58 protein-coding genes and 2 riboswitches (2 of these 60 cut by a window edge) are annotated in these 54,388 nt (G+C 73.5%); of the genes, 25 read left to right on the forward strand and 33 right to left on the reverse strand.

Translation table 11 applies throughout. The features are described 5' to 3' along the window. A protein-coding gene (locus ACFYYN_RS13515) for a SpoIIE family protein phosphatase (RefSeq protein WP_500545871.1) crosses the window boundary here: on the forward strand, positions 1-51 show its final stretch. The gene continues 159 nt to the left of window position 1, outside the view; only the last 51 of its 210 coding nucleotides appear in the window; its start codon lies off the left edge, out of view; the stop codon is at positions 49-51. Between the two features lie 75 nt (positions 52-126). On the opposite strand, the gene ACFYYN_RS13520 is transcribed toward ACFYYN_RS13515, so the two are convergent. Continuing rightward, on the reverse strand, positions 127-867 hold the full coding sequence (locus ACFYYN_RS13520) for a hypothetical protein (protein ID WP_500545872.1): 741 nt from the start codon (positions 865-867) through the stop codon (positions 127-129). Positions 868-1,348: 481 nt separating this feature from the next. Between ACFYYN_RS13520 and ACFYYN_RS13525 the strand changes: the two genes are divergently transcribed. The 3 genes from ACFYYN_RS13525 (at position 1,349) to ACFYYN_RS13535 (ending at position 3,670) form a co-directional block, all read left to right on the forward strand. Then, on the forward strand, positions 1,349-1,918 hold the full coding sequence (locus ACFYYN_RS13525) for a TetR/AcrR family transcriptional regulator (protein ID WP_500545873.1): 570 nt from the start codon (positions 1,349-1,351) through the stop codon (positions 1,916-1,918). A gap of 85 nt (positions 1,919-2,003) precedes the next feature. Continuing rightward, positions 2,004-3,182, forward strand: a complete 1,179-nt coding sequence (locus ACFYYN_RS13530; protein WP_500545874.1) for a GDSL-type esterase/lipase family protein — start codon at positions 2,004-2,006, stop codon at positions 3,180-3,182. 152 nt (positions 3,183-3,334) lie between these two features. Further along, the gene (locus tag ACFYYN_RS13535) at positions 3,335-3,670 is read left to right on the forward strand and encodes a hypothetical protein (RefSeq protein WP_500545875.1); all 336 of its coding nucleotides are present in this window, start codon (positions 3,335-3,337) and stop codon (positions 3,668-3,670) included. Here the strand turns inward: ACFYYN_RS13535 and ACFYYN_RS13540 are convergent. The 3 genes from ACFYYN_RS13540 to ACFYYN_RS13550 all read right to left on the reverse strand — a co-directional run bounded on the left by ACFYYN_RS13540 (position 3,636) and on the right by ACFYYN_RS13550 (position 8,529). Further along, positions 3,636-4,586, reverse strand: coding sequence for a hypothetical protein (locus ACFYYN_RS13540; RefSeq protein WP_500545876.1), 951 nt, complete (start codon positions 4,584-4,586; stop codon positions 3,636-3,638). The genes ACFYYN_RS13535 and ACFYYN_RS13540 overlap by 35 nt on opposite strands. A gap of 15 nt (positions 4,587-4,601) precedes the next feature. Continuing rightward, complete coding sequence (locus ACFYYN_RS13545) at positions 4,602-7,058, reverse strand: SpoIIE family protein phosphatase (protein WP_500545877.1); 2,457 nt, start codon at positions 7,056-7,058, stop codon at positions 4,602-4,604. A 145-nt stretch (positions 7,059-7,203) separates the two neighbouring features. Further along, complete coding sequence (locus tag ACFYYN_RS13550) at positions 7,204-8,529, reverse strand: MFS transporter (protein WP_500545878.1); 1,326 nt, start codon at positions 8,527-8,529, stop codon at positions 7,204-7,206. Between the two features lie 84 nt (positions 8,530-8,613). Between ACFYYN_RS13550 and ACFYYN_RS13555 the strand changes: the two genes are divergently transcribed. Next, positions 8,614-8,961 carry an ArsR/SmtB family transcription factor gene (locus ACFYYN_RS13555; protein ID WP_500545880.1) on the forward strand — a complete coding sequence of 116 codons (348 nt, stop codon included), beginning with the start codon at positions 8,614-8,616 and terminating at the stop codon, positions 8,959-8,961. 9 nt (positions 8,962-8,970) lie between these two features. Here the strand turns inward: ACFYYN_RS13555 and ACFYYN_RS13560 are convergent, their stop codons facing one another. The 4 genes from ACFYYN_RS13560 to ACFYYN_RS13575 all read right to left on the reverse strand — a co-directional run bounded on the left by ACFYYN_RS13560 (position 8,971) and on the right by ACFYYN_RS13575 (position 13,058). Further along, a complete protein-coding gene (locus tag ACFYYN_RS13560) occupies positions 8,971-10,824 on the reverse strand; it encodes an FHA domain-containing protein (protein ID WP_500545881.1) in 1,854 nt (617 codons plus the stop codon). A 191-nt stretch (positions 10,825-11,015) separates the two neighbouring features. Further along, positions 11,016-11,849 carry a S1 RNA-binding domain-containing protein gene (locus ACFYYN_RS13565; RefSeq protein WP_500545882.1) on the reverse strand — a complete coding sequence of 278 codons (834 nt, stop codon included), beginning with the start codon at positions 11,847-11,849 and terminating at the stop codon, positions 11,016-11,018. Positions 11,850-11,859: 10 nt separating this feature from the next. Then, complete coding sequence (locus ACFYYN_RS13570) at positions 11,860-12,045, reverse strand: hypothetical protein (protein ID WP_500545883.1); 186 nt, start codon at positions 12,043-12,045, stop codon at positions 11,860-11,862. Positions 12,046-12,227: 182 nt separating this feature from the next. Then, complete coding sequence (locus ACFYYN_RS13575; protein ID WP_500545954.1) at positions 12,228-13,058, reverse strand: EamA family transporter; 831 nt, start codon at positions 13,056-13,058, stop codon at positions 12,228-12,230. 160 nt (positions 13,059-13,218) lie between these two features. Here ACFYYN_RS13575 and ACFYYN_RS13580 point away from each other — a divergent pair, with 160 nt between their 5' ends. Both ACFYYN_RS13580 and ACFYYN_RS13585 read left to right on the forward strand, forming a co-directional pair. Then, complete coding sequence (locus tag ACFYYN_RS13580) at positions 13,219-14,109, forward strand: LysR family transcriptional regulator (protein WP_500545884.1); 891 nt, start codon at positions 13,219-13,221, stop codon at positions 14,107-14,109. A 276-nt stretch (positions 14,110-14,385) separates the two neighbouring features. Further along, complete coding sequence (locus tag ACFYYN_RS13585; protein WP_500323504.1) at positions 14,386-14,586, forward strand: hypothetical protein; 201 nt, start codon at positions 14,386-14,388, stop codon at positions 14,584-14,586. A gap of 96 nt (positions 14,587-14,682) precedes the next feature. Here ACFYYN_RS13585 and ACFYYN_RS13590 read toward each other — a convergent pair whose 3' ends face one another. The 4 genes from ACFYYN_RS13590 to ACFYYN_RS13605 all read right to left on the reverse strand — a co-directional run bounded on the left by ACFYYN_RS13590 (position 14,683) and on the right by ACFYYN_RS13605 (position 18,920). Next, positions 14,683-16,578, reverse strand: coding sequence for a LamG-like jellyroll fold domain-containing protein (locus tag ACFYYN_RS13590; RefSeq protein WP_500545885.1), 1,896 nt, complete (start codon positions 16,576-16,578; stop codon positions 14,683-14,685). A 172-nt stretch (positions 16,579-16,750) separates the two neighbouring features. Next, a complete protein-coding gene (locus ACFYYN_RS13595; protein ID WP_500545886.1) occupies positions 16,751-17,965 on the reverse strand; it encodes a PP2C family protein-serine/threonine phosphatase in 1,215 nt (404 codons plus the stop codon). Between the two features lie 78 nt (positions 17,966-18,043). After that, positions 18,044-18,448: an alpha/beta fold hydrolase gene (locus ACFYYN_RS13600; RefSeq protein WP_500545887.1), complete on the reverse strand. Its 405-nt coding sequence runs from the start codon at positions 18,446-18,448 to the stop codon at positions 18,044-18,046. 61 nt (positions 18,449-18,509) lie between these two features. Continuing rightward, positions 18,510-18,920 carry an alpha/beta fold hydrolase gene (locus tag ACFYYN_RS13605; RefSeq protein WP_500545888.1) on the reverse strand — a complete coding sequence of 137 codons (411 nt, stop codon included), beginning with the start codon at positions 18,918-18,920 and terminating at the stop codon, positions 18,510-18,512. A 73-nt stretch (positions 18,921-18,993) separates the two neighbouring features. Between ACFYYN_RS13605 and ACFYYN_RS13610 the strand changes: the two genes are divergently transcribed. After that, positions 18,994-20,214, forward strand: a complete 1,221-nt coding sequence (locus ACFYYN_RS13610) for a threonine synthase (protein WP_500545889.1) — start codon at positions 18,994-18,996, stop codon at positions 20,212-20,214. 322 nt (positions 20,215-20,536) lie between these two features. Here ACFYYN_RS13610 and ACFYYN_RS13615 read toward each other — a convergent pair whose 3' ends face one another. Next, positions 20,537-21,145, reverse strand: coding sequence for a flavin reductase family protein (locus tag ACFYYN_RS13615; protein WP_500323498.1), 609 nt, complete (start codon positions 21,143-21,145; stop codon positions 20,537-20,539). A 164-nt stretch (positions 21,146-21,309) separates the two neighbouring features. Here ACFYYN_RS13615 and ACFYYN_RS13620 point away from each other — a divergent pair, with 164 nt between their 5' ends. The 3 genes from ACFYYN_RS13620 (at position 21,310) to ACFYYN_RS13630 (ending at position 23,303) form a co-directional block, all read left to right on the forward strand. Further along, entirely contained in the window at positions 21,310-21,918 is a 609-nt protein-coding gene (locus ACFYYN_RS13620) for a hypothetical protein (protein ID WP_500545890.1), read from the forward strand. 161 nt (positions 21,919-22,079) lie between these two features. Further along, a complete protein-coding gene (locus ACFYYN_RS13625; protein ID WP_500323495.1) occupies positions 22,080-22,670 on the forward strand; it encodes a flavodoxin family protein in 591 nt (196 codons plus the stop codon). 159 nt (positions 22,671-22,829) lie between these two features. Further along, positions 22,830-23,303: a carboxymuconolactone decarboxylase family protein gene (locus tag ACFYYN_RS13630; RefSeq protein ID WP_499516057.1), complete on the forward strand. Its 474-nt coding sequence runs from the start codon at positions 22,830-22,832 to the stop codon at positions 23,301-23,303. A gap of 118 nt (positions 23,304-23,421) precedes the next feature. Here the strand turns inward: ACFYYN_RS13630 and ACFYYN_RS13635 are convergent, their stop codons facing one another. From ACFYYN_RS13635 to ACFYYN_RS13660, 6 genes are all read right to left on the reverse strand, one after another. Next, positions 23,422-24,441, reverse strand: coding sequence for an acetamidase/formamidase family protein (locus ACFYYN_RS13635; RefSeq protein WP_500545891.1), 1,020 nt, complete (start codon positions 24,439-24,441; stop codon positions 23,422-23,424). Then, a complete protein-coding gene (locus tag ACFYYN_RS13640; RefSeq protein WP_500545892.1) occupies positions 24,438-25,856 on the reverse strand; it encodes an APC family permease in 1,419 nt (472 codons plus the stop codon). The genes ACFYYN_RS13635 and ACFYYN_RS13640 overlap by 4 nt, the downstream gene beginning before the upstream one ends. 120 nt (positions 25,857-25,976) lie before the next feature. Next, positions 25,977-27,236, reverse strand: coding sequence for a vWA domain-containing protein (locus ACFYYN_RS13645; protein WP_500545893.1), 1,260 nt, complete (start codon positions 27,234-27,236; stop codon positions 25,977-25,979). After that, positions 27,233-28,492: an AAA family ATPase gene (locus tag ACFYYN_RS13650; protein WP_500545894.1), complete on the reverse strand. Its 1,260-nt coding sequence runs from the start codon at positions 28,490-28,492 to the stop codon at positions 27,233-27,235. The genes ACFYYN_RS13645 and ACFYYN_RS13650 overlap by 4 nt, the downstream gene beginning before the upstream one ends. 84 nt (positions 28,493-28,576) lie before the next feature. Continuing rightward, positions 28,577-29,995, reverse strand: a complete 1,419-nt coding sequence (locus ACFYYN_RS13655) for a hypothetical protein (protein WP_500545895.1) — start codon at positions 29,993-29,995, stop codon at positions 28,577-28,579. 152 nt (positions 29,996-30,147) lie between these two features. After that, positions 30,148-30,927, reverse strand: a complete 780-nt coding sequence (locus tag ACFYYN_RS13660) for an SDR family NAD(P)-dependent oxidoreductase (RefSeq protein WP_500545896.1) — start codon at positions 30,925-30,927, stop codon at positions 30,148-30,150. Between the two features lie 61 nt (positions 30,928-30,988). On the opposite strand from ACFYYN_RS13660, the gene ACFYYN_RS13665 reads away from it, so the two are divergent. The 3 genes from ACFYYN_RS13665 to ACFYYN_RS13675 all read left to right on the forward strand — a co-directional run bounded on the left by ACFYYN_RS13665 (position 30,989) and on the right by ACFYYN_RS13675 (position 33,288). Beyond that, the gene (locus ACFYYN_RS13665) at positions 30,989-31,552 is read left to right on the forward strand and encodes a TetR/AcrR family transcriptional regulator (RefSeq protein WP_500362797.1); all 564 of its coding nucleotides are present in this window, start codon (positions 30,989-30,991) and stop codon (positions 31,550-31,552) included. Between the two features lie 72 nt (positions 31,553-31,624). Continuing rightward, the gene (locus tag ACFYYN_RS13670) at positions 31,625-32,305 is read left to right on the forward strand and encodes an NADPH-dependent F420 reductase (protein WP_500545897.1); all 681 of its coding nucleotides are present in this window, start codon (positions 31,625-31,627) and stop codon (positions 32,303-32,305) included. A gap of 41 nt (positions 32,306-32,346) precedes the next feature. Further along, complete coding sequence (locus tag ACFYYN_RS13675) at positions 32,347-33,288, forward strand: AraC family transcriptional regulator (RefSeq protein WP_500545899.1); 942 nt, start codon at positions 32,347-32,349, stop codon at positions 33,286-33,288. A gap of 45 nt (positions 33,289-33,333) precedes the next feature. Here the strand turns inward: ACFYYN_RS13675 and ACFYYN_RS13680 are convergent, their stop codons facing one another. The 4 genes from ACFYYN_RS13680 to rpmB all read right to left on the reverse strand — a co-directional run bounded on the left by ACFYYN_RS13680 (position 33,334) and on the right by rpmB (position 35,122). Beyond that, the gene (locus ACFYYN_RS13680) at positions 33,334-34,035 is read right to left on the reverse strand and encodes an alpha/beta fold hydrolase (protein WP_500545900.1); all 702 of its coding nucleotides are present in this window, start codon (positions 34,033-34,035) and stop codon (positions 33,334-33,336) included. A 199-nt stretch (positions 34,036-34,234) separates the two neighbouring features. After that, positions 34,235-34,501 (reverse strand): type B 50S ribosomal protein L31, encoded by a 267-nt coding sequence (locus ACFYYN_RS13685; protein WP_500545901.1) that lies wholly within the window; start codon positions 34,499-34,501, stop codon positions 34,235-34,237. A 79-nt stretch (positions 34,502-34,580) separates the two neighbouring features. Then, complete coding sequence (gene rpsN / locus ACFYYN_RS13690) at positions 34,581-34,886, reverse strand: 30S ribosomal protein S14 (protein ID WP_500545902.1); 306 nt, start codon at positions 34,884-34,886, stop codon at positions 34,581-34,583. After that, on the reverse strand, positions 34,886-35,122 hold the full coding sequence (rpmB, locus tag ACFYYN_RS13695; protein WP_499516046.1) for a 50S ribosomal protein L28: 237 nt from the start codon (positions 35,120-35,122) through the stop codon (positions 34,886-34,888). The genes rpsN and rpmB overlap by 1 nt, the downstream gene beginning before the upstream one ends. An 81-nt stretch (positions 35,123-35,203) precedes the next feature. Between rpmB and rpmG the strand changes: the two genes are divergently transcribed. From rpmG to rpmF, 4 genes are read left to right on the forward strand one after another with little or no spacing between them, the layout of a single operon-like run. Beyond that, entirely contained in the window at positions 35,204-35,368 is a 165-nt protein-coding gene (rpmG, locus tag ACFYYN_RS13700; protein ID WP_089223718.1) for a 50S ribosomal protein L33, read from the forward strand. Between the two features lie 46 nt (positions 35,369-35,414). Next, complete coding sequence (locus tag ACFYYN_RS13705; protein WP_500545903.1) at positions 35,415-36,590, forward strand: CobW family GTP-binding protein; 1,176 nt, start codon at positions 35,415-35,417, stop codon at positions 36,588-36,590. 34 nt (positions 36,591-36,624) lie between these two features. Then, positions 36,625-36,903 carry a 30S ribosomal protein S18 gene (gene rpsR / locus ACFYYN_RS13710; protein ID WP_500545904.1) on the forward strand — a complete coding sequence of 93 codons (279 nt, stop codon included), beginning with the start codon at positions 36,625-36,627 and terminating at the stop codon, positions 36,901-36,903. A gap of 32 nt (positions 36,904-36,935) precedes the next feature. Continuing rightward, complete coding sequence (gene rpmF / locus ACFYYN_RS13715) at positions 36,936-37,106, forward strand: 50S ribosomal protein L32 (RefSeq protein WP_326570629.1); 171 nt, start codon at positions 36,936-36,938, stop codon at positions 37,104-37,106. A gap of 18 nt (positions 37,107-37,124) precedes the next feature. Here rpmF and ACFYYN_RS13720 read toward each other — a convergent pair whose 3' ends face one another. The 9 genes from ACFYYN_RS13720 to ACFYYN_RS13760 form a co-directional block, all read right to left on the reverse strand. Next, a complete protein-coding gene (locus ACFYYN_RS13720; RefSeq protein ID WP_500545905.1) occupies positions 37,125-38,252 on the reverse strand; it encodes an LLM class flavin-dependent oxidoreductase in 1,128 nt (375 codons plus the stop codon). A gap of 14 nt (positions 38,253-38,266) precedes the next feature. Beyond that, positions 38,267-39,358 carry an LLM class flavin-dependent oxidoreductase gene (locus ACFYYN_RS13725; RefSeq protein WP_500545906.1) on the reverse strand — a complete coding sequence of 364 codons (1,092 nt, stop codon included), beginning with the start codon at positions 39,356-39,358 and terminating at the stop codon, positions 38,267-38,269. Further along, on the reverse strand, positions 39,355-40,731 hold the full coding sequence (locus ACFYYN_RS13730; protein ID WP_500545907.1) for an NtaA/DmoA family FMN-dependent monooxygenase: 1,377 nt from the start codon (positions 40,729-40,731) through the stop codon (positions 39,355-39,357). Before ACFYYN_RS13730 ends, ACFYYN_RS13725 begins: the two co-directional genes overlap by 4 nt. A gap of 19 nt (positions 40,732-40,750) precedes the next feature. Further along, positions 40,751-42,004: an LLM class flavin-dependent oxidoreductase gene (locus ACFYYN_RS13735; RefSeq protein WP_500545908.1), complete on the reverse strand. Its 1,254-nt coding sequence runs from the start codon at positions 42,002-42,004 to the stop codon at positions 40,751-40,753. A gap of 71 nt (positions 42,005-42,075) precedes the next feature. Then, positions 42,076-42,192 carry a putative leader peptide gene (locus ACFYYN_RS13740; protein WP_500545909.1) on the reverse strand — a complete coding sequence of 39 codons (117 nt, stop codon included), beginning with the start codon at positions 42,190-42,192 and terminating at the stop codon, positions 42,076-42,078. Between the two features lie 78 nt (positions 42,193-42,270). Continuing rightward, the gene (locus ACFYYN_RS13745) at positions 42,271-43,008 is read right to left on the reverse strand and encodes a GNAT family N-acetyltransferase (protein WP_500545910.1); all 738 of its coding nucleotides are present in this window, start codon (positions 43,006-43,008) and stop codon (positions 42,271-42,273) included. Between the two features lie 40 nt (positions 43,009-43,048). Next, on the reverse strand, positions 43,049-44,077 hold the full coding sequence (locus ACFYYN_RS13750) for an ABC transporter substrate-binding protein (RefSeq protein WP_500545911.1): 1,029 nt from the start codon (positions 44,075-44,077) through the stop codon (positions 43,049-43,051). 90 nt (positions 44,078-44,167) lie between these two features. Continuing rightward, complete coding sequence (locus ACFYYN_RS13755) at positions 44,168-44,944, reverse strand: amino acid ABC transporter ATP-binding protein (RefSeq protein ID WP_500545912.1); 777 nt, start codon at positions 44,942-44,944, stop codon at positions 44,168-44,170. Next, positions 44,941-45,945 (reverse strand): amino acid ABC transporter permease, encoded by a 1,005-nt coding sequence (locus ACFYYN_RS13760; RefSeq protein ID WP_500545913.1) that lies wholly within the window; start codon positions 45,943-45,945, stop codon positions 44,941-44,943. The genes ACFYYN_RS13755 and ACFYYN_RS13760 overlap by 4 nt, the downstream gene beginning before the upstream one ends. Before the next feature lie 361 nt (positions 45,946-46,306). Beyond that, a riboswitch (SAM riboswitch) is annotated at positions 46,307-46,420 on the reverse strand. Between the two features lie 169 nt (positions 46,421-46,589). Beyond that, a riboswitch (SAM riboswitch) is annotated at positions 46,590-46,693 on the forward strand. A gap of 201 nt (positions 46,694-46,894) precedes the next feature. On the opposite strand from ACFYYN_RS13760, the gene ACFYYN_RS13765 reads away from it, so the two are divergent. Further along, complete coding sequence (locus ACFYYN_RS13765) at positions 46,895-47,680, forward strand: glutathione S-transferase C-terminal domain-containing protein (protein ID WP_500545914.1); 786 nt, start codon at positions 46,895-46,897, stop codon at positions 47,678-47,680. Between the two features lie 75 nt (positions 47,681-47,755). On the opposite strand, the gene ACFYYN_RS13770 is transcribed toward ACFYYN_RS13765, so the two are convergent. Further along, positions 47,756-48,262 carry a cupin domain-containing protein gene (locus ACFYYN_RS13770; protein WP_500323463.1) on the reverse strand — a complete coding sequence of 169 codons (507 nt, stop codon included), beginning with the start codon at positions 48,260-48,262 and terminating at the stop codon, positions 47,756-47,758. A 139-nt stretch (positions 48,263-48,401) separates the two neighbouring features. On the opposite strand from ACFYYN_RS13770, the gene ACFYYN_RS13775 reads away from it, so the two are divergent. The 6 genes from ACFYYN_RS13775 to ACFYYN_RS13800 form a co-directional block, all read left to right on the forward strand. Next, positions 48,402-48,836 carry an RrF2 family transcriptional regulator gene (locus ACFYYN_RS13775; RefSeq protein WP_500545915.1) on the forward strand — a complete coding sequence of 145 codons (435 nt, stop codon included), beginning with the start codon at positions 48,402-48,404 and terminating at the stop codon, positions 48,834-48,836. Further along, positions 48,833-49,747: a DsbA family oxidoreductase gene (locus ACFYYN_RS13780; protein WP_500545916.1), complete on the forward strand. Its 915-nt coding sequence runs from the start codon at positions 48,833-48,835 to the stop codon at positions 49,745-49,747. The genes ACFYYN_RS13775 and ACFYYN_RS13780 overlap by 4 nt, the downstream gene beginning before the upstream one ends. 491 nt (positions 49,748-50,238) lie before the next feature. Beyond that, positions 50,239-51,813 (forward strand): ABC transporter substrate-binding protein, encoded by a 1,575-nt coding sequence (locus ACFYYN_RS13785; RefSeq protein ID WP_500545917.1) that lies wholly within the window; start codon positions 50,239-50,241, stop codon positions 51,811-51,813. A 32-nt stretch (positions 51,814-51,845) separates the two neighbouring features. Beyond that, positions 51,846-52,874 (forward strand): ABC transporter permease, encoded by a 1,029-nt coding sequence (locus ACFYYN_RS13790; RefSeq protein ID WP_386996051.1) that lies wholly within the window; start codon positions 51,846-51,848, stop codon positions 52,872-52,874. 2 nt (positions 52,875-52,876) lie between these two features. Continuing rightward, positions 52,877-53,764 carry an ABC transporter permease gene (locus ACFYYN_RS13795; RefSeq protein ID WP_500545918.1) on the forward strand — a complete coding sequence of 296 codons (888 nt, stop codon included), beginning with the start codon at positions 52,877-52,879 and terminating at the stop codon, positions 53,762-53,764. Continuing rightward, a protein-coding gene (locus tag ACFYYN_RS13800; RefSeq protein ID WP_500545919.1) for an ABC transporter ATP-binding protein crosses the window boundary here: on the forward strand, positions 53,764-54,388 show its 5' portion. 254 nt of this gene lie beyond the right edge of the window; only the first 625 of its 879 coding nucleotides appear in the window; the start codon lies at positions 53,764-53,766; the stop codon falls past the right edge of the window. Before ACFYYN_RS13795 ends, ACFYYN_RS13800 begins: the two co-directional genes overlap by 1 nt.

The following is a 54,388-nucleotide window of genomic DNA, read 5'->3' on the forward strand; positions in this document are numbered from 1 at the left end:
AGTGACGACGTCGCCCTGCTGCTCAGCCAGGCGCGGAGGAACGGCGGTTGACACCGCCCGGGGCATCACCGGCCGGCTCGCTCCGGTGATGCCCCGGGTTCCTCCCGGCGGGAGGAGTGACGGCCTTCAGCCGACGCGCCGGGCCCTGACGCCGCTGGCCTCGAAGTCGTAGACGTACCGGTTGATCCGGAGGCCGTCGACCGCGCCGACCCAGATGTTGTCGCGGCCCTTGCCGACGGCGACGGTGTAGACGGTGGCCTGCGGGAGCGCGTTCTTCAGCGTCGTGAAGTTGCACGGGCTGGACTGGGTGCACAGGGGCGCGAGTTCGTTGCCCGACAGGAACCACTCGCCGCTCACGGTGGTGGCGTCGAGGAACCCGCTCCACTGGTTCACCGGCGCGACGGCGGGCGGGACCCACACCATGGTGGAGTAGGTGTCGCCGGCCGTCAGCCTCGGATTGATCTCGATCCTGATGTTCGGCAGGTTCCGTGTGCCGCCGTAGCCGACGTTCTCCTGGGTCTGGAAGACGTGGAACCCGAGCGCGGTCAGGTCACGGACGCGGCTGCCGTAGAAGTCGACCTCGTTGCCGAAGTCGACCTTCTCGCTGGGGGGACTCAGCGTGGTGGACTCGTTCGCCACCGCGATTCCGAGGCTGCCGTTGCCGTAGGGCGGCCTGGAGGGGGATCCCGTCACACCGTACGAGCCGAACGGGCCCTCCCTGAGGTCGGCGACGGGGGAACCGATCGTGTTGCGGGCGATGACGCCCCAGTGGCCGGAGTCTATGGAGCCTCCGGAGTGTCCGTCCGCGACGGCGGACACCGATCCCGTGAGGGCCGAGGTGACGATCGTGGCGAGCACAACGGCCACGAGCGTCCTTCCCCGGCTCAAGCCAAGACGAGCCTTCACAGCCCATTCCTTCCGGGTAGCCGAAGGGCCCGCTGCGCCGCCCGTGCCGGTGCGCCGCGCGGCGCACGGCAGCGCGGCACGACACGGCGGCCGCCGAGTCGTGACCCTTCGCGTTTCAGCAGAACTTGGTGAGTGGTGGTGGATCGTGCGGGGGATGCGTTCGAGGTCACTGCCTCCCGTACGACAGGAATCGTTCCCGGGGGAGTTGACCTCGACGTCGTGGGCGAGGCGGACGGTCATGCGACGGCCGGAGCCGCCCACGAGTCCCCTGGTCCCAGCCGAACCCGAAATGCACATGACGACCGTTACATGCGGTGACGTGGGCCGCATCCTGGGTGGGCCGTTCGTAGCGGAGCGTGCGCATCTTGGGTTCCGATGCTAGGCGTTTGCCTAATCAGTTTAGGTATGCGCATACTCGCTTACGGAGGAAGGGAGCCACACCGTGCCACGCGTAGGACTCACCGCGGAACGCCTGACCCGGGCGGGGGCGGAACTCGCCGACGAGGTCGGCTTCGCCCAGGTGACCGTCTCGGCGCTCGCCGAGCGGTTCGGCGTCAAGGTCGCGAGCCTGTACTCGCACGTCAGGAACTCGCAGGACCTGAAGACCCGGATCGCCCTGCTCGCCCTGGAGGAACTCGCCGACCGGGCGGCCGAGGCCCTCGCCGGCCGCGCGGGCAAGGACGCCCTGGTCGCCTTCGCGAACGTGTACCGCGCGTACGCCCGGGAGCACCCCGGCCGCTACGCGGCGGCGCAGCTGAGGCTCGACCCGCAGACGGCTGCCGCCAGCGCCGGCGTCCGGCACGCCCAGATGACCCGGGCCATCCTGCGCGGCTACGACCTCCCGGAACCGGACCAGACGCACGCCGTCCGTCTCCTGGGCAGCGTCTTCCACGGCTACGTCAGCCTCGAACTGGCGGGGGGCTTCGACCACACACCCGTCACCGCCGAGGAGTCGTGGTCGTGGGCGCTGGACTCCCTGGACGCCCTGCTGCGGCAGCGGTCGACGTCCTGAGGGCGCGCCCCGGCACCTCCCACCGAACGGACGGGCACCCGGCCCACGGACAGCCCACGGACAGCCACCGGACAGGCAACGCACCATGCACACGCACCGGAACCTGATCACCACCCCCGTCACCGAGGAACTGCTGCGCGGCGCCATCGACGTGGAGCGCACCCGCCACGGGCTGCTCCCGCACCGCCTGCCCGCCGCGGCGCGCCGGCAGATCCCCGACGAGCAACTGGCCGTGGCGGAGGCCCAGCCGTCCGGCGTGCGGCTGGCGTTCCGCACCCGGGCCACCACGGTCGAGCTGGACACGCTGCCCACCAAGCGGGTCTACCGGGGCTTCCCGGCCCCGCCGGACGGCGTGTACGACCTGCTGGCCGACGGCCGTCTCGCCGCCCAGGCCACCGTGGCCGGCGGCAACGTCCGCGAGATCGTCGACATGGTCACCCAGGCCGCCGAGCTGCGGGAGGGGCCGCCCGGCACGGCCCGGTTCGGCGAACTGCCCCCGGGGGACAAGGACGTCGAGATCTGGCTCCCGCACTCGGAGATCACCGAGCTGATCGCCCTGCGCACCGACGCCCCCGTCGAGCCGTCCGCGCCGCGGGGCCGCAAGGTGTGGCTGCACCACGGCAGTTCCATCAGCCACGGCTCCAACGCCGCGCATCCGACCGCCATCTGGCCCGCACTGGCAGCCGCCGCAGGCGGAGTGGAGCTGGTCAACCTGGGGTTCAGCGGCAGCGCGCTGCTCGACCCGTTCACCGCCCGCGCGATGCGCGACACTCCGGCGGACCTGCTCAGCCTCAAGATCGGCATCAACATCGTCAACACCGACGCGATGCGGCTGCGCGCCTTCACCCCGGCGGTGCACGGCTTCCTCGACATCGTCCGTGAGGGCCATCCCACGGCACCGCTGCTGGTCGTCTCCCCCATCCTGTGCCCCGTCCAGGAGGACACCCCGGGCCCGCTCGCCCCGGACTTCGAGGGCGGCAGGCTGCGCTTCAAGGCCACCGGCGACCCGGCGGAACGCGCCGCGGGCCGGCTGACCCTCAACGTCATCCGCGAGGAGCTGGCCCGGATCGTCGCACAGCGGGCGGCCGACGACCCCAACCTCCACCACCTCGACGGGCGCGCGCTCTACGGTGCGGCCGACTACGCCGAACTGCCGCTGCCCGACGAGGTCCACCCCGATCCCGCGGGACACCGGCGCATCGGCGGGAACTTCGCCCGGCTGGTGTTCGCGGGCACCGGCCCCTTCGCCTCGGCGAGTCGCTGACCCGCAGCAACTCAGCTGCGGGTCAGCGGCCCTGTTCATCGGCTCGCCGCATCACGGCATGAGATCCATCGATCTGCTTCACCTCATGCGCGGATCCACCATGGCAGCGCACCTCAGGTCGCCCCCCGCGGAGTTCCGGCAGGCAGTACGGCGTGTCGCGCGGAGGACACCTGCCGCTGCGGTACACGGTGGAGGACATCGACCTCGGCGAGGGCGTGCTGATCCGCCGCGGCGGCCGCGACCCGCGCAGGCACCCTGACGACGCGGACGCCTTCGACGTCCGCCGGCGCGACAAGGACCACGTCGCGTTCGGCCACGGCGTCCACCGTTGCGTCGGCGAACCACTGGGACGTCTGGAGGCGGGGGCCGCCCTCCCCGACCTGTTCGGGCACTTCCCCGGCCTGCGGCCGGCGGTGCCGCTGGAGGACCTGCGACCCCTGCCCGCCTTCGTCTTCAACGGGAGGACGGAGCTTCCGGTCCACCTCTAGAGCGGGCCCGGCGCGGTCCGCGCGGTCCCCGGCGCACGCGGGCCCGTGGCGACGGTTCCCAGCGCAGGCGGACTCCGGTGAGGCGGGCGATGGCCCGCAGGTGCGGGCCGGTGTTGCCGACGTACCAGATCCGCCGGTCCGCGTGCGGCCACGCGTAGGCCGGGACGCCGTCGTCCAGCAGGGTGGTCAGCCGGGGTTGTTCCAGCGAGGCGGCCGAGAACGCGTAGAGCTCGGACAGCCGCGGGGCGATCACCCCGTAGTCCAGCATGCGGGCGAGGGCGTGTTCGTCGAGGACGGTGTCCTCGACCGGTGTGCTGACCGGGTATTCGGGCGGGAAGGACCGGCCCAGGTCGAGGTACATCTGGACGGCCCGGTGCCGGGGGTCCGCCATGAGCGGGCCGAACGCGGCCAGCGGGCCGAGCGCGAGCCGGGGCCGCGTGAGCATCGCGTGCGTGAACAGGACGCGCAGCAGCGCGACGTTCATCATGAACCGCTCCACCTTCAGCTCGGCGGCGGCCAGTTCCTCGTGCTGCAGGTAGCCGGCGACGATGCTGGCGTTGTGCGCGCGGTACCAGCGTCGGGGTTCCGGCGTGCGGATGAAGTCCAGCCAGAACTCGACGCTGCGGGCACCTGGGGTGCCCGCGGCTCCGGCGGACAGCAGCTGGGCCTCGGTCTTGTCGCGCAGCAGCCGTTCGTTGACGGCCCGCCACCAGGGGCTGCCGGGCGGGGAGGCGGTCTCCGGCGCCAGTACGCCGCGGCCCAGCGACCATCGCATGAAGCTGAGTTCGGCGTGGCCGAAGCGGCGGCGGGGTCCGGTGGCGAGCCGGTAGAACTCCCGGGCCAGCGCGTAACGCGCGGCCGGGTCGTCGCGCACCCGCGCGACCCGCTCCCCGGCGCGTGACGCTGCGTCAGCCACGGTTGCCCGTCCGGATCAAGGCCATGCGGCGACCTCACGGGGCCGGAGGGGCTGCTCCGACCAGATGGTCTTGCCGTCCCCCGCGTACCGGGTGCCCCAGCGCTCCGCGAACCGGGCGACGAGGAAGAGGCCGCGGCCGCCCTCGTCGGTGGTCCGGGCGTGGCGCAGGTGGGGCGAGGTGCTGCTGCCGTCGGAGACCTCGCAGATGAGCGCGCGGTCGCGGATGAGCCGCAGCCGGATGGGGCCCGAGGCGTGGCGGACGGCGTTGGTGACGAGTTCGCTGACGACCAGTTCCGTGGTGAAGGCGAGGTCGCCGAGCCCCCAGGCCGTGAGTTGCCGCGTCGCCCGGGCCCGCGCCGGCGCGACCTCGGCCGGGTCAGCGGGGATGTCCCAGGAGGCGACGTGCTCGGCGTCGAGGGCGTGGGTACGGGCCAGGAGCAGGGCCGCGTCGTCCACCGGCCGGCCGCCGGCGAAGGCGGTGGCGGCGTCGCAGAGCCCCTCCAGCGAGGTCCGCGGGCAGGCGAGGCTGTCGAGCAGGCGCCGCAGTCCCCGGCCGGCGTCGAGTGAGCGGTCCTGGATGAGGCCGTCGGTGTAGAGCGCAAGGACGCTGCCCTCCGGGACGTCGATTCCGGTGGCCTCGAAGGGCAGGCCGCCGAGGCCGAGGGGCGGGCCGCTGGGGAGGTCCACGAGGCCGGCGACGCCGTCGGGGGTGACGAGCACGGGTGCGGGGTGGCCGGCGCGGGCGAGGGTGCAGTGGCAGCCGACCGGATCGTAGACGGCGTAGAGGCAGGTCGCGCCGGTCACACCGGAGGTGTCGGCGGCGCCGGCGGATTCGTCGGCGATCCGGCTGACCATGTCGTCGAGGTGGGCGAGTACCTCGTCGGGGGCGAGGTCGATGTTCGCCAGGGTCTGCACGGCGGCCCGGAGGCGGCCCATGGTGGCGGCGGCGTGGATGCCGTGGCCGACGACGTCACCGACGACCAGGGCGACCCGGGCGCCGGAGAGCGGCAGGACGTCGAACCAGTCGCCACCGACCCCGGCCTCCGCGTCGGCGGGCAGGTAGCGGTAGGAGGCCTCCACGGCGTTCTGCTGTGGGAGGGCCAACGGGAGCAGGCTGCGCTGGAGGGCGAGCGCGGCGGCGTGCTCGTGGGTGTAGCGGCGGGCGTTGTCGATGCAGACCGCGGCGTGTGCGGTGAGTTCCTCCGCGAGGACCAGGTCGTCGGGCCCGAAGGGGCCGCCGTCCCGGGAGCGCCCGAAGGTGGCCGCTCCCAGGGTGGTGCCGCGCGAGCGGATGGGCACGATCATCAGGGAGTGGACGCCGAGGGCGCGGTGGTGGGCGCTGCGCACGGGGTCGCCGGCGGTCCAGCGGGGGTCGGCCGGGTCCAGTTCGGCGACGCGCACCGAGGTGCCGTCCACGAGTGCGCGGGCCGTGGGCGACCGCCGGGGGTAGTCGCACCGGCCGCCGTGCGGGGTGGGCGGCGGGACGTCGTCAGGTGCGGAACGGTGCCCGGCGCAGCGCAGTTGGGCCACGGTGGCGGCGTCGGGCGGGCCGGGCGGCGGCTCGTCACCGCGGAGCACCGGGTCGAGGAGGTCGACGGTGACGTGGTCGGCGAGGCCGGGGACGGCGGCGTCCGCCAGTTCCTGTGCGGTGCGCGGGACGTCGAGCGCGCCGCCCATGCGCTTGCGGGCCTCGTTGAGCAGCTTCAGCTTCTGCCGGACGCGGTAGTGGTCGGTGGTGGACAGGACGATGTAGCAGGCGCCGAGCGGCTGCCCGTACTCGCTCTCCAGGCGGAAGCACGACGTGGAGTAGGTGACCCGGTCCGGGTCGGACAGGACGTGGCCGAAGTACTCGCGGCCGGTGGAGGGGAGCCCGGTCTCCATCACCTGGCGGATCTCCGCCTCGGTGTCCGCCACGTCCAGGCCCGGCAGGACGTCCCCCAGGCACCGGCCGAGGAAGCGCTCGCGCGGAATGCCGCACAGGTGCTCCATGGCGTCGTTCACCCAGGCGAGCCGCAAGTCCGTGTCGATCATGGCCATGCCCACCGGTGCGGTGAGGGTGATGCCCTCCAGCAGGGAGCGGCTGGCGCTCGTCCACCAGCTCCGCGTCAGGTCGGCCGCGAGGATCAGCCGCAGCGAGCGGTCGCCCGAGTCCTGGACGGGCAGGATCTTGACCTCCAGGTCGAGGCGGCGGCCGTCCCCGTGGCGTACGGCCTGCCGGCCCTCCCAGCCCCGCGCCGAGCCGAGCCGGGTCACCAGGTCCGGCGTTCCGGCCCGGTACGCCGCGGTCCCCACCGGCGGGAGGACGTCCGCGAGCGGCCTGCCGATCGCCTCGGGGGCCGGGCGGCCGAGCAGTCGCACGGCCCCCTCGCTCCATCCGCGCACCACCCCCGCGCCGTCGACCACGACCACCGCGGTGCCGGGGCGCGACAGCGGGTCCGCCGCGGCGGAGGGGATTGTTGTGGGAGCACCCATGCCGGCCATCCCGTACGGCTGCGGTCCCGGCGCACGGACGCCTGATCGGACGGGGCGGGCCGGGCTGTTTCCACCATACCCGCGACCGGTGCACCCGGCCCGGCCCGTGACCTGCGACGACAGGCCCGGGCGGGCCGCGCCGCGGTCAGACGTCCGCCGGGGACCCGGGCCCGCGGGCCGGACCGGAGACCGCGGCGGTCACGGCGGTCGCGGTCAGCCGGCGGTTGGCGGCGGCCGGCTCCTGCGCGGGCGGGGCCGCCGCCGGCACCACGACGGGGGGCCTGCGGACGACGGCTCCCGAAACGACCGCCAGCAGCGCGAGCACGACCACCCCGGCGCCGTACACCGTCGCCGTGGAGTGCAGACCGAAGGACGGCACGGCGAGCCCGGCCAGTACGGCGGGAACGCTCAGGGCCAGGTAGCTCACGACGTAGACCGAGGCGAACAGTTCCGCCCGCTCGGTGGGCCGGGCCAGTGCCGCCAGGGAGCGGAAGGCACCCAGGAAGGCGGCGCCGAAACCGAACCCGGCGAGGCCGGTCCCGAGGAAGAACAGCGCCGTCGAGGGCCCGGCGAGGGCGAGCAGCGTGAGTCCGGTGCCCACGGCGAGAACCGCCGAGCCGCCGGTCATCATCCGCCGCGGCGTCACGTCGCGCACCACCAGCGAGGCGACGGCCGCCACGCCGAAGAGGGTGGTCACCACCAGGCCGCCGACCAGGTGGCTGCCGATGTGCAGCACCCCGGCGGTCAGGGAGGGGCCGAGCGCGAGGTAGAGACCGCCCATCGCCCAGGTGGCGACGAGGCAGGGCGTCGCCGCCAGGAAGGTCCGGCGGGCCTGGACCGGCACGGCCGCCCGGGGCCGCAGCGAGGCCCAGGCCCCCGGGCGCGGCGAGACGGGGTCGGGCAGGAACAGCACCAGCGCCGCCAGCACCACGAACACGGCGGTCAGCACGACGAAGACCAGCCGCGTGGGGGCCGGGGCGTACTGCACCAGCAGACCCGCACCCAGCGCCCCGGCGGCCAGTCCGGTGGCCGGCGCCACGGTGTTCAGCAGGGAGCCGAGGGGCGAGGTGGGCGAGGGCTGCAGGTCGATCAGCCCCGCGCTGATGGCGCCGGCTGCCGCGCCCGTCGCCACGCCCTGCAGGATGCGGGCCAGGAACAGCGGTCCGACGCCGTCCGCGGTGAGGAACACGACCATGGCCGCCGCCTCGACGACCAGCGCCGCCAGGAGCACCGGCCGCCGGCCGACGTGGTCGGACAGCCCTCCGACGGTGAGCAGCGCCACCAGCAGCGCCAGCACGTAGACCGCGAAGACCGTGGTGAGCACGATCGGCGAGAAGCCCCATTGGTGCTGGTAGACCACGTAGAGCGGGGAGGGCGCACTGGAGGCGGCCAGGAAGGCGAGCAGGGTGGCGGCCAGCAGCCAGAAGCCGACCGGACGCGGCATCCGCCTCGCGGTGCGCTGGGTGTGCATATCGGTACTCCCGAACGGTTCCAAAAATATCGAACCATTCGAGGGTAAGCACACACGCGCCGATTGTTCAACTATTATCGAACCATGACTGGAGCCCCCCGGGAGCTGCCGCACCCCGACGCCGCGGACCTGGTGCTGACCGACGTGCTCTTCGCCCTGAGCGACCCCTCACGGCTGGAGCTGGTGCGCCGGCTGGCCGACCGCCCCCTGGAGGGGTCGGCCTGCCAGCCCGTCAACGGGGAGATCCCCAAGTCCACGCTCTCCCACCACCTCAAGACGCTCCGCGAGGCCGGCGTCGTCCGCAACGACCCGCACGGCCGGCAGCGCCTGGTCAGCCTGCGCCGCGAGGACCTGGAGCGCCGCTTCCCCGGGTTGATCACCGCCGTCCTCGACGAGCCGGGCACCGCACCGCCCGGGCCGGTCGGGTTCTGACCGGGCGGCTCAGCCGGCCACCGGGGCCGTGCGCGACGCGGGCCGTGCGTCCCGGTAGAAGATGTCGATGTCGACCTCCTCGCCGCCGACGGTGACGGTGTCCCACGGACCGCTGTCCCGCAGGGTGCGCAGCGTCTCGCTCCCGAGGGTCTCCAGGTGCTCCCGCAGGGTGGCGTCGTCCGGCATCCCGGCGATGCGCGGGGCGAGCCGTTCCCGGATCGCGCGGAGCTGCTCCATGAGGGCGTCCAGGTCGGCCTCGCGGTCCGGCTTCCCGGCGGCGGACTCCTCGATGCTCCGCGCGATCTTGTCCTTGATCGCCTGGCCCACCCCGTTCTCGTCCGTGGTGATCATCGCGTTCCAGGCGCGGCTCTTGTGCCGGTACTGGAGCATCGACATCGCCGCCTCGTGCCGTACGAAGTCCGCGTCGCGCAACGGCCTGCCGCGCCAGGTGCCGCTGAGCGTACGGGCGAGCGAGACCGCCGAGGCCAGGCCGCTGTTCAGGCCGCGCCCGGGCCAGAAGTGGATGGCGTTGGCCGCGTCCCCGAGCAGGAACCCGTACGTCCCCGGGGTGGCCGCGGTCGCCGGGTGGAGGCGGGCCGTGAAACGCGGCCGCTGCACCATGTCCAGGCGGAAGGCGGTCATCGCGGTCAGGTCCTGCTCGTCGACGTCGAAGAGCGTCAGGCCCTCCTTGACGCGCTGCCAGAGCGCCGAACCCTTGATGAGGGCGGGCAGGAAAAACGTGCTGTGGGTGGAGCAGTGGAAGTCCCCGTGCCCGTCGCGGCTCATCACGCAGGGGCGGGAGGCGATGCACTGCTCGAAGACCTGCCGCACGGGGTCGATCCCGACGACCTCCTGCGCCTCGGCGTCGGTCAGGCGCATGTTCAGGAAGCCCTCGCCGCGCAGGGAGTTGAGGAGGAACCGATTCTGCGCGACGGTCAGCAGGACCGTCATGGGGTCGGAGAGCCCCGACTTCACGCGCAGGCCCAGCACCACGTCCTGGAGGTGCTCGCCGTCCAGCGAGTAGATGGACGTGTCGGCGGTCCCGAACCTGGCGGCGAAGTGCTCGCGCGTGCGGGACCGGCCGCCCTCGCAGATCGCCAGGACGTGGTCCTGGCTCGTCTCCTGCCGCTCGGCCGCGTCGAACCGGGCGGGCACCAGGCGGATGCGGTCGCGCTTGGCGTTGGCGAGGTCCAGCAGCGTGTCCTCGACGTAGGCGATGCGTATGTTGCGCGGGTTGAAACCGCGGATCGAGTCGGGCCCAGCGGGCCACATCTCGGTGTACGTGCCCTCCGTGAACAGCCGGGCCTGCACCTCCTCGGGCAGGTTCAGGTACTGCCGGCTCTGCACCGTCACGACCTGCTGCCGGCGGACGTTGCCCTGCCCCTCGTCCTTCCAGACGACGCGGTCCCCGTCCTGCGCCCAGCGGGCGTCGTAGACGGTGACGCGGACCCGCCGGCCCATCAGGTTCTCCAGCAGGAGGGCGAACGCCAGCCCCACTGGGCCGCCGCCCGCCACCGTCACCTTCAGCACCGGCCCGGGTTCCTCCGGTTCCGCCGGCGGCATCAGCGCCTCCAGCAGGGAGAGGTCCAGGATGGTCTCCATCGCGTCGGCGGCCTCGAAGCCGAAGGTCTCGTCGCCGATGGAGATCTCGTCGCCCGGCTGCAGCACGTGCGACGTCACGCGCTCCCCGTTGACCCGCGTCCCGTTGCTGCTCGCCCGGTCGTAGAGCACGAACCCGTGGCCCTCACGGCGCACCTCCGCGTGCAGACGGGAGACGCTGACGCTGGCGATCACCACCGTGTTCCCGGCCTTGCGCCCGAACGTCAGGGGCTTGTCGCCGATCCCGAACCTCTCCCCTGCCAACGAGCCTCGACGCCCGACTATCTCAGGAGGCATTGGTCCCTCATCTCCACGTGTCAACGAACCCCGGGGAACGCACGCACAGTTGCTGGCTGCCCAACCCGCCCACCGTGGGAAACACCCCCGGCGCAAGACGGCGCGGAACCACCCCCCGCGCGGCCGTCACCTACGACCGCCGGGCCCGGCCGCCTCCGTCATCCGTCGGATTGACGGGCCCCGGGAACCCCCCGCCGGGACAGGTGGAGCCTGCGGCCCGGGCGGTCGACCTCGATGACGACGACGGTGATCCCGTCGCCCGTCCTGACGACCTCCTCCGGCGCCTCCACGGCCGTGTCCGCGAGCTCCCGGAGGTGCACCAGCCCCACGACCCCGTCGGCGACCTCGACGAAGGCACCGAACGGGACCAGCTTGGTGACCCGTCCGCGCAGCGTCCGGCCCACCTCCGTGCGGTCCGCGAACTCCCCGAAGGGGTCCGGCAGGGTGGCCCGCAGGGAGAGCCGGGCCTCCCCGTTCGTCGTGTCGAACTGGAGGAACTCACACGTGACGCGCTCTCCGACCCGGACGACCTCCGAAGGGTCCTCGAAGTGGCGCCAGGAGAGTTCGGGAAAGGTGATGAACCCCACGCCGGGGAAGACCGGGTGGCCCGGGCCCTCGTCCAGCGCCACGAACACCCCGAACCGCTCGATCGACGCGATCGTGCCGGTCATGCGCTCGCCCGGGTGCAACGACACCAGGAACGCCCACAGTTCGGCGTGCTCGGTGGCTGCCGTCGACAGGAAGACCCTTGCCCCGTCCACGTCGACGGACAGCACCCGGGCGGTGATCCGCTGCCCGGGCTCGACGTTCGGACGCCGGATCCAGGACGCGTCCAGCGACCCCACCGTCCCCAGCGGACGCCCGGGGAAACCGTCCAGCGTCACCGTCACACCATGGCCGGTGACCTCCGCCGCCGTCCCGCCGCGGACGTCGCCCACGCGGATCCCGGCCAGGAACTCCCGGCAGGCCTGATCGTCGGACGGTTCGCTCACGCGGACAGTCTCACCCGGGGGCGGGGCAGTTGGCGAGCCGGTCCGCACGTTCGCCGCGGCCGCCTCCGCCGTCGCCGTCCACGATGGAGGCCAGGGCCTCGGAGAAGGTCGTGCCCAGGTGCCACAGGACGTTCGGCCCCACGGCGATGACGTGGCCGCCGGCCGCGAGGCAGCAGCGGAACCGGGACGACCACATCTCCCAGCGGGGTGTGGTCCTCCCCGCGATGCCGCCTCGGCGTGGACGCCTCCTCGGCGGTGTCGACGGTGTCCGCGTGCAGGGGGGAACCGGGGCGACGAACCGGGGAGCTCCGATCGTCAGCCCGCCGGACTCGGCCCGGACGGCGACCGCCGCGTCGTCGGGTTCGAACCCGGCGGCGGTCAGTTGGCGCCGCCAGTGCTCCGTGGCGACCACGCGTCCGTGCCGACCGCGACCGCGTTCGCGGCGACGATCACGAACGTGGCGAGCCAGGCGGCCGGGTCGAGGTGCTGGTCGAGGACGACCAGGCCGACGAGCGCGGCGAAGACCGGGTTCACGCTCATGAAGACGCCGAAGAAGTGCGCCGGGACCCGGCGGAGCGCCAGCAGGTCGGACAGGAACGGTACGGCGGAGGAGAGGATCCCGGCGGTCACGGCGCAGGCCAGGGCGCTGAGGGTGGGCGGATGCCAGCACAGGGCCAGCGCGCCGGCGGGGACGTAGGCGGCGCCGGAGACGGCAGCGGCGGCGGCCGGGCCCTGCAGTCCGGGCAGCCGTCCGCCGACGACGCGGTTGAGCACGATGTAGCAGGCCCAGCAGGCCGCGGCGAGCAGGGCGAGGCCGATGCCCGGGTAGTCGGTGGAGGGCTGGGGGCGGGTCAGGACGACCACCGCGGCCGCGACGGCCAGCGCGCACAGCACATGGGTGCGGCGGCGTGAGCCGATCAGGGCCACGGCCAGCGGCCCGAGGAACTCCAGGGTGACGGCGAGCCCCAGGCCGATGCGGTCGACGGCGGTGTACAGGGAGAGGTTCATCGCCGCGAACACCACCGCCAGGGCCAGGACCGGGCGCCACTGCGCGGCGGTGAAGGCGCCCACCCGGGGCCGGCCCGCCCCGCACAGCGCCGCCGCGGCCACCCACTGGCGGACCGCCACCACGCCCAGCGGCCCGATCACGGGGAACGCCAGGGCGGCGACGGACGCGCCGACCTGGTTGGACAGGCCGCTGCCCAGCATCAGCGCCACCCCGCCGAGGCGTCCCGCGGCCCCGGCCCCGGCCTGGGCCTGGGCGGCAGGCGCGAGGTCGCCGGAGGTCTTCATCGTCATGCGGGCCACTGTCCCGCCGCGGGTGGCCATGCGCGAAATGCATACGACGCACCATCGATACGCTGGACGCATGGACGAGCATCGTGGAGGAGCCGCCGGACTCGAGCTGCGGCACCTGCGCTGCCTGGTCGCCATCCTCGACGCGGGCAGCTTCACCGACGCCGCCATCGACCTGGGCATCTCCCAGGCGGCGGTCTCCCGCAACCTGCTGGCGCTGGAGCGCGTCCTCGGGGTGCGACTGCTGCACCGCACCAGCCGTACGGTCGCCCCGACCACCGCGGGCGTGCAGGTCCTGGCCCGGGCCCGGGTCCTGCTGGGCGGTGCCGACGAGCTCGTCAGGGAGGCCGCGACCGGTCACACCCGCCTGCACATCGGCCACGCCTGGTCCGCCTTCGGCCACCGCACCACCGAGTTCCAGCGCGTCTGGCGGGACCGCCACCCCGGCGTGGAGCTCCAGCTCATCCGCCACAACACCCCCACCGCCGGTCTTGCCGAGGGCCTCTGCGACCTCGCGGTCGTCCGCGCCCCCATCGATCTGGACCGCTGGTCCCACGCGCTCATCGGTCACGAACCGCGGTACGTCGCCCTCGCCGCGGACGACCCCTGGGCGCGACGGCGCAGCGTCCGGCTCGCCGAGATCGCCGCCCGCACGCTGGTCGTCGACCGGCGGACGGGCACGACCAGCCCCGACCTGTGGCCCGAGGGCGACCGGCCGGCCGTCGAGCACACCCACGACATCGACGACTGGCTCGCCGCGATCGCCACCGGCCGTCGCGTCGGCGTCACCCCGCGGTCCACCTCCGCCCAGTACCGCCGCGACGGCATCGTGTACCGCCCGCTGCGGGACGCCGCCCCGGTGCCCGTGCGCCTCGTCTGGCGCCGCCACGACCCGCACCCGGCCACCCACGCCGCCGTCGCGCTGGCCATGGAGCTGTACCGGGCCGACGACCGCCGGACCTAGCCGGGCCGCGGGCCCCACAACCTGTGGCCAGGGGTCGTGCCGCGTCATCCGTTCGGAGCATCGGGGCGTCGGGGCCGCGGCCCTCGTCGCGACCACGCGGTGGCGGCGTGACCAGGAGTGGGACGGGCGGCGGCGGTTCACTCGATTTGCGTACGACACGGCCGGGAGGACGATAACGGACGGAGCCCGTTTCATCCGGTCCGGTCGGCGGACCAGCGTCCACCGACCGTTGTTCGCGCCACCGCCGGCGCGACGGCCGCACGGAAGGGAGCAGCCGTGTTGATATCCGCCGTGCTCGTCCCGCTGATCATGCTCGCCGCCGTCCTGGCGCCCAACTGGTACCAGGCGTGGAAGACGTACTGCGAATCGGTCAGGCTGCCCGTGTCCCCTCCGGAAGCTTCCGAAGCGGTGGACGACCGCCGGAGCCGGTGGTCCGCGGAACTCGCCCGGCTGCGGAGCCGCTGGACACAGGACTGAGGGGCCGCGTCCCGCCTCGGTCCTGGTGCGCCGATGCGGTCCCGCCCCGGGCTGAACCCGGGGCGGGACCGCGTCAGGCGGCAGGGGCGGGCGTGGTCACGCGCGGGGCGTCATGAACTCCGCCGGTGCCAGGGCGCGTTCGACGATGCGGGTGTCGCCGATCCAGCCGTAGAAGCCCTGCCCGAACTGCTCCGCGAACTGCGTCCCCCCGATGACGAAGGGCTTGCCCAGCGTCTCGATGCCGGTGGCCGGCTGGGACGGGTTGCGGGCGATCTTCGAGCCGTCGACGTACATCACCGTGCGACGGCCGTCGTTGACGACCGCGATGTGGGTCCAGCGGCCGACGGGCAGGGCGTGGCTCCACGAGGTCGGGTCGGCGTCCTGGACGTCCGGGTAGAGGACGAACTGCAGGAACCGCTCGGGCGTGACGTTGAGGCTGCACGTGGGCTCGTCGGTCGACCAGCCCGTGGTCTTCCCGGCGTCGCCGTTGCGGCCCTCCCAGCTGAGGATGCCCATCCAGGCGTGGTCGCCCTCGAAGGGCTCGGGCAGCCTGATGAAGGTCTCGATGGTGAAGCCCTTGCGGAACTTCATGCTGTTGAGCGGCGCCGTGGCCTTCGTGGTGAGGACCGCGCCCCGGTCGGGGCCCTTGCCGCCGTCGAACCGCAGGCTGGCGTGGGCCGGCTGGCCGGTGTGGTGCTCCGCCGACCAGGTGAGGACCTCGGCGGAGCTGTCGTGCAGGAGCCGCACCGCCAGGTCGTTGCCGTTGCCGCTCAGGTCGCGCGCCACGGTGCCCGCGGCGACGGTGGAACCGGGGCGGCCCGCGCCGGCCAGCCCCTCGGCGTCGAAACGCCAGTACGCCACCGTGCCCTTGGGCATCACGCGGTGCGCGGGACGGGGCTTCGGCGGGGTCACCTGGTCGAAGCCGCGGAAGCGCTCGGCGAAGTCGATCGTGAGGCTGAACCGGTCCACGTCGCCGGTCAGTTCGACGGTCTCCGCCTCCAGCGGCGTCCGCTTGGCGGGGTCGCGGGCGAGGAACCAGGGGGAGAAGGTCTCCACGTCGATGACGTTGCGCACCGTGTCGAAGGCGTAGAGCCGGACCATGCCGGCGCCGCCGTAGTAGCGGTCCTGGTAGTTGGTGATGTGGACGTGCACGTCGTGCCCGGCGTCGTTGGTGAGCACGGTCCGGCCGGGCGGCCAGTAGTGGCCGCCCAGCGCGAGGAAGATCTGGTCGTTGCCGCGGATGATGCGGTCCCACAGGCGCTGCCCGTTGTCGGACAGGTGCGCCTCGCCGTCGTCCTCGGCCCAGGCGATGTCGTGCGTGGTCAGGACGGCGGGCAGGGTCGGGTGGGCGTCGAGGACGCCCTGCGCCCACGCCAGACCCTTGTCCGAGGCGCGCCAGTCCAGGGCGAGCACGAGCCACTCGCGGCCGGCCGCGCGCAGCACGTGGTAGCTGTTGTAGCCGTCGGGCGAGGAGCCGCCGAACGTCGGCATGGCGGTGAACCGCTCCGGCCCGAAGGCCCGCAGGTACGCGGTGTCGCCGCGCTGGTCGTCCGTGCCGCCGTTGATGTCGTGGTTGCCCGCGAGGACGCTGTAGGGGACCTTGCCGTGGATGGTGCGGAAGGTGTCGGCGGCGAGCTCCATCTCCTGCTCGGTGCCGTGCTCGGTGACGTCGCCGAGGTGGGTCATGAACCCGATGTTGGCCTCCTCGCGCTCCGCCACCAGGTAGCGGAAGGTCGCCTTCAGCGGCTCGGGGTCGGCGCTGTCGGCGTCGAAGAGGTACTGCGTGTCGGGCAGCACCGCCAGGGCGAAGCGGGGGCTCTCCTCGTCGAAGCCGCGGCCCCGGGAGCCGGCCGTGCCGGGGTCCTGGTGCCGGGGCGCGGCCTGCGCCGTGCCGGTGCCGAGGACCGACGCCGCGGCGCCCACCGCGGGCACCGCGACCGCCGCCTGCAGCAGCGATCGGCGTCCCGGGCTGGGATGGCGGGGATTGCTCATGTACGTCTCCGTGCTGGGGGGAACTGCTGTCAGCACGGATCGTGCGCGGCCCGGGCGAGGACCCGGCAAAGCGATCTTGAACATCCGGCGCCCTGGACGGGTCCGGACCACCAACTCGTCCTGGGATGCGACCCCGCTCCGGCCGTTCACGGCCGGTGGGCGGCTCGGCCTCTCAGAGGCGGACGACGACCACGGCCGTGTCGTCGGTGCCGGCGCTCAGGGCGATCAGGGTGTCCGCCAGGTCCTCGGGGCCCTGCCGGCGGTGTTCGGCGAGCCGGTCGGCGAGGCGCCGCAGGCCGAGGTCGATGTCCTCCCCGCGGCGTTCGATCAGGCCGTCGGTGTACAGGACGAGGGTGGAGCCGTCCAGGTAGGTGGTGCTGGCCTGGGGGCGGGGGGTGTGGTCGGAGGCGGCACCCAGCGGTGGGTCGGTCGCCCGGTCCAGGAAGCGCACGGTGCCGTCGGGGCCGGCCAGGGCCGGCGGCGGGTGGCCGGCACTGCTGTACGTGATGCGGTGGCCGGACCGGGCGACGACGGTCTGCACCGCGGTGGTCGACAGGGCCCCGTCGACGGAGCGGGCGTACAGGTCGAGCCCGTCGAGCGCCTTCGCTGGGCCGTCCACGACGCGGATCGCGGCACTGAGGGCGCTGCGCAGCTGACCCATGACCCCGGCGGCGGCCAGACCGTGACCGACGACGTCCCCGACCGCCACGGCGTCGTCACCGGAGGGCAGTTCGGTCACGTCGTACCAGTCACCGCAGACGCCCAGGGCGTGGACCGCGGGCCGGTAGCGGACCGCTGCCCGGTGGTGGGCCAGTGCTTGCGGGGCGGGCAGCATCGCCTCCTGCAGGGCGAGGGCGACCTCGCGTTCACGTGCGTGGGACTGGCGCAGCCGCTCGTTGACCTGCCGCAACTCGCGGGAGCGGGCGTACAGGTCGGCCTCCATCTGCAGCCGGCGGTCGTCGACGGCGGGACCGCCGGAGCGCACGAGGTCGGTGAGCTCGGCGAGCCGGTGCACGAGCAGGACAACGCGTCCTGCGGCGTCCAGGACGGGGGCGTTGATGGGGCTCCAGTAACGCTCGGCGAACTCCCCCGGCCGGTCCGGGTCCTCGACGTCGTAGCGCAGGGGGCCGGCGGCGTCCGGGCGACCGGTCTCCACCACCCGGCGCAACGACGCCTCCATGTCCCCGCGTCCGGCACCGTGCGGGTCGTCGGGGTTGTCGGGGTAGGCGTCGAAGACGTGGCGGCCGACGAGCTGGTCCCGGCTACGGTCGAACAGCCGCCGGTAGGACGCGTTCGCGTCCACGATGACCAGCGCGAGGTCCAGCACCAGCATCGCGCTGGGTGACGCCTCGAAGACGGCCTGGTAGTCGATCCCCGGTCCTCTCACCGCGCTTCCCGCACCCGTTCCCGACCGGCCGGGCATCCCCGGTCCCTGTTCCCCCCAGTATGCGCTCCGGCCGGCGGGTCACGGCTCGTCGAGGAAGTCGGCCACGACGCGGTTGAACAGGGCCGGGTTCTCCCGGAACATCAGGTGGCTGCCGCCCTCGGCGGCGGAGAGGACGCGTGCCCGCGCACCGGGGATCAGGGAGGCGACCCATGCGGCCGTGCCGGGCGGGAAGATGCTCAGCTCGCCGCCGATGACGAGGGTGGGGACGTCGATCCGCGGCAGGACGTCCCTCCAGTCCCCCCCGTAGTGGTCCAGGTGCAGCGCGGCGGCGTGCCGCGGCGGGAGGAGCCGGTTCTGCTCCACGAGCCACTCCACGTCCGCGTCCGGGAGGGACGGGCCGTGCAGCATGCCGACGATGGCGCGTGACGTGGCGGCGGCGCTGTCGGGCGTGCCGCGCAACCCAGCGACGATGCCCTGGGACATCTCCGGGGTGAACCCGCCGACGGCGGCGCCTCGTCCCCGGCGCCGGCGAGCGCCGAGGAGATCACGGGCGGCTGGTCGACATGACGAGGCGGGCGATCCGCTCGCCGCCGAAGAGGTCCCAGTAGGACCACACGACCGGGCAGCCCATGGAGGGGGCGAGCAGGGTGACGTCCCGCAGGGCCAGGGCCTCCAGGAGGTTGTCCAGGTCCATCGCCAGCCGGGCGATCCGGTGGCCGTGGGCGGGTCTGGCGGACCGGCCGTGCCCGCGGTGGTCCGGCGCGATCACGCGGCGGCGGTCGCTCAGCCCGTCGATCTGCGGGCCGAACTCGGCGGCGCTCTGCGCGAAACCCGGGACGAGGACGAGCGGCTCCCCGGCGCCCGCCTCCGTGTAGCGCAGGCGCACTCCGTCGTTGGTGACCACCTCGCCCGCACGGCGTTCCGCGGGCGGGGGGCCGGTCGTCGCGTCGTCCATGGCACCTCGTGCGCCGCGTGGGCGGCGCCTTCCCATGCTGGCGACGGGCACCCGAGGAGGTATGAAGGGAACCATGACCTTGCCATTCAGTGTGCTGACGCATCTGGAGTGCGCGCGGTGCGGCCGCCGCCACGACGCCGACCGGGTGCAGAACCTGTGCGCGTGCGGATCTCCGCTCCTCGCCCGCTACGACCTGGACCGGGTCCGGGACTCCCTCACGCCCCCGGACCTCGCGGGCCGCCCGCAGAACCTGTGGCGCTACCACGAACTGCTGCCCGTACGCGATCCGGCACACGTCGTCACCCTCGGCGAGGGCATGACGCCCCTGGTGCCGCTGCCGCGGTACGGCGCGGCGATCGGCGTGCCGGGACTGGTGATGAAGGACGAGGGGCTGATACCCACCGGCAGCTTCAAGGCGCGGGGCGCGGCCGTCGGCGTGGCCAGGGCCCTCGAACTGGGCGCACGCGGGATCGCCATGCCCACCAACGGCAACGCGGGGGCCGCGTGGGCGACCTATGCCGCACGGGCGGGCCTGGACGCGCTCGTCGCGATGCCGGCGGACGCGCCGTCGATCACCCGGGCCGAATGCGCTGCCGCCGGGGCCGACCTGTACCTGGTGAACGGCCTGATCGGCGACGCGGGCCGGCTGGTGGCGGAGAAGATCGCCGCCGATCCCGGTGTCTGGATGGACGCGGCGACCCTGAAGGAGCCGTACCGCATCGAGGGCAAGAAGACCATGGGTCTGGAGATCGCCGAGCAGCTCGGCTGGCGCGCGCCGGACGTCATCGTCTACCCCACCGGCGGCGGCGTCGGCCTCATCGGCATCCACAAGGCCCTGGGCGAACTGCGGGCCCTGGGGTGGCTGCAGGGGCCGATGCCGCGGCTGGTGAGCGTGCAGGCCTCCGGCTGCGCCCCCATCGTGCGCGCCTTCGAGAAGGGCGAGCGCACCAGTGAGCCGTGGCAGGACGCGCGCACGGTCGCGTTCGGCATCACCGTGCCCAAGGCGCTGGGCGACTTCCTCGTCCTGGACGCGCTGTACGAGACCGACGGCCGGGCCGTCGCGGTCGACGACGAGGAGCTGCTCGCCGACCGCGACAGGTGCGCCGCCGCCGACGGTGCCCTGCTGTGCCCGGAGGGCGCGGCGACGCTGTCGGCGGTGCGGGTCCTTCGCGAGCAGGGCTGGCTGTCCGGCGACGAGGAGGTGGTGGTGCTGAACACCGGGGCGGCGGCCAAGTACCCGGAGACCTTCCGGGTCGACCCGCCGGTCCTGGAGCTCACCGACCGCATCCCGTAGGCCCGCGCCGCCGCCGGGCGCCCCCGCCCGGCGGCGTCCGGCGCGCGGGCGGTCTCTGTCGTGCGGGGGGACGGTCCGACGCACGCAGGAGCCGGCCGGTGGGCGCGCAGCCGAGGAGGGTCAGCCTCTCCCGGAACGCGGCCCGGTCCGCGAACAGTCCTTCGGCGTCGACGCACCGCGCCCACACCGTCCGCTCCGCGTCCCCCTCCTCGTCGACGAGCGCGAACCGCAGGGGCAGCTCTCGCCCCTGGACGACCTCGCGCACCGACCCGTGCCCGTCCACGAGCCACACCCCTCCCCCGGCCCCGACGGCCGGCGACGATCACAGGGGTCGGGGCTCCTCGTACGGGATGCGGTTCAGGTGCCGGATCTCGCCGAGCGTGCCCCATTCGTCGGCGCCGAGTTTGGTGAGCGGCCGCAGCAACGGGGCGCTCGGGCGGCCGTCCGCCAGGACCTCCTGGTCCGCGACGGCGTGCACCACCCGCCCGAAGACCAGCGTCGAATTGCCCATCCGCACGGTGGTGTGCGAGCGGCACTCCAGGGCGACCGGCGAGGCCGCCACCCTGGGCGGACGCACCCTCAGGCTCGGTTCGCGCTCGATGCCCGCGTGGTCGAACTCGCTGACGTGCCGCGGGAAGTCGGTGGCCGTGACGTTGACCAGCGGCATCAGGACCTCGGAGGCGAAGTTCACCACGAACTCCCCGGTGTCCTCGACGTTGCGCAGCGAGTCCTTGCGGCCGATCGAGGTGAACTGCACGATCGGCGGATCCGTGCTCGCGATGCTGAAGAAGGAGTGCGGCGCGAGGTTCTCGTACCGGCCGTCCGGGGTGACGGTGGAGATCCACGCGATCGGCCGGGGCACGACCACGGAGGTCAGGAAGCGGTAGAAGGCGAAGCCGCCCATGGCCTCGGGATCGAAGTCGACGCGCATGGCCGCAGTATCCACGGCCGCGCCCGCCGTCCCGCCCCCGCGGCGGCCCCGGCGTGTCGGCTCCCGGGGGTGCCGTGGCCGCAGCGGCGACTTGGGCATGTGCGCGCACGCGGCTGAGTACGCGTACTCAAGCGCCCCGCGCCGCCCGCTCCGAGACTGTCCGCATGACACGAACTCCCGCACTCGCGATGGCGGTTCTGACCGCCCTGACGCTTGCCGCCTGCGGCACCGAGCACACGAACGCCGCCGACGCCGTCAAGGTGCGGCCCGCCGGGGCGCCGTCGGCTGCGGAGGATCCGGAGCCGGCGTTCATCGAGATGGTGAACACGGTCGCGCGGCCCTGCGCCCTGGAGGTCCCGTCCGGGGAGGACGAGCCCGTCGCCCCGGGCGAGAAGCCGCGGACCGGTCCGGCGGAAGCACTGCCGACCGGTGACGGCGCGCCCGCTCTGCCGACCGCGGGCCCGGAGGTGGAGCTGAACGCCGTGGAGTGGTGCGCGGGGCACCTCCACGTCGAGCGAGTCACGCAGGCGCTGATGGGTGTGGCGGACCCGACCCCCGACAAGGTGAGGCGGGTCCTGAACGGTCTCGGGTACATCGACGAGCGCATCCACGGCCTGAAGCGGTCCGGTGCGACCACACGGTTCTCCATCGACCTGCGGGTCATGGGCGGCGCGCTCGGCCTGAAGGGCACGGCGGCCGGCGCGTACACCGACGTCGAGTTCGTCGCGGCCCCCGAGACCGGCCCGTTCGAGCCCGGCGCCGCGGGCCGCTGATCCCGCGGGCGCCCGGTGCCGGACCGAGGTCGACATCGGCCGGCAAGGTGCTCCTGGTCACAAACGGCCGGTCGGTGTCATAGCGGCGGGCACTGTCCGGTCGTGGTGGGTGAGGGCTCCTCCAGGGGAGCCGGAGACACCCCCGCAAGAGGAGAACGTCCATGACCACACCCGTCGTCGCGATCGCGTACCACTCCGGCTACGGCCACACGACCGTCCTCGCCGAGGCCGTGCGTGACGGCGCCGCGGAAGCCGGCGCCGTCGTCCACCTGGTCAAGGTCGACGAGATCACCGAGGAGCAGTGGGAGCTGCTCGACGCCGCCGACGCGATCGTCTTCGGTTCGCCGACCTACATGGGCACGGCCTCGGGTGCCTTCCACCAGTTCGCCGAGACGACCTCCAAGCGCTGGTTCGTCCACTCCTGGAAGGACAAGCTGGCCGCCGGCTTCAGCAACTCCGGTGCCAAGAGCGGCGACAAGCTCCACACGCTGCAGTACTTCTCCATCCTCGCGGCCCAGCACGGCATGACCTGGGTCAACCTCGGCCTGCACCCGGGCTGGAACAGCTCCACCGCCTCCGAGGACGACCTCAACCGCCTCGGCATCTACCTCGGCGCGGGTGCTCAGACGCACACCGACGTCGGCGCGGACGAGGTCCACAAGGCCGACATCGCGACCGCCGCGCACCTCGGCCGCCGGGTCGCCGAGCAGGCCCGCATCTACGCCGCGGGACGCTCGGTCGTCGGCGCCTGAGCCGGTCCCGCCCCACCACGCGGCCGGTGCGCCCCCGGGTGTGCCGGCCGTCGTGCCCCGCGCGGGACGCAGACCCGCGCCACGCTCACCGCGCTGTCACATTCCGCGGGGCAGCCCGGTCATCACTGCGTATCGCACCCCACAGCAGAGGAGATCACCATGGAAGCCCGCGTGAACTACTTCGGCCACCCGCTCGCCGGCAAGGTCATGAGGCACCTGAACTCGGCGAGCAAGGTGCTGGCGGAGTCCACGCTGCCGGTCCTCACCCAGGAGCTGGTGAAGATCCGCGCCAGCCAGATCAACGGCTGCGGCTTCTGCACCGACATGCACACCAAGGAGGCCGCCGCCGCCGGTGAGACCTCGGTGCGCCTGAACCTGATCGCCGCCTGGCGCGAGGCCACGGTCTTCACCGACGCCGAGCGCGCCGCCCTGGAGCTCGCGGAGGAGGCCACCCGTGTCGCCGACGCCGCCGGTGGCGTCTCGGACGCGGTCTGGGGGAACGCCGCCAAGCACTTCGACGAGGACCAGCTGGTCGCCCTGATCTCGCTCATCGCCGTGATCAACGCCTACAACCGGATCAACGTGATCAACCAGCAGCCTGCGGGCGGCTACCAGCTCGGCATGTTCGGCTGATCTGCGGTTCCCACCGCCGGCGCCGCACAGGCCAGGCCGTCCGTCCCCCTCCCGCTCCCGACCGCGGGGCGGGGACGGACGGCGTTTCCCGGCCGTCCCCGACGGCGCCGACGGCGGTTCAGCGCGTACGGAGGTACTCCAACCCCCTCTCGCGCAGCGACCGGTGCAGGCCGTCGTACGCGGGCGAGCCGTCCAGCACGGTCTTCGGCAGCTTGGCGACCACGGTGTAGTTGGTGTCGACCACGTTCCCGATGGGCGCCAGTCCGGCCTGGCTGACCAGCTGGTACGCGTCCAGCTGGTGCAGGCCGGTCAGGGAGGACGTCCAGCCGACCAGGTCGTGCTGGCTGATCCGGTAGGCGTCCTCGAGCGGCCGGACCGACCCGGTCGACATCAGGAAGCGGTCGTCCTCCAGGCGCGGCCAGGCGGGCGCGCCGCCCTTGAGCAGGTCGATCACGACCACGGTGTGCATCGCTGCCTCGACTGCGGTGCCGCACACCTCGCCCTCGCCCTGCCGGCAGTGCCCGTCGCCGATCGCCAGCTGCGCCCCGGGCACGTTGACGCCCAGGTAGAGGGTGGTGCCGGCGCGCATCTCCGGGGTGTCCATGTTCCCGCCGTGCGCGCCCGGGGTGATGCTCATGACGACCTCGCCGGCGGCGGGGGCGACCCCCACGGTGCCGTGCATCGGGTCGAGGGGCAGCTCGACCGTGTGGTCGGAGAAGCGGGCCTGGAACCGGCAGTTGTTGCGCTCACGGTCGATCCCGTACCGCCAGACGACCTCCTCCAGCGGGTCGTGCAGCATCGCCGTGGCGTGCGTCGTGGTCAGCGCGCCGAAGTGCGGGAAGGTGGTGGACACCGCCCAGTCCCGGGCCGGCGCGATGTCGACGAAGTGGACGGCCAGGGTGTCCCCCGGCTCGGCCCCCTCGACGTGGATCGGGCCGGTGACCGGGTTGAGGTACGGGAACTCGCACACCTTGCTCGGGAGGTCCTCGGGACCCCGGACCAGGCCGCCGAAGCAGTCCTCCGTGAAGAGCTCCACGATCGTCCCCGGCCGCACGCGCAGCAGGGGCTCGCGGCCGCCGAAGGCGTAGGCGTACTGCTCGGGCGTCGGGTGGAGGCGTACCACTTCGAGGTCGCTCATGACGGTTCGGCCTCCTCGGCCAGGGTGGTCTCGGAAGGCTCGGCGGGCAGTTCCGGGCGCCGGCCCGCGATCAGCAGCCCCACCAGCAGGGCCACACCGATCGCCAGCCACAGGAAGCCGAGCCGCTGGGCGGTGACCTTCGCGTTGACGACGACGAAGGTGAGGATCCCGAAGCCGATCAGCGGCGCGATCAGGTGGCGCCACCAGTCGCGGCTGCCCTGCCGGACGACGTAGTGGACGACGACCGAGACGTGCAGCACCAGGAACGCGGTCATCGCCCCGAAGTTGACCAGCGAGCTGAGCAGGGTGATGCCGTCGTCGCGGGAGTTCATGTACAGGCCCAGCCCCAAGGAGACCACGGCGACCAGCAGCGTCGCGTTGACCGGGACGCGGCGACGGGGGTCGATCTCCGCCAGGAAACGGGGCAGTTGACGGTCGCGGGCCATCGCGAACAGCAGCCGGGAGGTCGCTGCCTGCGCGACCAGGGAGTTGGCGAAGCCCCAGGCGATCGCGGTGGCCAGTGCGCTCAGGGTGCTCAGCCAGCGGCCTCCGGCGACCTGGGCCGCGTCGTAGAAGGCGGTGCCGTCCGGGTCCCCCTCCTTGATCAGCGTCGGCACCTCGGGCACCAGCATCGCCGCGATCCAGGTCTGGACGATGAACAGCGCACCGGCGAGCAGCAGCGCGGCCATCATGGCCCTGCCGATCGCCCGGGCGGATTCGCGGTTCTCCTCGGCGAGGGTGGAGATGCCGTCGAAGCCGAGGAAGCTGAGCACGGCGATCGACACCGCCCCGAAAATCAGGGACCAGGAGAAGGTGCCGGAGTCGTAGAAGGCGTGCAGGCTGAAGCTGCCCTTGCCCTGGGCGAGCGCGGCGGCCCCGAAGGCCAGGAAGATCGCGAGGACGACCAGTTCGGCCACGAGCATGATCTTGTTGATCCTGGCGGTCATCTCGATGCCGAGCCAGTTCACGACGGTGTTGAGGACGACGAACCCGATCAGCCAGATCCACACGGGCACCGACTCGACCTGCGAGTTCATCGCCACCGCGGCGATCAGGTAGAGCAGCGCCGGGACCAGGATGTAGTCCAGCAGGATCATCCAGCCGGAGAGAAAGCCGAACGGCCTGCCGATGCCCCGCCCCGCGTAGGAGTAGACCGACCCGGCCATCGGGAAGGCCCGGGACATCTGCGCGTAGGAGTGCGCGGTGAACATCATCGCCAGCATGCCGATGGCGTAGGCGAGGGCGACCATGCCGCCCGAGCCCTGGAAGACACCGCCGAAGATGCCGAAGGGCGCGATCGGCACCATGAAGACCAGGCCGTAGACCACCAGGTCCCGGAAGCCGAGTGACCGCGCCAACTGCTGGGTGTAGCCGTACTTCTCGAGATCTTGCCCTTGAGGTGCGCTGTCGCTCACGTCGCCTCCCCGGCGGCCGCGGTCCCCTGACTGGCGGGGTGATCTTAGGGTCCGCGGCCGACGCAGGGGAACGCCTGTGCACAGGGATTCTGACGGAACATGACATGTTCCCGGGCACCGTCACCCGGCTGGGCCGGACGACCCGATGACGACCACGCGCGCCCAGTCGGGCGGCGTGTCCGGCACGTAGTCGGGATCGTGCTCGCGCCACGAGCGGCGCCCGCCCTGGCGGGGGAACAGGCCCACGACCGTGCGGCAGGCCGGGCGCGCGTCCGGCCAGGGCGTCTGACCGTCGGTCAGCACCACGACGACGTCCGGCCGGGGCCGTGTGCGCAGCGCCCGCGCGAAGCCGCTGCGCAGGTCCGTACCGCCACCGCCCACCAGCGGGATGTCCTCGGCACGGCACAGCGGGTGGGCGATCCGGGCCGCGGCGTCGCACGGCACCACGGTGACCATGTCGCGACGGCCGCCCACGGCGCGGACGATGGCGGCCACTTCGAGGAGCGCGCTGCCCAGTTCGGCGTCACTGACCGAGCCGGACGTGTCGATGACCACGCAGACCCGGGGCGGTCTGCGCCGCAGGCTCGGCAGGACGACGCCGGGCACACCGGCCGACCGGCGCGAGGGCCGTCCGTAGCTGTAGTCCTGGCCCGCGCCGGAACCGGAGGCCGCCGAGCGCACCGCCGCGCCCAGCAGTTCCCGCCACTGCTGCGGCGGGTGGAACGCCTCCTCCGCCCACCGCCGCCAGCTCTTCGGCGCATGGCCCGGGCGGCCGTTGATGGCCTGCGCCACGCGGAAGCGGACGCCGTCCCGTTCCTGCTCGCTCAGGCCGTGGGCGCCCTCCGGGCCCAGGTCCCACTCGCGTTCGAGGCCGTCCGCGCCGCTGCCGCAGTCCAGCCAGACGAAGTCCTGCGTGAGCGGGCCGATCCCGAACCGCCCGAGGTAGTCCTCCATGAGCTGCCCGTCGGGGAGTCCCAGGGTCCTGGGGAGGACGGCACCCTGGGGCGTGTCCAGCCCGTCCCCGAAGGCGTCGTCGTTGACCTCGCAGTCCGCGGCGATGTTCATCCGCAGCCGCTCCGCCGAGCCCTCCAGTCCCTGCTCCCGTGCGACGCGGTCACCGCGCCCGTGGTGGTCGCGCAGCAGGTGCGACACCTCGTGCACCCACACCCCGGCCAGTTCTTCGAGCGGCGTGCGGTCCACGAACCCCGGTGAGACGTAGCACCGCCAGTGCGCGTCGACGGCCATCGTCGGCACCCGCCGGGACTCCACGACGTGCAGCGCGAACAGGGCCGTCGCCAGATAGGGGCGGACCCGGGCGGCGTACAGCCGGGCGGCGAAGAGCTTCTCGAGGTCCAGCGCCACCGGCGCCTGCGCGTTCACCGGCCGGCCTTCGCGACGAGCCCGGCCCCGGTCCGGTCGGCTGCCCGGTCGGCGCGCCGGGACAGGGACACCACTGCTGCCAGCCGCTCGATGGCCGCGGGGACGTCCCAGTCCTCCCGGCGCAGCGAGGCGAGCGTGGTGGCCGGGACGACGACCAGATCCGGGGCCCCCGTCTCCAGGGCCCGGACCAGCAGGGCCCACGCCGCGTCCCAGCGCGACTTCTCCGGCCGGTTGCGGACGGCGTCCACCACACCGTCCAGGACGGCCTGGCGCAGGTCCCCGCGCTCGGGCAGGACGGAGCCGGCCGGGTCGGCGAGCAGTTCCTCGGGGTCGGGGAGGTCCATGCGGTCCATGCTCGCCAGCAGCTCCAGCCCCGGACCGTCCCCGACGGCACCTCTGACGAGCAGGGAGAGCACGTCCCGGGAGGCGTCGGCCGCGGTCGCGAAGGCGATCAGGCACAGCGTCATCTCCCAGCTCCGGGGGGACGGCCAGGCGCCGCCGCGGCGGGTCTCGTTGGTGGGGAGGCGGTGGACGAGGCCTGGCCGGGCGGCGAGGAGCCCGCACACCGCGCGGCGGGCGAAGTCCACGGCACCGGGCAGCTTCCCGGGGTCGAGCCGTGGCAGCGTCGCCCGGGGCCAGGTGCCGCCGAGGCCGCGGACCACCACGTCGTGGTCGTGCGTCCACTGCAGGTGGACGAAGCGGTTGGCCAGCGGCGCGCTCAGTTCCCAGCCGTCGGCCGCCGAGGAGCGGGGGTTCGCGGCGGCCACGATCCGGACCCCGGGCGGCAGCCGCAGGGCGCCGATCCGCCGTTCGAGCACGAGACGGAGCAGGGCCGCCTGCACCGCGGGCGGCGCGGTGGACAGCTCGTCGAGGAAGAGCAGGCCCCGGCCGGCCCGGACCAGCCGGACCGCCCAGTCCGGCGGGGCCATCGGGACGCCCTGTTCGGCGGGGTCGTCCCCGACGACGGGCAGCCCGGAGAAGTCGGACGGCTCGTGGACGCTGGCGATCACCGTGGTCAGCGGGAGGTCGAGGGCGGCGGCGAGCTGGGTGAGCGCCGCGGTCTTGCCGATCCCGGGCTCGCCCCACAGGAGCACGGGCAGGTCGGCGGCGACGGCCAGGGTGAGGGCCTCCAGCTGGGTGTCGGGGCGCGGTTCGGTGGTGGTGTCGCGCAGCAGGGTCAAAAGGGCGTCTGCGACGTCGAGTTGAGGGGCGGAGGCCGGGTCGGCGGGCAGGGTGGACAGGGCGGACGTGGGCATGGGTGATCACCTCGGGGGTCTGAGAAGCCGAAAGCCGAAAAGGGGTACGGGAGCGTGCGCGGGGACACCGCGCACGCCCCGGGGTCAGCGCGAGGCGCGCTGCCGCGGGTGCGGCCGGCCGGGGCGGGAACGGGTGCGGGGTGCCGGGAAGCGGTCGCGCGGCGGCACCCGCCCTGGGGCGGGCCCGGCGAGACCTGCCCTGAACAGGCCGTAGGCGATGCGCCGTTGGGCGGCCGCCTCCAGTTCGTCCCGCAGCGGTCCGTCGCGGAGCACCGCGCCGGGACCGAGCAGACCCTCGACGACGGCCAGCGCGCCGGCGGTGTCGCCGTGGTCGAGGCGTGCCCTTACGTCGGCGAGGGATTCCGGACGCCGGTGCGCCCGGTCGATCGCCTGCAGGCAGGGCAGGGGGGTACCGGTCAGCGCGACCAGCAGTTCCTCGCGGCGGATCTCTTCCGGGTCGTGGTCCAGCGCGGTCAGGACGCCGTCGACCAGGCCGATCCGGTGCGGTGCGCCCCGGCACTCCACGACGCGCGGTCGTCCCGGCCGCCCCCGCGGCAGGGACGGACCGGAGGGCGTGTGATCCGGTACGAGCGCGGCGGCGACCAGCGGGTGCAGCCCGTCGGCGCCGATCAGGCCGGCGTCGAGCAGTTCGAGGTCCGGCGGCACCCAGGTCGCCGCGTCCGGCAGCACCGGCAGCGCCCGGGCGCCGCCACGGTCCGCGGGCGCCGCCGTGATCCACGCGGTGGGCGCTCCTGTGCCGTCACCGGTCACGTCCACCAGCATCCGGTAGCGGGAGCCCAGGCGCACGGTGACGGCACCGCTGGTGCGGCCCTCGGCACGCAGCACCCTCCGCGCCTCGTCCGCCCACCGGTCGACCGCGCAGCGCTGGTACGGCGGCAGTGGCCCGGGTGGTTCCGGGTCCGGGAGGGGAAGCAGGTCGGCGGACCCGCGGCCGGTTCCCGCGCGCAGCGGCAGTTCACCGGTTCTGCGCGCGTCCCACAGGTGGCGGTGCAGGTCGAGACGGAACCGGCGGTGGGGACGGGCGTGCGGATGGTGGAGGGCACCCGCGCCGGGGTGGTCCGGGTCCCACAGGGCGAGGCTGATCCGCTGCCCGCCGTCCGCCCACGCCGGCGGGGTCCGGACGACGAGGTGCACCTGGTCGCCGCCCTCCGGCTCCGCAGCCCCGTACCCGGCCAGGGAGATGGTCAGGCCGGGACGCAGCAGACCGTCGGGGGCGACCCTGGGCATGTGCCAGCGCAGCAGGTCGGGGACCAGATGCCGGAGGTCGGCCCGGACCCGGGCCGCGAGTTCCCGGCCGTGGGTACGGGCGAGGGAACGCAGGTTGAGGTCGACGTCGATGCCGGCGGCGGCACAGGCCCCGGCCCAGTCACCGCCTCGGCGGCGGGCGGTCGCGGTCTCGACCATGGAGGGCGGCACGGCGAACTCGCGCACGCGCAGCCAGAAGGAGAGGCGGGAATCCTCGTTCGCGGTCTGAGTGAGCATCAGCACTCACCTTGCGCGGACGGGTCCCCCAATCTGGAAGGAGAGTCAGTTGTCATCGCGGGGAGCATAGCGTTCCCGTCACGATCTGTCAGGCCCTCACCCGGCACCGACGTCCCGGCACCGGGCGCCGCCAGGCTCCGCGGGGGCCCGGGTCACGTCACGGAGCGGATGGTGCCGCCGTCCACGCGGATCGTGGCGCCGCTGACGTAGTCCGCGTAGGGGCTCGCCAGGTAGGCGACGGCGCCCGCGATCTCCTCGGGGCGGCCGAAGCGGCCGATGTCGTTGGGCACGAAGTCCCGCGCGGCGTTGCGCTCGATCTCCTGCCACGACCGGCCCCAGCCGCGCTCCGGCGCGAGTCCGGTGATCAGGTCCTGCACCGCGTCGACGAGGATCGCCCCGGGGGAGACCACGTTGGAGGTCACCCCGGTGTCCTTCAGCTCCCGCGCCAGGGAGACGGCCAGGTTGTGCCGCGCGGCGAGCGACGCGTTGTAGTGGGGCTGCATCGCGATCGGCTGCGAGGCGAGCCCGCCGCCGATCTGGATCACCCGGCCCCAGCCGCGCTCGCGCATCCCGGGCACCAGCCGCTGGATCATGCGGACGCCCGAGACCACGTTGACCTCGTACGTCCGCTGCCACTCCGCCGCGGTGGCCTCGGCCCAGCCGACGTGGTCGTACGAACCGGCGTTGTTGACCAGGACGTCGACCTCGCCGGCGACCCGGGCCACCGCGTCGGCGCCCTCGTCCGTGGCGAGGTCGCCGATCGCCACGGCGACGGCTCCGGTCCTCTCCGCCACCTCGCGCGTGCGCGCCTCGTCCCGTCCGTGCACCACGACGTCGGCGCCCTCCGCGGCGAGCAGCGCGGCGATCGCCGCGCCGAGGCCGGAGCTGGAACCGGTCACGAGGGCCCGGCGGCCGGTCAGGTTCAGATCCATCGCAGTGTCCTTCCGATCATGTATACACCCGTAGACATGACTCCAGTCTACACTCGTCAACATGACGACTCCGCGACGCCGCGACGCGGCCGCCACCAAGGAGGCCATCCTGCGTGCGGGCATCGAGGCCTTCACCCGGCACGGCTACGACGGCGTCGGAGTGCGGGAGATCGCCAAGGCCGCCGGGGTCACCGCGATGCTGGTGGGCCGCTACTTCGGCTCCAAGGAAGGGCTCTTCGCCGAGGTGGTGGAGGCGTCCATGACCGAGCGCACGGTCCTCACCAGCGACCCGGCCACCCTCGCCCGAGACGTGGCCGCCGCACTCGTCCGCCGGACCGCGCCGGAGGCCGACAGCCTCGACCCGTTCCTCCTCATGCTGCGCTCGGCACCCAACCCCCGCGCCGCGGAGATCCTGCGGGCCGGCATCGAGAACCACGTCGAGGCCCATCTGCTCGACGTCGCACCGCAGTTGCGGGGGACCGACCGCGCCGCCATGGCCCTCTCGGTCGTCGCGGGCTTCTGGCTGATGCGCACGATCATCGGCAGCACCGCGCTCAACGGCACCGACGAGCCGGCCCTGGCCCGGAGGCTGGAACAGGTGTTCGCCCTGCTCCTCGACGGCTGACCGCACTCCCGTTTTGCCCGGTCTTTGCGGCCCCGCGGAAACAGAATCGCGGGGTCCGGGGTTGCGACCTACATGGCGACTCTTGGACTGATCGGCAGCGGATCCATCGGCGGCACCCTGGCGCGGCTCGCCGTGGACGCGGGCCTGGACGTGGTGCTCAGCAACTCACGCGGACCGGAGACCCTCGACGGCCTGGTGGCCGAGCTGGGCCCCCGGGCACGCGCGGCGACCCCGGCGGAGGCCGCCGCGGCGGGCGACTGGGTCGTGGTGACGATCCCGCTCAGGGCCTTCGACCAGGTCCCCGCGGCCCCGCTGACCGGGAAGACGGTCATCGACACCGGCAACTACTACCCCCAGCGCGACGGCCGGATCGCCGCGCTCGAGGACGGGACCAGCACGGAGAGCGAACTGCTCCAGGGCCACCTGCCCGACGCCCACGTGGTGAAGGCGTTCAACAACATCTTCTTCCGTCACCTCGCCGCACTCGCCCGCCCGAAGGGCTCGCCCGACCGGACCGCCCTGCCGATCGCCGGCGACGACCCGGTCGCCGTCGCGCACGCCACGGAACTCCTCGACGTGCTCGGCTACGACGCGGTCGGCTACGGCACCCTCGCCGACAGCTGGCGTTCGCAGCCCGGCACCCCCGTGTACGGCCTGCCCTACGCGGGCGGCGAGGCGGACTTCTCGAAGGCCACGGCGACCCCAACGTCCACCGACACGATCCGGGCCGCTCTCGCCGCCGCCACCCGCTGAAGGACGGACCCCGCGGCACCGCCGACGGCGCCGGAGGACACGTGACCGATCCGCTGACCGACATCCTGGGCCTGCTCGACCTGCGCAGCGCACACTTCGCCCGGCTGGAGGCCCAGGAGCCGTGGGCCGTCGGCTTCCCCGGCTACCGGCACATCAAGTTCGGCGCCGTGCTCCTCGGCAGCTGCCGGATCGCGGTGACCGGCTCCGGGGCCCCGGAGCCGGTCACCCTGAAGGAGGGCGACTGCTACCTGATCGGCGGTGGCCGTGGCTACGAACTGGCGGGCGGTCCCGAGGTCCCGGCGGTGCCGAGCGACGAGGTCTTCGCCGGCTTCCGGCCCGGGAACACGGTCCGGATCGGCACGGCGCCCGACGCGGTCCTGGTGGGCTGCGGATTCGACCTCGACGAGGCCAACGCCGCCGTGCTCCTGGACGTGCTGCCGCCCCTGATCCACGTCGGCGCCGGGTCCACCGCGGCGGAGGGCATCCGGGCGGCGCTCGAACTGCTCCGCGCGGAGACCGGCGAGCCCGCGCTCGGCACCCCCTTCGTGACCGAGCGGCTGGCGCACGTCCTGCTGGTCCACCTGCTCAGGGCGCACGTCGCCGAGCACGGGCCCGAGGGCGGCGCCTGGCTCACCGCGCTCGCCGACCGCCACGTCGGGGCCGCGCTGGGGCTGATGCACGACCGGCCCGCGCACCCCTGGACCGTCGCCGAACTCGCCGGGAAGAGCGGGATGTCGAGGTCCCGGTTCGCCGACAGGTTCACCAGGACCGTGGGCGTCCCGCCGCTGGAGTACCTCGCGGGCTGGCGCATCCGCTCCGCGGCGCGGGAGCTGAGGACGGGCGACCGCACCGTCGCCTCGATCGCGGCCCGCTGGGGCTACGGCTCCGAGAGTTCGTTCAGCCACGCCTTCAAGCGCGTCATGGGGTCCTCGCCCGGGCGCTACCGCGCGGCGGGACCGCACCGCCCCGAAGGGGCGCGGTGAGGGCCCCGGAGATCTCCGGGGCCCTCACCGGCCGGGGCGCGCCGGTCAGCGGCCGGCGTCGGTGGTGATCAGCTTGGCCAGCTCCCCGGGCATGGACAGGAAGGGCGAGTGGCCCGAGGGCAGCCGGTGGGTGCGCTGCGCGCGGGCCGCCATGGCCTCCTGGAACTCCGGGGCGAGCGCCGTGTCCCGCTCGGTGAGGACGTAGGTGGAGGGCACCGTCTTCCAGGCGGCGGCCGTGAGGGGTTCGCAGAAGGACCTGGCCGTCTGGAGGACCAGGCGCGCGGTGGCGTCCTCCGCGTCCTGCGGTGCGGCGTCCCCGTAGAAGGCGGCCTTGGCGTCCTCGTAGTGCCCGTGCGCGGACAGCGAGGCGACGCCGGCGCCGGAGATCTTGCCACCGCTCATGCCGTCGATGGACTCGCCCTCGTCGAGCACGAAGGCGGAGAGGTAGACGATGCGGGACACGTTCGGCGCGTCCGCGGCGGCCTGCGTGACGGGGATGCCCGCGTAGGAGTGGGCGAGGACGGTCACCGGGCCGGCGACGGCGTCCAGGCGCTCGCGGACGGCCCGCGCGTCGTCGTGCATCCCGGCCGTGTTCCCTTCGTCGGCCGAGGCGCTCGGCAGGTCGACGGTCTCGACCCGCCACCCCAGCGCGCTGAGTTCGGGGACGAGCCTGTCGAAGCACCAGGCGCCGTGCCAGGCGCCGTGGACGAGGAGGATGGCGGGCCGGCTGTTGTCTGCAGTGGTCATGTGAGGCCTTTGGTACACGGTCGGGAACGCGGACGTCGGTGACGCCGTCCGTCACCGACCGTAGTTCCGGGGCCTGCGGCGGACCATGCGCGTCCGTCCGGCGTTCTTGAGCGCGCGTCCCGCGTACGCGGGGCGGGGCGGGGCGGCACCCGGCACCGGGGGGCCGGTGTCCGGGCGCCGCCGAGGAGCGCGGCGAGCGTCAGCTTGCGCCGTGTGCCGTGTCCCCGTTCCCGTAGCGGCGCCGGAACCGCTCGACGCGGCCGGCGGTGTCCACCACGCGGGCGGTGCCGGTGTAGAACGGGTGGCTCGCGGAGGAGATCTCCACGTCCACGACGGGGTAGGTGTTGCCGTCCTCCCAGACGACGGTCTTCCCGCTGGTCATCGTGGAGCGGGTGAGGAAGGCGAAGTCCGCCGCCCGGTCGCGGAAGACGACGGGACGGTAGTCGGGGTGGATGCCGGGTTTCACGGGTTCTCCGAGACGTGTCGTGCGGCCCGCGGGGGCCGGTGGTGGGGTGTGCCGGGGGTGGGGTGTGCCGGGGGCGGTGTCACCAGGAGGCCTTGCGCACGCCGGGGAGGTGGCCCGCGTGGGCCTGGGCGCGCACGTTGATCCGGGAGAGGCCGAACGCCCGCAGGTGACCGCGGGGCCGCCCGTCGAGGGCGTCCCGGTTGCGGACCCGGGTGGCGCTGGCGTCGCGGGGCTGCCGGTCCAGCTCCCGCCGCGCCGCGGCCTTCTCCTGCGGGGTGGCCGTGGGGCGGCGCAGGACGTCCTTCAGCTCGGCGCGGCGTGCGGCGAACCGCGCGACGACGGCCTTGCGCCGCTCGTTCTTCGCGATCTTGCCGGTCCTGGCCATCAGACCTTCCCTCCCCGCGCGCGGATGACGGCGACGGCCTTCTCGATGCCGATGCGGTCCACGGTCCTGATGCCCTTGGCGCTCAGCGTGAGCCGGACGGTGCGGCCCTCGCCGGGCAGCCAGTAGCGCTTGTGCTGGACGTTCGGGTCGAAGCGGCGCCTGGTGCGCCGGTGCGAGTGCGAGACGGAGTTGCCGAAGCCGGGCTTGCGGCCGGTGAGTTGGCAGTGTGCGGGCATGACGGTCCGTTCTGTCGTCCGGTGGGCCGGCGGAGCACTCACCTTATTGGAAATGAAAACCAGTTCTGTATAGTACCCGCCATGGCTCGCACCGATCTACGCCCCGTCATCAAGCTCCGCTCCACCGCCGGGACCGGCCACACCTACGTGACCCGCAAGAACCGCCGGAACGACCCGGACCGCCTGGTCCTGCGCAAGTACGACCCGGTGGTCCGGCGCCACGTCGAGTTCCGCGAGGAACGCTGACCCGGCCCCGCCCACCCGCCCCTCCCCGACACGAAAGGCACCTCCCGTGGACAGCAGCCCCAAGCTGCCCGTCGTCCTCGTCGGCGGTCTGCACGCCGAGGCCCGTCGCGCCGCGGTGCGCGAACTCCTGCACTCCACCGCCGGGTCCCTCGCCCTCCACCACGACCTGCGGCCCGCCGTCGGCGGCCCCGTCCGGCGCGTGCTCAGCGACCGGGACGGCGTCATCTCCCGCACCGACACCGAGCTCGTGAACGACTGCGCCTGCTGCGCGCTCCGCGCGGACCTGCTCCCCGAGCTGCTGCGGCTGGCCGCGGACCCGTCCTGCCGGCTCGCCGTCGTCGAGCTGTGGGACTCCGTCGAACCGCAGGCGATGGCCGAGGTCCTGGTCGGCACCCCGCTGCCCGACGGCACCGCCTCGGGACGCCTGCTGGCGGCGGCCGGCGTGGTCACCTGCGTCGACCCCGCCCTCCTGCTCGACCACCTCGGCTGCGGCGACGACCTCACCGAGCACGGCCTCGCCGTCGCCCCCGGCGACCACCGGACCGTCGCCGACACCCTGGCCCGGCAGCTCGAGTACGCCGGCGTCCTCGCCCTGGCACCCGGCGACACCGCGGACCCCGGGGACAGGGAACTGCTCACCCAGCTCCACCCGACGGCCCGTCAGGTCACCATCGGCACCGGCCGGCTGGCCTCCGCCGCCGTTTCCGGCTTCGACGTCGCCGCGGCCGCCTCACGGCAGCATCCGGCCTGCGCCCTGCTGCCCCAGGAGGCCGACGCCCATGGTGTCGCCACCCTGGTGTGGCGCGCCGCCCGCCCCTTCCACCCCGGCCGGCTGCACGCGGCGCTGGAGGACCTCAGCTGCGCCGCCGCCCGCAGCCGCGGGCGCTTCTGGCTGGCCGACCACCCCGACACCCTGTTCTCCTGGGAGGCGGCCGGTGGTGCGCTGTGCATCGAGGACGTCGGGCCGTGGCTCGCCGCACTGCCCGACGCGGCATGGGAGACCGTGCCGGCCGAACGGCGCGTGGCGGCCGCCCTGGACTGGCATCCCGAACACGGCGACCGCGGCCAGCACATCGCCTTCACCTCACCCGGCCTCGACCGCGAAGGGCTGACGGCCACCCTCGACCGCTGCCTGCTCACGGACGCCGAGTACGCGACCGGACCGGCCGGCTGGCGCCGCCTCCCCCACGCCTTCGACGACTTCCTCGACCACGCGGCCTGAACCGCACGCCGCCACGACCACCGGAGACAGCACCATGACGACCGTCCACACCCCCACGGCCACGGCCAAGGGCAGGGGCAGGGGCCGGGGCCGGGGCAAGGACGCCCGCAAGCCCCGCCCCAATCCGCTCATCGCCGCGGGCATCGAGTACGTCGACTACAAGGACACCGACCTGCTGCGGAAGTTCGTCTCCGACCGGGGCAAGATCCGCAGCCGGCGGGTCACCCACGTCACGGCGCGGCAGCAGCGGGCCCTCGCGCGGGCGGTGAAGAACGCCCGCGAGATGGCCCTGCTGCCGTACGCCTCCCGCTGACCGCACGCCCACCACCCGTACAGGAGACCCCGATGGCCGTACCCAAACGCAAGACCTCCCGCAGCAACACCCGTCACCGCCGGGCCCGGTGGAAGGCGGCGGCTCCCCACCTGGTCCCGGTCACCGTCGACGGCCGTGAACAGCTGGTGCCGGTCCACCTCGTCGCAGCGTTCCGGCGCGGCCTGCTGCCCGGGCGGGACTGACCGCGCCGCGCCGGACCGTCAGCGGCGGTGCCACTCCTCGGCCAGGAGCCGGTGGGAACGAACCCGGTCCTCGTGGTCGTGGGTGATGGTGGTCACGATCAACTCGTCGGCGCCGGTGGCCTCCTGGAGCTGCTCCAGCTGGTCGGCGACACGCTGCGGCGAGCCGACGAACTGGGTCTCGACCCGGTCGGCCACCAGCGCCCGGTCCGTTTCCGTCCACGGGTGCGCCCGGGCCTGTCCGGGGGTGGGGAACTCGATGGCGCCCTCGGCGGTCCGGATGCTGCGGACCCAGGGGGCGTAGCCGGTGGCGAGCTCACGGGCCCTCGCGTCGTCCTGCGCGACGACGACGTCGGCGGAGACGCTGACGTAGGGCTTGTCGAGCACGCCGCCCGGCTGGAAGGCGGCACGGTAGCCGTCGACCGCCTCCAGGACGCTGCCCGGGCTGACGTGGTAGTTCGCGGCGAAGTGCAGTCCGTGGCGGCCGGCGACCTCGGCGCTCTGGCCGCCGCTGCTGCCGAGGATCCACACCTGGACGTCGGCACCCTCCCCCGGCACGACGTGCGCCTCGACGCCGTCCGCCGAGCGGTAGGTGCCGCGCAGCAGCGCCAGGATGTCGTCGACCTGCTCGCCGTAGTCCTGGGAGCGGGCGCCCGGCTGCTGGAGGAGGTGCCGCTGGAGCGCGATGCGCGGTGAGCCGAGCAGGTGCTCGAAGGAGAACTTCGGCGGGATCCGCAGCCCGCCCGGCGTCCGGCCGTCCACGACGGGTGTCGTGGTCGGCACCGGGTCCGGCGTACCTCCCGGCGGGCGGCCGCCGGAGCGGCCGAGCCCCAGGTCGAGCCGGCCCGGGTGCAGGGCGTCGATGAGGCCGAACTCCTCGACCGTGGACAGGGCGGTGCGGTGGCCGAGCTGGACGGCCCCCGAGCCGAGCCGGATCGTGGAGGTCGCGGCCGCGGTGAGGGCCAGCAGGACGGCGGGCGAGGTGCCGGCGACACCGGGGTTGAGGTGGTGCTCGGCGAACCAGTAGCGGGCGTAGCCGGACTCCTCGGCCCGCCGCGCGAGGTCGATGCTGTTGCGCAGGGCGTCGGCGGCGGTGGAGCCGGACGATATCGGGACGAGGTCGAGGACTCCGAGCGGTGTGCGGGACACGATGGGCGTTCTCCTCAGCGATGGGCGGGTTCGGGCGAGGACGGGGCCGGGGCCGGGGCCGGGCCCCAGGCGAACGGCGGGTCCGGGATGGCGCGCCGCAGCACCGGGGCGACCTCGGACTGGAAGAGCTCGAGCGAGCGGCGGTGCCGGTCGTGGGACAGTCCGCCCGCGTCCGCGTGGACGTGCAGCACCGTGTGGCCGAACCGCTCGTGGTAACGGTGGACCTTGTCGACGACCTGCTGCGGGCTGCCGACCAGCGCCGAACTGCGCGCCACGAAGTCCTCCAGCGTCGGGAAGACCGGTTCCAGGCCGAGCCGGTTCTGGAACGCCGACTGCGCCTCGAACACCGGGCGGTAGGCGGCGACCGCCTCCTGGGAGGTGCGGGCGACGTACAGGCCGGCCGTCCCGGCGCCGACCGCGATGCGGGCCGGGTCGTGGCCGTGGTGGGCCCAGCGTTCGCGGTAGTGGCGGATCAGTTCCGCGTACGGCTCGACGGGGTGGGTGACGTTCGCCGAGAACAGGGGGTCCCCGTAGCGCGCGGCGAGGTCCACCGACTCCTTGCTGGTGGCGCTGCCGTGCCACACCCGGATCGGCTGCTGCAGCGGCCGCGGCCATGCCTGCGCGTCCTTCAGCGCGGGACGGAACCGGGTGTCGGCGGTCACCTTCCCCTCCCGCCAGAGCCGGCGGAACACCTCGTAGCTCTCGGCGTTGCGGTCCCACTGGTCCTCGGGGGTGACGTGGAACAGCTCGCGCTGCGCCGTGCCGTTGCCCTTGCCGATGATCAGCTCCAGGCGGCCGCCGGACAGGTGGTCCAGCGTCGCGTAGTCCTCGTAGGCCCGCACCGGGTCGAGGAGGCTGAGCGTGGTCACCGCGGTGAACAGCCGGATCCGGGAGGTGAGGGCGGCGATGTGGCTGAGCAGGACGGGTGGTGAGGAGGAGAGGAACGGCCGCTCGTGGCGCTCCCCCACGCCGAAGCCGTCGAAGCCCAGTTCCTCGGCGAGCAGCGCGTTGTCGAGCACCTCGCGGAACCGCGCGGCCGTCGGCTTCAGCGCCCCGGTCACCGGGTCCGGGGCGTGCACGATCAGGGTGATGGCCAGGAACCTCACGACGCGGCCCGCTCCGCCGCGGCGCCGGCGTCGGGGTGGGCGAGACCGAGGTGGTCGCGCAGCGTCGTCCCCTCGTAGTCGGCGCGGAACGCACCCCGCTCCTGGAGCAGCGGGACGACGGTGTCGGCGAAGGCGTCCAGGCCACCCGGGGTGACGTGCGGGACGAGGATGAAGCCGTCGGCGGCGTCGCCCTGCACGAAGTCGTCGATGGTCGCGGCGACGGTGGCCGGGGATCCCACGAAGGACTGGCGGTTGCCGGTCTCGATGACCAGGTCGCGGATCGACCACTTGTTGGCGGCGGCGAGCTCCCGCCACTCGCGGGCGGTGGTCAGCGGGTCGCGGTACATGCGCACCTGGGCACGGCCGCGGGCGACGGTGTGCTCTCCGGGATCGGGGTCGACGTCCGGGAGCGGGCCGTCCGGGTCGTAGGCGGACAGGTCGCGGTTCCAGACGAACTCCAGGTGCTTGATCGCGGTGGCCCCGCTGACCTGCTGCCGCCGCACCTCACGGGCGAGTTCGGCGGCCTCGGCGTCGGTGTCGCCGAGGACGAAGGTCGCGGCGGGCAGGATGAGCAACTGGCCGGGGACGCGCCCGTACTTGGGCAGCCGGCCCTTGACGTCGCGGTAGAAGGCCCGGCCCTCCTCGAAGGTGCTGTACCGGCTGAAGATGGCGTCGGCGTCGGCGGCCGCGAACTCCCGGCCCTCCTCGGAGTCGCCGGCCTGGAAGATCACGGGGCGCCCCTGCGGGCTGCGCGGGACGTTGAACTGCCCGTGGATGTCGAAGTGGTGCCCCTTGTGCACGAAGGATCCGGCCCGCGCGTCGCGCAGGAAGGTGCCGGTGGCCCGGTCGGCGACGATCTCGTCGCCGTGCCAGGAGTCGAAGAGCTCGCCCGCGGTGGCGAGGAACTCCCTCGCGCGGGAGTAGCGCTCCTCCTCCGGGAGGAAGCCGCCGCGCCGGAAGTTCTCCCCGGTGAAGGCGTCCCAGGAGGTGACGACGTTCCAGGCGGAGCGCCCGCCGGAGAGGTGGTCGAGGCTGGCGAACTGCCGGGCCACCTCGTAGGGCTCGTTGAAGGTGGAGTTGATGGTGCCGGTGAGCCCGATGCGCTCGGTGACGGCGGCGAGCGCGGCGAGGACGGTGAAGGTGTCGGGGCGGCCGACCACGTCCAGGTCGTAGATCCTGCCGCCCTGTTCGCGCAGGCGCAGGCCCTCGGCGAGGAACAGGAAGTCGAACTTGGCGCGTTCGGCGGTCCGGGCGAAGTGCGCGAAGGAGCCGAACTCGATGTGGCTGCCGGCCTGCGGGTCGCTCCACACGGTGGTGTTGTTGACGCCGGGGAAGTGGGCGGCCAGATGGATCTGCTTGCGCGGCTTGCTCATGGCGTACGGTTCCTCCGGCTCAGGCGGTCGCGCTGGTGACGGCGTAGCGGTTGGCGGGGCGGGGCAGACCGAGCAGGCCGCGCAGGGTGCGGGACTCGTAGGCGTCCCGGAACGCGCCGCGGCGCCGCAGTTCGGGCACGAGCCCGCGGGTGATGGCGGGCAGGTCGTGGCCGATCACCGCCGGGCGCAGCCGGAAGCCGGTGAGCCCGGCCCCCCGCCACTCCAGCAGCAGGTCGGCGAGGCCTGCGGGCGTGCCGGCGAAGACCTTCGCGTCGCTGGTGTACGGCGTGCCGGCGAGGCCGTCCAGCCGCTCCAGGCGGGCCCGCGCCGCGCCGGCGTCCTCGTCGAGGAGGACCACGAGGTCGCCGAAGACGTGCAGGGGCTCGCGCTCCCGGCCGGCCGCCTTCTGGGCGGCACGTATCCCGGTGACGATCGAGCGGGCCTGGTCGCCGTCGTGCGGGGTCACGTATCCGATGTCCGCGGAGCGGGCCACGAGCCGGAACGGCACGTCGGTGTGGGCGAGTGCGCTGACGACGGGCTGGCCCTGGGGCGGCCGGGGCGTGATGGAGGGGCCCTTGACGCTGAAGTGCCGGCCCTCGAAGTCGATGTAGTGGAGCTTGTCGCGGTCGATGAAGCGGCCGGTGGCGACGTCGCGGATCTCGGCGTCGTCCTCCCAGCTGTCCCAGAGGCGGCGCACCACCTCGACGTAGTCGGCCGCCTCGTCGAAGAGGTCGGTGACCAGCTCCCGTACCGCCGGGGTGTCCAGGTCCTCGATGCCGAACGGGGGGATGGCGCGCCTGCCGAAGTGCGCGGCCTCGTTCCGCCGGGCCGAGACCTGGACGCGCAGACCGGCCCGGCCGGTGCTCACGTAGTCGAGGGTGGCGATGGCCTTGGAGAGGTGGAACGGCTCGGTGTGGGTGGCGACCACCGTCGGCACGAGACCGATGTGCCGGGTCAGCGGGGCCACGCGCGCGGCGATCAGGACGGCGTCGAGACGGCCGCGCACCTGGTCGGTGCGTCCGTCGGGTTCGGTGAAGCGGGACGACTGCGGACCGAGGGAGTCCTCGATCGTCACGAAGTCGAGCAGCCCCCGCTCGGCCTCGGTGACCACGTCCTGCCAGTAGCGGGCGGTGAGCAGTTCACGGGGCCGGGCCGTCGGCTCGCGCCAGGCGGCCGGGTGCCAGCCGGCCCCGTCGAGGGCCACGGCCAGGTGCAGCGGGGCGTTCGGCGAGCAAGCGGGAAGAGGGTACGGCGAAGGGATGTCCGAGGACATGGGAGGGGCCTTCCTGATCGACCACGGGTCTCAGCGGCCCTCGTCGGGAGGGCCGGCGGCGGGAACGGGGGTCAGGAACGACAGAGGGAGGCGGCCACGCGCTGCAGGTCGATGTGCGCGCGGGAGTAGAGCAGGGGTGCGCGGTGTGGGGCGGGGACCACGAGGGACGCGCGGGACGGCGTCGGCACGGACCTCACCTCCGCTCTGTCCGGATGCGGCGGGCGGCACGGCGCGCCCGTACTTCTCCTGCCAACGGAACGCCTTCCCTAGCCGGTCTGTTCCCCCGGGCCGCCCGGGGTTCGCAGGAAGAGGAAGGTCGTCCGGCGGCGCAGGGTGAACCCGATCGACTCGTAGAGCCGGATCGCACCGGTGTTGACGGCGGCGGCATGCAGGAACGGGGTCTCCCGGCGGTCCCTGATCCCCGCGGCGACGGCCCGTACCAGCCGGGTCGCCAGGCCCCGGCCACGGTGACCGGGGTGGGTGCACACCGCGCTGATCTCCGTCCATCCCGGGGTCCGCAGTCGTTCCCCGGCCATGGCGACCAGCCGTCCGCCGTCCCGGATGCCGAGGTAGGTGCCGAGTTCGACGGTCCTGGGGAGGAAGGGGCCCGGCTTGGTGAGGGCGATGAGTTCCAGGATCTCGGGGACGTCGGCGGCGCCCAGTCGCACCGCCTCCGGGGCGTGTTCGGCGCGAAGCGAGGTGTCGACGAGCTGCACCCCCATCCCGCCCTCGACGAGTTCCCATCCGTCCGGCGGCTGCTGGGCGCCGGTGACCGCGACGGCGGCCCCCGGCCCGGCGAGCACGGTCAGGTCCGCCCAGGCCCGCGGATCGGCCGGGTCGGACAGCGCGGTGAACGGGGAGACGTCGGCGGGGTAGCGGGCGGCGAGGCCGACGCGCTCGGCGAACCGGGCGTGCGGACCGGTGAGTGCCGCCCAGGCGGGGTTGTCCAGGACGTGCGGTGCCGCCGGGCTGTGCGGACGGTCCGCGGGGATGCTGAGGGACATGGCTGCCGGATCTCCGTACGGTCATGCGGCGGACGGGGCGTCAGGAGTTGTCGAGCGGCAGTCCGGGCGGGTTGACCTCCGAGGTGCCGACGGCCTCGTTGGACAGGTTCCAGGCGGCGAGCCACTTGGCGTACTGCCCGTTCTCGATCAGGTGGTTGACCGCGGCCGCGACCGGCTTCGCGAGCCCGCTGTCCTTCTTCGCGGTCGCGGCGATCAGGCCCTGCAGGCTCGCACCGGCGCCGGAGAACTTGCCCGCGTTGCGGGTGGGGTGGGGGGTCGTGGCGACCTGGGTGATGTGGTAGGCGATGCCGGGGTTGGGGCCGAAGTAGGCGTCGATCTTCCCGCCGCTGAGCGCCAGATAGGTGCTGTTGTTGTCGGGGAAGTACTTGACGGTCAGCTCCTTGCCCTCCGTCCGGAGCTTCTTCCGCCACTCCAGGAGGATCTTCTCCTGGTTGGTGCCGGAGCCGACCGCGACGGTCCTCCCGGCGAGGTTCCGGTAGTCGTCGGCGAAGTTCCAGGTGCTGTCCTTGAGGACCTCGAAGGCCAGGTTGTCCTCCCGGTAGGAGGCGAACTCATACTTCCGCTTGCGTTCCTCGGTGTCGGTGACGTTGGAGAAGGCCACGTCGACCTTGCCGCTGTCGATGCCGACGAAGAGGTTCTCCCACGTCGAGTTCTTGAGCCGGGGCTCGAGTCCCAGCACCGCCGCGACCAGACGGCCGAGGTCGGGCTCGGCGCCGGTGAGGGTCTTCTGGTCGCCGCCGACGTACGCCAGCGGCGCGAAGCCGGCGGGCAGCGCGCCGACGCCGATGACCAGCTCGCCCTTGTCGGCGACGGCCTTGGGCAGTCCGGCGCTGATGGACTTCACCTCCGTCACCTTCAGCGTGGTCTCCTTGGCCGCGCCGTTGGACAGGCTGCCCACGGTGACCGTTCCGGTGGAGGATCCCGCGCCGATGGTGGCGGAGGCCTCGCTGTCGCTCCCGCAGGCGGCGAGTCCGCCGGCGAGGAGGGTGAGGGCGGCGGTGGCCGTCAGGGTACGGATGAGTCTGCCGCGAGGGCGAAGAGTGCGCATGGCCGTCCTTGTCCGTCGTCTGTCGTTCGTCGTTCGTCGTTCGTCGTTCGTCGTTCGTCGTTCGGTGGTCCGTGGAGCGCGGGGAAGCGGTCAGAGGACCTTGCTGAGGAATTCCTTCGTCCGCTCGTGTTCGGGGTGGTTCAGCACCCGCTCGGGCGGGCCCTGTTCGACGATCCGGCCCTCGTCGAGGAAGACGACGCGGTCGGCGACCTCCCGGGCGAAGCCGATCTCGTGGGTGACGATCACGAGGGTGGTGCCGCTGGTGGCCAGGTCCTTGATGACGGATAGCACCTCGCCGACGAGCTCCGGGTCGAGGGCGGAGGTGGGTTCGTCGAAGAGGATCACGCCGGGGCGCAGGGCGAGGGCCCGGGCGATGGCCACGCGCTGCTGCTGGCCACCGGACAACTGCCGGGGATAGGCCGCGGTCCGGTCGGCCAGCCCCACCCGGCCGAGCAGGGTGCGGGCCAGCTCGCGCGCCTCCGGCTTGCGCAGCCGGCCGGTCGCCACCGGGGCGGCGGCCACGTTGTCCAGCACGGTGAGGTGCGGGAAGAGGTTGAAGTTCTGGAAGACGAAGCCGATCCGGCTGCGCTGGGTGAGGATCACCCGCTCGCTCAGTTCCCTGAGGCGGGTGCCGTGCCGGCGTACGCCGATGAGCTCCCCGTCCAGACTGACGTGACCGGCCTCGGGCTTCTCCAGGTGGTTGATGACCCGCAGCAGCGTGGACTTGCCGGATCCGGACGGCCCGATGACGACGGTGACCTCCCCGGGCCGGACCGTCAGGCTGATCCCGTCCAGCACCCGGTGGGCGCCGTACCACTTGTGCACGTCGTGGACCTCGACGGCGGCCGGCCGTATGTCGGTGGTCATGTCGCGGTCTCCGTCCGGACGCGGGCCCGCAGGTCGCCCAGGGCGATCCGCAGTTTCTGCAGGGGGGTCGGCGGGACGGTGCGCAGCGCGCCGCGCGAGTAGTGCCGCTCGACGTAGAACTGGACGACGGAGACGACGCTGGTGAGGATCACGTACCAGACGGTGGCGACCAGCAGCAGCGGCACGATGTCGCCGGGGTAGGTGCTGCCCATGCTCTGGACCGAGCCGAACAGGTCGAGCAGCGAGACGTAGAAGACCAGCGAGGTCCCCTTGATCAGCCCGATGAGCTGGTTGACGTAGTTGGGGACGACGGACCGCAATGCCTGCGGAAGCACGATCCTGGCGAACTGGTAGCGCTTGGGCAGGCCGAGTGCGGCGGCCGCCTCGTGCTGGCCCTGGTCCACCGAGAGGATTCCGGCCCTCACCACCTCGGAGGCGTAGGCCGCCTCGTTCAGGCTCAGACCCACGACGGCCACCACCAAGTCGGTGGCGAGCCTGGACTCGTCGAAGGTGAGGAAGGCCGGCCCGAAGGGCACGCCCAGGCTCAACGTCTGGTACAGCGCACTGAAGTTGTACAGGAACAGCAGCACGACGATGAGCGGCACCGAGCGGAACAGCCAGGTGTACGTCCAGCTGACGGCGCGCAGCACGGGGCTGCCGGAGAGCCTGGCCAGTGCGAGCGCGATCCCGCCGAGCAGGCCGAGCACCGCGCTGTACGCGGCCACCTCCAGGGTGATGAGCAGCCCGTCCAGGATCAACGGCCGGACGAACCAGTACGCGAAGCGGTCCCACTGGTAGAAGGGGTTGGTCACCAGGCCGTGGGCGATCTGGGCGACGAGCACGAGCACGACCGCGGTGGCGATCCAGCGTCCGCGCCGCCGCAGCGGCAACACCCGCTGTGCGGTGGGGGGTCGTGGTGCGGGGAGCGTTCCGCCGGCGGGCGTTCCGGGCGGGGGCGGCACCGGCCGGGAGGACACGGCGATGCCGGGTGGTTCGGTCATGGGGGACTCCAGCGGTTCGGTACGCCCCGGTCGCGCACGCGGCAGCGGCCCCGCCGGGATCGGGTGTCCGGCGGGCGTGGCGATGGGACGGGGAGGCGGGCGGAGCGGGCCCGGGCGGGCCCGGGCGGGTCCGGGCGGGAGGGCACGCCGCCGCGTCAGCGGCGGGGGCCGGGGTTCAGGAAGCCGTCAGCCTTGACAGAGGGCGCGACAGTGCGCGGTACACGCGCAACAGGAGGCACCGGGGACGTGGTGCGCGGCGACGGGGAGCCGCGGGTGCGACGGGACGCGGCCGTGGGGCCGCTGTGCGGCCGTCCCCGGGGCTGCGTGCATCGTCGTCACCGTCACCGTTCCGCCCCGCGGGGCCTCGCGTCCACCGTCGTCATCGGACCGTCCGGTCCGGTCGTCATCCGGGGCGTCCCACCGCGACACGGGGGCCGCCGGCCGGCGAGCCGGGCTCGCGCCGGAGCTCATGACCGATCTGCGGCGTAAGTTAGGCACGGCCCCGTGGGAATGTCAACGACGCCGTCTCACATCGTGAGCGGTCCGATGAGACGCGTACGCGTCCCTTGACGCACGGGGTTTGACGACTCGACACTGATGGGCAGGTCACGATCGTCAGCGCCCACCACACCGCCCCGCGGCACGGTGGGTCATCGGCCCCGGCCCGCTGACCGGCAACCCTCACATCGCGGTGGGGTGCCCCGGGTGACGACCTGGTCCCGTCGGCGCGGCGGGGCAAGCGCGGTCCCGCGTCCTGCGGGCCCCGAGCCGGGGAGGTGGACATGCCCAGGGCACGAGCCCTCCTCCTCACCCGACGTCTGCACATCGACTTCCTGCGCGTCTGCAGCTCGTTCGGCGCGGCCGGCTGACCTCCACCCAGGACCTTCAGCCGTCCCGCCGCCGGTGCCCCCAGGGGGCGACCGGCGGCCCGCCACGCCTTGGAGAGGGCATGACCGAGACGATCCCGCTCGACCCCGCACTCCACGCCTCCTGTTCGGCTCTGCCGCGCGCGTCCCGTCCCGACCGCTTCCGCAGCCGCATCGGTGTCGACCTCGCCGGCGGCTTCTACCCCGCGCCACGCCGGTACGAGCTGTTCCTGTCGCCGGGGTGCCCGCTCTCGCAACGGGTCGCCATCACCCTCGACCTGCTGGGGCTGCGGGACTCCGTCGTCACGACGCCCGTCCCTGCGGGAGCCGTCGGCGACACCGCCCTCGCCGCGCTGCGCGCGGCCTACGAGGCCACGTGGCACCACTACGACGGACCGCTCACCGTGCCCGCGCTGTGCGACCGGTGGACCGGGCGGGTCGTCAGCAACCACACCCCGGACATCCTCGGCGACCTCGCGGGCCGCCTCGGCGCCGAGGGCTGCGCCTCCGTACCCCCGCTGTGTCCCCCGGCCCTCCTGCCCGACATCGAGGCCCTCCGGCACACGGTCGACACGGGCGTGACGAGAGCCGCCGAACTGGCCGCGGACGGGGCACCGGCCGACCGTGACGCAGCCCTGCGGACCCTGCACGCCACCCTCGACCTGCTGGACCGCCGGCTGGCCTGCGGGCCCTACGTCCTGGGTGGCCACCTGACCGCCGCCGACGTCGACGTGTGGGTGGCCCTCTCCCACCTCGCGAGCGGTCTGCTCTGCTCCTACGGCCGCCTCACGGCGTACGTCGCCCGTCTCGGCGGGCACCCGGCGTTCCGTGCGCAGCGGACGGCCGCCGCGCTCGCGTCCGCCCCCTGACGCACGCAGCCGTCCCCGCCCTCGCCAGGGGGGCGGAGGTCGGGGACGGCTGCATGGGTCCGCGGGTCCGGCCGCTCAGGCGTCCTCGGCCGGAAGGGCGTACAGACCGGGGAGGTTGACCACGACGGCCTCCTGGGTGCTGCGGGCGATGACGACCACGGCCTCCTGCGCGGGGTCGGGGTTCTCCTCGCGGTGCGGCACGAACGGGGGGACGAAGACGTAGTCGCCGGGCGAGGTGCGCAGGCGCACCTCCTCGGGCGCGTCGCCCGAGTCGTCCAGGAAGACGAACTCGGGGTGCCCGCTCACCACGTAGATCGCGGTCTCGGACGCGCCGTGGTGGTGGTCGGAGGACGCCGTCGCCGGGGCCACGTGGGTCTGGCCCATCCACAGCTTCTCGGAGCCCACGGTCCGTCCGCTGACGGCGGCGAACCTGCGCATCCCGCCGGTCTGCGCCGTCCCGCCGTCCAGGGCGCCCGCGCGGATGTGGTGCAGCCGGGTCCGCAGGGGCGCAGCCGCCTGCCCGGGCGCGTCGTGGAGATGGGGGTGGAAGCCTTCACCGGGGTTCGTCAGGGGCTCGCTCATGGCCGGGACGCTAGAGCGGCCCCGAAAAGGATGTCAAGAAGTGTCCTTTGTGCTTCACCTGCGGCAATGCTGCCGCAATGTACGGAGCACGGCGGCCGAACCCCCGGGCCGGGCGGGCCGGTTGGGGCATGATGGGCCCATGCATATCTCCGCGAAGGCGGACTACGCCACGCGGGCTCTGCTGGAGCTCGCCTGTGAGCCTGCCCGCCCCCTGACCTGCGAGGCCATCGCCTCCGCGCAGCAGATCCCGTTCCGCTTCCTGAAGTCCGTGGTGAGCGAACTGCGCAAGGCCGGGCTGGTGCGCAGTCAGCGCGGCTGCGAGGGCGGCTACTGGCTCGGCCGGCCCGCCGGCGAGATCACCCTGCTGGACGTGGCGCGCGCCGTGGACGGCGAGTTGATCACCCTGCGGGGGGAGTCGCTGGCCGGGCTCGGCTACCCCGGTCCGGCCGCCGGGCTGCCCGAAGTGTGGCGCCAGGTCGAGGCGGGCGCGGCGGCGGTCCTCGGCGGGGTGACCCTCGCCTCGCTCCTGCCCGCGGCCGCCGCGGAGCGGCTGGACCGGAAGGGAGCCGCGTGACGGCCCCGCCTGCCCCGCCCGCCGTGGAGGTGGTGGAGTACACCGATCCGCTGTGCCCCTGGGCCTGGGGTTCGGAACCGGTGTTCCGCAGGCTGCGGGCCGCGCTGGGCGGCCGGGTGCGCTGGCGCCGCGTGCACGGCGTCCTGTTCGACGCCGACGACGACCCAGCCCCCGACCCGGCCGCGGAGACCGCCTGGTACGCGCGGCACGTCGAGGAGATCAGCGCGCACACCCGGGCGCCGCGGGCGCAGCGGCTGAGCCGGGTGGCGGCCAGCTCCTGGCCCGCCTCGCTGGCCGCCAAGGCGGCCGAGCTGCAGGGCGAGGAGGTGGCCGGGCGGGTGCTGCGCCGGCTCCGGGAGACCGTGTTCGTGCTCGGGGAGCCGGCCGACACGCCCGCGCTCGCACTGGCCGCGGTACGGGGCGCGCCGGGACTGGACCCGGTACGGCTCGCGGCCGACGCGGCGGCCGACGACGTCCTGGCGCGGGTACGGGCCGACCGGGCGGAGGCACGGCGCCCGGTGCGCGAGGCGCTGGCGGCGCGCGGCCCGTCGCCGCACCCCGGAGCGGCGAAGGAGACCGGCGGCGGATACCGGTACGCGCTGCCGACGCTGCTCGTACGCGCCCCGGCCGGGCGGCGCGTGGTGCCCGGCTGGCGGCCCTACGAGGAGTACGCCTCCGCCGTCGAGGAGTTGTGCCCGGGACTGCTGCGGACCCCGGATCCGCTGCCGCCGGACGAGGCGCTGCGGCGCTACCGGAGCCTCACCGATCCCGAGCGGGCCCTCCTGGTCACCGGGGCCTGGCCGCCACCGGAGGCGGTCCGGGTGGACACCGGGAACGGCCCCCTGTGGCTGCACCCCGAGGAGGCCGCGACGCACCCGGCCACCGCTCGCGGTGCTCGCGCCGTGCGCTGACCGGGCTCTGATCCGCCGTCACGGACCCGTCCCGCCAAATGAGACACCAATTGGTGTCTATTGACAGCCGCTCGCGGCGCTCGCCAGGATGAGCAGCATGCTCACGACGCACCCCGGTGTGGTGTGCCGCTACGTGGACCTGCGGCGCACCTGCAGCGCCCTCTGTCGCTGACCGGCCGCCTCCCACGGCCCACAGGCGCCTGACCGCATCCGTCAGCACCGGCCGCGCCGCCGCCCCGTCGAGCCGCGCCCGCCGTCCGCGCCGCCCCTTCCGCGCTTCGCCGCCTTCTCCCACCGCATCCCGGTGAGCCCCCGCGTACCCCCGAACGCCCTGCCCTGAGCGCGGCGTGCCCGGCGTCTGCCCGCCAGACCCCGTCGGCACGGCCGTACCGGCACGGGACGGCGTCGGGCGCGGGTGCGCGCCGCCGTGCCCGCCGCCACGCCCCCGCCTGCCCTGAGCCGGTCCGGGGGCCCTCGAAGAAAGCACCCACATGCCCGGACGACTCACGCCCAGCCGCCCCGGACCCGCCTCCCCTGCCGCCCGGCGCCCGGGCCGGCTGCGCACCGCGGCCCTCGGAACCGCCCTCGCCTCCGTCCTCGTCCCCGCCCTCGGCGCGTGCGGCGGCGGCGCCGGCGCGTCGACGGGGAGCGCCACACTGAAGTGGGCCTCCTCCTACTTCCCCGCCCACTGGGACCCGGTGGTCTCCGGCAGCGGCGCCCAGTTCCGCGAACTCGCCCTGGTCTACGCCTCGTTGACGCGTACCGACGAGAACGGCAAGGCCGTCCCCGACCTCGCGAAGAGCTGGGAGTACAACGACAAGGGTGACGAGATCACCTTCCACCTCCGCCCCGGCCTGAAGTTCAGCGACGGCGAGCCGGTCGACGCGGCGGCGGTCAAGGCGGCGATCGAGCGGGCCAAGAAGCAGAAGAACTCGGCGCTCTTCGGCGACCTGACCTCGATCGCTTCGGTGGACGCCAACGGTCTGGACGCGGTCGTCCACCTCACCCAGGTCGACTACCAGATACCGCAGTTGCTCGGTGAGCGCGTCCTGCAGATCGCCAGCCCCAAGGCGGCCGCGGCCCCGCAGAAGCTGGACCAGCACCCCGTTGGCGCCGGTCCGTTCGTGGTGGAGCAGCTGATCCCCGGCACCAAGGTGCTGCTCAAGAAGAACCCGGACTACTGGGACGCGAAGAACATCCACATCGACGACGTGGAGCTCACCTCCGCCCCCGACGCGTCGACGGTCGTCTCCGGCCTCCAGACCGGCGTCTACAACTTCGCCGACCTCGAACCGAGTCAGGCGGAGGCCGCCGAGAAGGCCGGCCTGGACGTCTTCGTGCAACCCGGCTTCAACGCCTCGAACCTCAGCCTCAATGTCAACAAGGCGCCGTTCGACGACGACAGGGTCGTCGACGCCGTCCGCCACGCGGTCGACCGCAAGGAGTTCGTCGACAAGCTGACCTTCGGCTACGGCGAGGCGACCGACCAGCCCTTCCCGCCGGGGTACGTGGCCTACGACCCGAAGTCCCGGGACCCGTACCCGTACGACCCGGCCACGTCCCGCAAGCTGCTCGCCGAGGCCGGCCACAAGGCGGGCGACATCAAGCTCGACCTCGTCATCCCGGCGGAGGACCCGCAGGCCGAGATCGTGCAGGCGCAGCTGGCCGCGGTCGGCATCACCGTCCGCATCAAGGTCGACAAGAACTGGGCCACCCCGTTCTTCGCCAAGGACCTGACGTTCTCGCTCTACGGCACCACGGGGCGGGACTCAGCGGTGCAGACCCTCACCGCGCACTTCGGGCCCAACGGCCCGCTGAACCTGAGCACCCCGTACGAGCCGGCCGGCTTCGACGCGGCCGTGGCGAAGGTCCGCCGCACGCCGCTGGACTCCCCCGACTACGTGGGGAACCTCCAGGCGGCGACCCGCGCCGGGCTGACGAGCAAGGCCCTGGTCTTCACCTACTCCTCGCCCAACCTCTTCGCCAAGAGCAAGGCGATCTCGGACCTGCCGAAGAACCCGGCCCACATCGACTGGACCGGCGTGACCATCGCCGGCGGCAGCTGACCACCGTCCACCACCGAAGGGGAGGCAACCTCATGACGACGACCGCCGCGCCGGTCGCCCTCACCCCCCGTCGCGGCGTCGCCGCGGCCAGGGCCCGGCACGCCGCGGGCCGGGTCCTGGCCGCCCTCGCCCGGTCCGTCGCGATCATCGTGCCCGTGTTCCTGGTCGCGACCTTCGTGACCTTCGCGCTGCGGGCGCTGAGCGGGCTCAGCCCCGCGCGGATCCAGCTGGGCGAGGACGCGACACCGCAGGCCATCGCCCGGGTCGAGGCCCAGTGGGGGCTCGACCGGCCGTTCCTGGTCCAGTACGGGGACTGGCTCGACGGCATCCTGCACGGGCGGCTCGGCACCAGCTGGGCCAACGGCGCCGACATCTCCACCCTCATCGGGCTCGGCCTGGGCGTCAGCCTCTCGGTCGCGACGCTGGCCCTGCTCATCGGGGTGGTCGTGGGCTTCGCGCTGGGCACGCTGGCGGCGCTGCGCAGCACCACCTGGATCGACCGTGCGATCACCGGATTCGTCACGGTCATCTCGGTGATGCCGGCGTTCGTGGTGGGCATCGTGCTGGTCGTCGTCTTCGCCGTCGGTCTCCACTGGTTCCCCTCCGGCGGCTACGTCCCGGCGGAGCAGGGCGTCGGGCCGTGGCTGGCCCACATCACCCTCCCGGCGATCGCGCTGAGCTTCGACGTGGTCGCCGACGTCGCCCGCCAGCTGCGCGCGGGCCTCGTGGCGGCCCACCGCGAGAACTACGTCACGGGCGCGGTGGTGCGTGGCCTGAGCCCGCGGCGGATCTTCTTCGGTCACGTCCTGCGCAACGGCCTCGGACCGGCGCTCGCCACCCTCGGGCTGAAGTTCCCGGCCCTGGTGGGTGCCTCCGTCGTCACCGAATGGATCTTCGGTCTGCAGGGCTTCGGCAGGTTCGCCAACGACGCCGCCCAGGCCGGGGACGTACCCGCCGTCCAGGGCGTCCTCGTGGTGTCGATCGTCCTGGTCGTCTCCTTCAACCTGATCGTCAACCTGGTGCTGGCGCGCGTGACGCCGGCGTCCCAGCGGGGGGTCTGACCATGGTGCGCCACGTCCTCTCCCTCACCTCCGGCCGGATCGCGGCGGTCGTCCTGACCGTGATCGCGCTGCTGGCGCTGCTCGGTCCCTGGCTCGCACCGCACGATCCCCTGGCCACCAGCGACAACACCCTGGCCGCCGCCTCGGGCTCGCACTGGCTGGGCACGGACTACCTCGGCCGTGACGTCCTCAGCCGGCTCCTGGACGGCTCGCGCGTCAGCGTGCTCGGTTCGCTCGAAGTCGCCCTGACGGCCCTGGTCGTCGGCGCGGTGCCCGGCATCCTGTCCGTCTACTGGGGCCGGGTCTTCGAGTGGGCGACCCTGCGCCTGGCCGACACGCTGGTCTCCCTGCCCTTCCTGCTGTTCGCCGTCGCCGTGGTCGCGCTCCTCGGCAACGGCCTCACCCAGGCCATGCTGGTCACCGGCGTGCTGGTGTCACCGCTGTTCTACCGGGTGGCCCGCGCCGCCACCCTGGCCGTGGCGCGCTCGCCGTACGTGGAGGCGGCGCTCGTCTCCGGTGCCTCGACGGGCTGGATCGTACGCCGCCACGTGTGGGGCAAGATCCTCCCGCCGGTCGCGGTCGCGCTCGCCCAGACCATCGGCGTGGGTTTCGTGATCGTCTCCAGCCTGACCTTCCTCGGCATCGGCGTGCAGCCGCCGGCGCCCACCTGGGGCGGCCTGCTCGCCTCGGACCTGGGCTACCTCAGCCACCAGCCGTGGGCCCCGGTGGCCCCCGCCCTGCTCATCATGGCCACCGTCTGGGCGAGCAACCTGCTCGCCGACGCGATCCGCGACGTCTCCGGCGAGGCGGGACGCGCACTGCTCGACCGCCGCAGGGCCCGCGCCAACCGCCTCGACAAGCCCGACCCCGCCCCCGCCGGAGGTGCGTGATGACGACCGTGTCCGAAGGACTGCTCCCCTTGCCTGCCCCGGGCGCCGCGCCGGGCACCCCGGCACCGCCGGTGCTGTCCCTTCGCGACGTGCGCATCGGCGACCGCGCGGGCGACCGCGAGATCGTCCACGGGGTGAGCGTCGAGCTCGCACCCGGTGAGGCGGTCGGCATCGTCGGGGAGTCCGGCAGCGGCAAGACCCTCACCTGCCGCGCGGCACTCGGCATCCTGCCCGCGCACTTCGAGGTCACCGGTGGGTCGATCGAGATCGACGGCACCGACATCGCCACCCTGACACGGGCTCAGTGGACGGCCCTGCGGGGCGCCACGATCAGCGCGGTCTTCCAGGACCCGGCCTCCTACCTCAACCCCTCGATCCGGGTCGGCCCGCAGATCGCCGAGGTCGTGCGCGCCAAGAAGGGGCAGCGGCGCCGCGAGGCCCGCCGGCAGGCCGTCGAGCTGCTGCGGACGGTGCAACTGCGCGATCCGGAGCTGGTCTACGGCAGTTACCCCCACGAGCTGTCCGGGGGCATGCTCCAGCGCGTCCTGATCGCGGCGGCGATCGCAGCCGGCCCGCGGATCCTCATCGCCGACGAGGCCACCACCGCCCTCGACGTCACCGTCC

Source organism: Streptomyces sp. NPDC001902 (genome assembly GCF_042891295.1).
GTDB lineage: Bacteria > Actinomycetota > Actinomycetes > Streptomycetales > Streptomycetaceae > Actinacidiphila.

Bases quoted from the DNA above. Each gene is read 5' to 3' on its own strand.
- ACFYYN_RS13530 (WP_500545874.1), top strand. From the start codon at position 2,004: ATGCACACGCACCGGAACCTGATCACCACCCCCGTCACCGAGGAACTG.
- ACFYYN_RS13545 (WP_500545877.1), bottom strand. From the start codon at position 7,058: ATGGGTGCTCCCACAACAATCCCCTCCGCCGCGGCGGACCCGCTGTCG.
- ACFYYN_RS13550 (WP_500545878.1), bottom strand. From the start codon at position 8,529: ATGCACACCCAGCGCACCGCGAGGCGGATGCCGCGTCCGGTCGGCTTC.
- ACFYYN_RS13555 (WP_500545880.1), top strand. From the start codon at position 8,614: ATGACTGGAGCCCCCCGGGAGCTGCCGCACCCCGACGCCGCGGACCTG.
- ACFYYN_RS13570 (WP_500545883.1), bottom strand. From the start codon at position 12,045: ATGTGGTCGTCCCGGTTCCGCTGCTGCCTCGCGGCCGGCGGCCACGTC.
- ACFYYN_RS13575 (WP_500545954.1), bottom strand. From the start codon at position 13,058: ATGCTGGGCAGCGGCCTGTCCAACCAGGTCGGCGCGTCCGTCGCCGCC.
- ACFYYN_RS13580 (WP_500545884.1), top strand. From the start codon at position 13,219: ATGGACGAGCATCGTGGAGGAGCCGCCGGACTCGAGCTGCGGCACCTG.
- ACFYYN_RS13590 (WP_500545885.1), bottom strand. From the start codon at position 16,578: ATGAGCAATCCCCGCCATCCCAGCCCGGGACGCCGATCGCTGCTGCAG.
- ACFYYN_RS13600 (WP_500545887.1), bottom strand. From the start codon at position 18,448: ATGTCCCAGGGCATCGTCGCTGGGTTGCGCGGCACGCCCGACAGCGCC.
- ACFYYN_RS13605 (WP_500545888.1), bottom strand. From the start codon at position 18,920: ATGGACGACGCGACGACCGGCCCCCCGCCCGCGGAACGCCGTGCGGGC.
- ACFYYN_RS13610 (WP_500545889.1), top strand. From the start codon at position 18,994: ATGACCTTGCCATTCAGTGTGCTGACGCATCTGGAGTGCGCGCGGTGC.
- ACFYYN_RS13615 (WP_500323498.1), bottom strand. From the start codon at position 21,145: ATGCGCGTCGACTTCGATCCCGAGGCCATGGGCGGCTTCGCCTTCTAC.
- ACFYYN_RS13620 (WP_500545890.1), top strand. From the start codon at position 21,310: ATGACACGAACTCCCGCACTCGCGATGGCGGTTCTGACCGCCCTGACG.
- ACFYYN_RS13625 (WP_500323495.1), top strand. From the start codon at position 22,080: ATGACCACACCCGTCGTCGCGATCGCGTACCACTCCGGCTACGGCCAC.
- ACFYYN_RS13630 (WP_499516057.1), top strand. From the start codon at position 22,830: ATGGAAGCCCGCGTGAACTACTTCGGCCACCCGCTCGCCGGCAAGGTC.
- ACFYYN_RS13635 (WP_500545891.1), bottom strand. From the start codon at position 24,441: ATGAGCGACCTCGAAGTGGTACGCCTCCACCCGACGCCCGAGCAGTAC.
- ACFYYN_RS13650 (WP_500545894.1), bottom strand. From the start codon at position 28,492: ATGCCCACGTCCGCCCTGTCCACCCTGCCCGCCGACCCGGCCTCCGCC.
- ACFYYN_RS13655 (WP_500545895.1), bottom strand. From the start codon at position 29,995: ATGCTCACTCAGACCGCGAACGAGGATTCCCGCCTCTCCTTCTGGCTG.
- ACFYYN_RS13660 (WP_500545896.1), bottom strand. From the start codon at position 30,927: ATGGATCTGAACCTGACCGGCCGCCGGGCCCTCGTGACCGGTTCCAGC.
- ACFYYN_RS13665 (WP_500362797.1), top strand. From the start codon at position 30,989: ATGACGACTCCGCGACGCCGCGACGCGGCCGCCACCAAGGAGGCCATC.
- ACFYYN_RS13670 (WP_500545897.1), top strand. From the start codon at position 31,625: ATGGCGACTCTTGGACTGATCGGCAGCGGATCCATCGGCGGCACCCTG.
- ACFYYN_RS13680 (WP_500545900.1), bottom strand. From the start codon at position 34,035: ATGACCACTGCAGACAACAGCCGGCCCGCCATCCTCCTCGTCCACGGC.
- rpsN (WP_500545902.1), bottom strand. From the start codon at position 34,886: ATGGCCAGGACCGGCAAGATCGCGAAGAACGAGCGGCGCAAGGCCGTC.
- rpmB (WP_499516046.1), bottom strand. From the start codon at position 35,122: ATGCCCGCACACTGCCAACTCACCGGCCGCAAGCCCGGCTTCGGCAAC.
- rpmG (WP_089223718.1), top strand. From the start codon at position 35,204: ATGGCTCGCACCGATCTACGCCCCGTCATCAAGCTCCGCTCCACCGCC.
- rpsR (WP_500545904.1), top strand. From the start codon at position 36,625: ATGACGACCGTCCACACCCCCACGGCCACGGCCAAGGGCAGGGGCAGG.
- rpmF (WP_326570629.1), top strand. From the start codon at position 36,936: ATGGCCGTACCCAAACGCAAGACCTCCCGCAGCAACACCCGTCACCGC.
- ACFYYN_RS13730 (WP_500545907.1), bottom strand. From the start codon at position 40,731: ATGAGCAAGCCGCGCAAGCAGATCCATCTGGCCGCCCACTTCCCCGGC.
- ACFYYN_RS13735 (WP_500545908.1), bottom strand. From the start codon at position 42,004: ATGTCCTCGGACATCCCTTCGCCGTACCCTCTTCCCGCTTGCTCGCCG.
- ACFYYN_RS13745 (WP_500545910.1), bottom strand. From the start codon at position 43,008: ATGTCCCTCAGCATCCCCGCGGACCGTCCGCACAGCCCGGCGGCACCG.
- ACFYYN_RS13750 (WP_500545911.1), bottom strand. From the start codon at position 44,077: ATGCGCACTCTTCGCCCTCGCGGCAGACTCATCCGTACCCTGACGGCC.
- ACFYYN_RS13755 (WP_500545912.1), bottom strand. From the start codon at position 44,944: ATGACCACCGACATACGGCCGGCCGCCGTCGAGGTCCACGACGTGCAC.
- ACFYYN_RS13760 (WP_500545913.1), bottom strand. From the start codon at position 45,945: ATGACCGAACCACCCGGCATCGCCGTGTCCTCCCGGCCGGTGCCGCCC.
- ACFYYN_RS13765 (WP_500545914.1), top strand. From the start codon at position 46,895: ATGACCGAGACGATCCCGCTCGACCCCGCACTCCACGCCTCCTGTTCG.
- ACFYYN_RS13770 (WP_500323463.1), bottom strand. From the start codon at position 48,262: ATGAGCGAGCCCCTGACGAACCCCGGTGAAGGCTTCCACCCCCATCTC.
- ACFYYN_RS13775 (WP_500545915.1), top strand. From the start codon at position 48,402: ATGCATATCTCCGCGAAGGCGGACTACGCCACGCGGGCTCTGCTGGAG.
- ACFYYN_RS13785 (WP_500545917.1), top strand. From the start codon at position 50,239: ATGCCCGGACGACTCACGCCCAGCCGCCCCGGACCCGCCTCCCCTGCC.
- ACFYYN_RS13790 (WP_386996051.1), top strand. From the start codon at position 51,846: ATGACGACGACCGCCGCGCCGGTCGCCCTCACCCCCCGTCGCGGCGTC.
- ACFYYN_RS13795 (WP_500545918.1), top strand. From the start codon at position 52,877: ATGGTGCGCCACGTCCTCTCCCTCACCTCCGGCCGGATCGCGGCGGTC.